Genomic DNA, 54,528 nt, shown 5'->3' on the forward strand with positions numbered 1-54,528 from the left:
CGGTGACCTCGCCCTTGTCGGCCATGGTGTCCCACTCGGTGGTGACGACGTGGTTCACGTAGAGCCGGATGTCGTCGCGGATGCGGTCGCGCTCCTCGGCGGGGTAGACCCGGACCCGCTCCGAGATCTCGTGCAGCGCGGTGGCCTCGGCCTGGACGTGGTCCTGGGCGGCGCTGCGCCCCTCCCAGACACCGGCGATCGCCAGGCCCAGGACGATGGCGTACACCACGCCGATCCACATCGTCATGTACTCGATGACGTCAGGGGTCTCGCTGGGGTCCTCGTCCTCGGGCGCCCTGCGGTGCCGTACGAGGGTGATGACGACCACCACGGCGCAGGCGGCCAGCATCGCGAGGGTGAGAACAAGCCATTCCGGCAAGAGGTGCCTCCAGAGGTTCAGGGATCAGCGCGCGCGCAGCGCGGCGACGGCGACCACGGCCGGCACCGTGACGAGCAGGACGAAGGTGAGCGGCGAGAGCGTGCCGCCGGTCCGCCGGGGCCGCGGCGGCGTGGCGCGGTAGCGCGGGTAGTGCACCGGCTTCGCGGACGGGCCCGGCGCGGGCTTCGCCGACGGCTTCGGCGCCGGGGGCGGCGGAGGCACGGGTCTGGGGGCCGGCCGGGGCTCGGCCGGGCGTGGCGCGGGCGGCGGGGGCGGAGCCGGCGGCTCGGGCCGTGCCGTGGGGACCGGTATCGGCGGTGGGGGCGGGGGTTCGGGCGGTGGTGTCGGGTCCGGGCTCGGCACGGGCGTCGGGGCCGGCTTCGGGGGCGGGGGCTTGGGAGACGGCGTGGGGGTGGGGCACGGGGGGGGCGGCGGGGGTGGCGGGCACGGTGGCCGGGTCGGCCAGGTCATGCTGCCGGCGACGGTCACCGCCTCGGTGCCGTCCGGCCCTGTCGAGGCGTACGCGCAGGCGTCGGCCACCGCCGTGCCGGCCGGTGCTCCGACGAGTGCCCAGGTGAGCGTCGCCACCGCCAAGGCCCGTGCGGCAAGGGCGGATTGAGTCGATACGGGTCCATGCACGACGAAGATCATGAGCCCTGTGCCGACGGGACGTGCCGGGGCGCAAGGGTGTTGCCCCGAAAGAGGGATGTTCCGGTACGGCCGGTTTGATGCGAAGTCGCCCGTGGGGGGTGCGACGCGCACCTGTGTGCGGGTGGCGGGTGGCGGAGGGTGGGCTTCATGGGCTCCGGAAAGAAATTTCGCCCGCCGTTGAACGCAAACGTCACCCCCGTGCGTACTCATGACCGTGCGGCGGCGCAGCAGGGCGCTGCAACACCCTTGCGATTATGGGGAGTTGACGATGAAGACCTCCTGGCGGAGCGCCTCACTCGTGGCGAGCGCCGCGGCGGTCCTGGCGCTGACGACGGCGTGCGGTCAGGACAGCCCACCGGCGGCCAGCCAGAACGTGGGCGCCACGGCCGCGCCCGGTGACTACGGCAGCATCGGCGCGGGCTCCGGGAACGGTGCCGCCGGCACCCCCAGCCAGCCGGCCGCGCCGAGCGCCCTCAGCCCGTCGAACCCCGCGGGCAAGCTGTCCGTGTCCACCGCCGAGATCGGCAAGGTGGTCACCGACAGCCTCGGCCTCACCCTGTACCGGTTCGACCAGGACACGGACCAGCCGCCCAAGTCGAACTGCGACGGCGACTGCGCCAAGACGTGGCCCCCGGTCCCCGCGGACGACGCCGAGGCCGGCGAGGGGATCGACAAGTCGCTGCTCGGCTCGGTCACCCGGGCGGACGGCACCAAGCAGCTCACCGTGGCCGGCTGGCCGGCCTACCGCTACGCCAAGGACGTCAACGCCGGTGACGTCAAGGGCCAGGGCGTCGGCGGCAAGTGGTACGCGCTCGCCCCCGACGGCAAGAAGGTGCAGGAGGGCGCGGGCGGCGGCGCCGGCAACGCCGAAGAACTCGGGCTGTCCACCCGTGAGGATCCCAAGCTCGGTGAGATCGTCGTCGACAAGAACGGCATGACGGTCTACCGGTTCAAGAAGGACAAGGCGTGGCCCAAGCCCGTCTCCAACTGCCTCGGCGCCTGCCTGGAGAAGTGGCCGATCGTGGAGCCCGTCGACTTCGCCGACACCAAGGGCATCCAGGAGAAGGGCTACATGATCTTCGACCGGACCGACGGGAAGGGCAAGCAGCAGACGATCAACTGCTCGCCGATCTACACGTTCGCCGGCGACAAGGCGCCGGGCGACACCAACGGCCAGGGCGTCGGCGGCACCTGGTACGCGGTGCGGCCCGACGGCAAGCTGGTCGGCGCGTCGGAATAGCAGAGCGACCTCCCCAGGGTTCATCTCGTCACCCGACGGCCGGCCCGGTCCGCCCCTCCGTACCCCACGGAGGGGCGGACCGTTGTGCCGGCCTTCGCCGAACCGGAACTCTCCGGAATGCCTCGGGCACTGATCGTCATGTGTTCGAAGGGCAGGTGGAGGGGTATCAATGCGGCACGTGCCGCAGGCAGTGACCGGGAACGGATGGTCAATTTCCGTTTCGGGTCGCTCCCTTGGCGGGCGATCAGTAGCCTCTGCTCGAACACCGGATCGCCTACGCCTTGGAGAGATCGATGGAGCGTCCCGCCTGGGCCCCGCGGAGCATCGACATATCGGTGCCCAGCGTTTCCCGGATGTACGACTACTACCTGGGCGGATCGCACAACTTCGAGGTCGACCGGGAAGCGGCCCGCCGGGCCATGGAGTTCATGCCGGGACTCCCCAAGATCATGCAGGCGAACCGGGCGTTCATGCGCCGGGCCGTGCGCTACGCGGCCGATGAGGGCATCGGCCAGTTCCTCGACATCGGCTCCGGCATTCCCACCTTCGGCAATGTGCACGAGGTGGCGCAGACCGCCCGGCCCGGAGCGCGCGTGGTGTACGTGGACCACGACCCGGTGGCCGTGGCGCACAGCGAGGCGGTCCTGGCGGGCAACGAGGACGCGGCCGTCGTCGCCGCGGACCTCCGCAAGCCCGCGGACATCCTCAGCAGCCCCGAGGTGGAGCGGCTGATCGACCTGAATCAGCCAGTGGCCCTGCTCCTCGTTGCCATACTGCACTTCGTGGAAGACGAGGACGACCCGTACGGGGCGGTGGCGGAGCTGAGCGCGGCGCTCGCGCCCGGCAGCCTGCTCGTGCTCAGCCACGCCTCCTACGAGGGGATCCCGCTGCCGCCGGAGCGGGCCGGAGGCGCGGTGGACGTGTACGAGGACATCCGCAACCCGCTGATCATGCGCTCGCGCGAGGAGATCGCGCGGTTCTTCGAGGGGTACGACATGGTGGAACCCGGACTGGTGGCGATGCCGCGCTGGCGGCCCGACACCGCACCGGAGGACGAGGATCCGTACGCGTTCTCCGGCTTCGCGGGCGTGGGGCGTACGGCGTGACCGCGGAGCCGGACGGGCCGGAGGACAGACTCCGCCGGTTCGCGACGATCTGGAGCCGGGCCGTCTTCCCCGTGACCTCGACGTCGTCGACCCGGCCGGAGTTCGAGGAGCAGCTGCTGCCGCTGGCCCGGCGGTTGAGCCAGGCACTGCTGGCCCGGTCCTTCGACGCCGACGCGGGCAAGGCGGTCGGCGCCGCCCTCGTGGACGCGCACTGCACCGACCCCGACGCGCTCGCACGCACGCTGGACTGCGTGGACGCCTATCTGGTGCTGTACTGCGGCGGCGACGGCGACCCCGAGGACCTGCGGGCGCGGTGCGCGCGGCTGCAGCACGCGATGGCCGCCGGCTTCGCCCGGGCGCTGCGCGAGCGGACCCTGGCCGAGCAGGAGGCCATCGCGCAGGCCGCGCTGCAGGCGCAGGGCGTGGTGGCGCAGGCCCTGCACGCGAGCGAGGCGCGCTTCCGCGCCGTCTTCGAGGGCGCGGCCATAGGCATCGGCATGGCCGATCTGGAAGGCAACATCCTCCAGGTCAACGGCGCGCTGCTGCGCATGTTCGGCATCTCCGCGCAGACGCTGCGCAGCCGCAACGTCCGGGAGTGGACCCACCCCGACGACGCCCCGCAGACCTGGCGGCTCTACGACGAACTCGTGCGCGGCGAGCGGGAGCACTACCACCTGGAGAAGGCGTTCTACCGCCCCGACGGAACGGTGCTGTGGACCAATCTGACGGTCTCCCTGCTGCGTGACGCCGACGGCAACCCGCAGTACCAGCTGGCCCTCATGGAGGACACCACCGAACGGCGGCTGCTCAACCTGCGGCTGCGCTACGAGGCCACGCACGACGCCCTCACGGGCCTGCCCAACCGCACCTTCTTCTTCGAGCGGCTGGAGAAGGCGCTGTCCGCCGGGGAAGGCCAGCGCTTCGGGCTGTGCTACCTCGACCTGGACGGCTTCAAGACCGTCAACGACAGCCTCGGTCACGCGGCCGGCGACCGGCTGCTCGTGGAGGTCGCCGACCGGCTGCAGTCCTGCGCCACCGCGCCCGGCGAGATGGTCGCGCGGCTCGGCGGCGACGAGTTCGTGGCACTGACCACCGGACCCGACACCCAGCGCGAGGTCGACGAGCTCGCCGGCCGCATCATGAACGCGCTGCTCGCGCCGATCAGCGTCGACGGCCGGGAACTGACCGTGCGCGGCAGCATCGGCATCGTCGAGGGTCCGGCCGGGGAGCGAAGCCCCGCCGAGGTGCTGCGCAGCGCGGACATCACCATGTACCGGGCCAAGTCGGCGGGCGGCAACCGCTTCGAGCTGGCCGACCCCGAGGCGGACGCCCGCGCCATCACCCGCCACGGCCTGACGACCGCGCTGCCGACGGCGCTGGAGCGCGGCGAGTTCTTCATCGAGTACCAGCCGCTGGTGCACCTCGGCGACGGCAGCGTCCGGGGCGCCGAGGCCCTGGTGCGCTGGCTGCACCCGCAGCACGGCGTCCTCGGCCCGGACCGGTTCATCCCGCTCGCCGAGCACACCGGGCTGATCGTGCCGCTGGGCCGCTGGGTGCTGGAGCAGTCGGTGCGCCAGGCCCGGGAGTGGCGGGAGCTGCACGGGGGCGTGGACGCGGGGCCGCTGCGCATCAACGTGAACCTCTCGCCGTGCCAGCTGACGCACCCCGGGCTGGTCCAGGACACCGTCGACATCCTGGAGCGCACCGGAGTCGCGCCGGACGCCCTGTGCCTGGAGGTCACCGAGTCGGCGCTGATCGGGGCGGACGACGACCTGCTGAAGCCGCTGCGCCGGCTGGCGGAGATGGGCGTCGACATCGCCCTCGACGACTTCGGCACGGGCTACTCCAACCTGGCCAACCTGCGCCGCCTGCCGGTGAGCATCCTCAAGCTGGACCGCTCCTTCACCCAGAGCATGCAGCAGTTCCCGGCCGACCCCGTCGACCTGAAGATCGTCGAGGGCATCGTCTCCCTGGCCCACAGCCTGGACCTCGGGGTGACGGTCGAGGGCGTGGAGACCGGCGCCCAGGCCGAGCAACTGCGGATCCTCGGCTGCGACACGGCCCAGGGCTGGTACTACGCCCGCCCGGGCCCGCCGGAGCGGTTGCACGAACTGGCCCTGGTGGACGCGACGGGGTGACGCCCCGGGGGCCGGCCGCCGACGGGTCTCCCGAGGGGTGATCGCGGCCCCACGGGCGTCTGTCTCCTTCGTGGGCCGGGCCCCTGCGCGGCCTCACCGCTCCAGCAGCATCCGCTGCAGCTCGCGGGCCGCCCGGGGCGGGGCCACGTCGCTGCGGTGGGCCAGGGCGATCGTCCGGTGCAGGCCCGGGCGGGCCAGGGGTGTCACCCGCAGTCCGCCCCCGGATCGTGCCGCAACCATGCGCGGCACGACCGCCACGCCCAGACCGGCCCGGACGAAGCCCAGCACCGCGTCCATCTCCCCGCCCTCCACGGCGAAGTCCGGCTCGAAGCCCTCCGCCCGGCACGCGGCGACCGTCAGCTCGCGCAGGTCGTAGCCGTGGCGGAACATCACCAGGCGTTCGCCCTCCAGGTCGGCGACCCGTACGGCGCGCCTCCCCCGGCCCGGCTTCGGCGCGTCGGGGGAGGAGACCACGACCAGGTCCTCGCGCAGCAGCTCCACCGTCGTCAGCGCCGGGGACGGGGTCGGCAGCGGCAGCACGACCAGCGCCAGGTCCAGCGCCCCGCGCGCCAGCTCCCGCACCAGGTCGTGCGAGCCGCCCTCCTCGATCAGCAGCCGGATGCCCGGGTAGCGGTCGTGGAAGGCGCGCAGCACGTCCGGCAGCAGGCCCGTGCACAGGCTGGGCGTGGCACCGAGCCGTACCCGGCCCCGCCGCAGCTGCACCAGCTCCTGCACCTCGTGCCGGGCCGTCTCCGCGTCGGCCAGGATCCGGCGGGCCAGCGGGAGCAGGGCCTCCCCGGCGTCCGTGAGCGTGATGTTGCCCCGCGCGCGGAGGAACAGATCCGCGCCGAGCTCCCGCTCCAGCGCCTTGATCTGCTGCGACAGCGACGGCTGCGCGACATGGACCAGATCGGCGGCCCGGGTGAAGTGCCGGGTCTCGGCGACGGCCACGAAGTACTGGAGCTGCTGGAACTGCATCCACCTACGATAGCCCGCGCCTATGGAATCAAGCCGGACCATGTCTTGGACCGATCGGCCCGGTGTCCGTAGCGTCTTGTTCCATGGCTCTGGCAACGCGGACGGACCGACGGCCGTCCATGGCACGCACCGTGTGGGACTCCACCGTCGGGAAGAAGACCGTGATGGCGGTCAGCGGTCTGATCATGCTGCTGTACCTGGTCGTCCACATGATCGGGAACCTGAAGATCTTCTTCGGCGCGGGCGAGTTCAACCACTACGCGCACTGGCTGCGCACCGTCGGCGAGCCGTTCATGCACTACGAGTGGACGCTGTGGCTGGTCCGCGTCGTGCTCGTGGCCGCCGTGGTCGCGCACGCGGTCTCCGCCTACCAGCTCAGCCGCCGCGACATCAAGGCGCGGCCCAGCAAGTACGTGCACAAGAAGCCCCGGGCCTCCTACGCCACGCGCACCATGCGCTGGGGCGGGATCATCCTCGGCCTGTTCATCGTCTGGCACATCCTCGACCTGACGACCGGCACCGTGCACCCCGGCTTCGAGACGGGCCGCCCGTACCAGAACGTGGTGGACACCTTCTCCACCTGGTACGGCAACGTCATCTACATCGTCGCGATGCTCGCGCTCGGCCTGCACGTCCGGCACGGCTTCTGGAGCGCCGCCCAGACCCTCGGCGCCGGCAGCCGCACCCGCGACCGAGCCCTGAAGACCGTCGCGAACGTCCTCGCGCTGCTGCTCACGGCCGGCTTCATCGCCGTACCCGTGGCCGTCATGACCGGGGTGGTGAGCTGACATGACCTCCTACGCGGACTACGTGACCGGCGAGCCGGTCGTCGACACCAAGGCGCCCGCCGGGCCGATCCACGAGCGCTGGGACAAGCGCCGGTTCGAGGCGAAGCTCGTCAACCCGGCCAACCGGCGCAAGCACACCGTCATCGTCGTGGGCACCGGGCTGGCCGGCGGTTCCGCCGGTGCCACCCTCGCCGAACAGGGCTACCACGTCGTCCAGTTCTGCTACCAGGACTCCCCGCGCCGCGCGCACTCCATCGCGGCCCAAGGCGGCATCAACGCGGCGAAGAACTACCGCAACGACGGCGACTCGATCCACCGGCTGTTCTACGACACCGTCAAGGGCGGCGACTTCCGCGCCCGCGAGTCCAACGTGCACCGCCTCGCGCAGATCTCCGTGGAGATCATCGACCAGTGCGTGGCCCAGGGCGTGCCCTTCGCCCGCGAGTACGGCGGCCTGCTCGACACCCGCTCCTTCGGCGGCGTCCAGGTGTCCCGCACGTTCTACGCCCGCGGCCAGACGGGTCAGCAGCTGCTGCTCGGCGCCTACCAGGCGCTGAGCCGGCAGATCGCCGCGGGGAACGTCGAGATGCACCCGCGCACCGAGATGCTCGACCTGATCGTCGTCGACGGGCGGGCGCGCGGGATCGTGGCGCGCGATCTCGTCACCGGGAAGATCGACACGTACTTCGCGGACGCCGTCGTCCTGGCCAGCGGCGGCTACGGCAACGTCTTCTACCTGTCGACGAACGCCATGAACTCCAACGCCACCGCCGTCTGGCGGGCCCACCGGCGCGGCGCGTACTTCGCCAACCCCTGCTTCACGCAGATCCACCCCACCTGCATCCCGCGCACCGGCGACCACCAGTCCAAGCTGACGCTGATGAGCGAGTCGCTGCGCAACGACGGCCGCATCTGGGTCCCCAAGGCCAAGGGCGACACCCGGCCGCCGAACGAGATCCCCGAGGACGAGCGCGACTACTACCTGGAGCGCATCTACCCGTCCTTCGGCAACCTCGTGCCCCGTGACATCGCCTCCCGCGCCGCGAAGAACGTCTGCGACGAGGGCCGGGGAGTCGGCCCCGGCGGCCAGGGCGTCTACCTGGACTTCGCCGACGCCATCAGGCGCATGGGCCGGGCGGCCGTCGAGGCCAAGTACGGCAACCTCTTCGACATGTACCAGCGGATCACCGACGAGGATCCGTACGAGGTGCCCATGCGCATCTACCCCGCCGTGCACTACACGATGGGCGGCCTGTGGGTCGACTACGACCTGCAGACCACGATCCCGGGCCTGTTCGCCATCGGCGAGGCCAACTTCTCCGACCACGGCGCCAACCGGCTCGGCGCGTCCGCGCTGATGCAGGGCCTCGCCGACGGGTACTTCGTGCTCCCCGCCACCATCAACGACTACCTGGCGCGCAACCCCCACCACGAGGCCGTGACCGACGAACACCCCGTCGTGCAGGAGGTGCTGGCCGAGACGCAGGACCGGCTCAACCTGCTGCTGTCCGTCGACGGCGACCGCACCCCCGACTCCTTCCACCGGGAGGTCGGCGAACTCATGTGGGAGTTCTGCGGCATGGCCCGCAGCGACTCGGGGCTGCGCAAGGCGCTGGAGCGCATCCCGCAGATCCGCGAGGAGTTCTGGCGGCGCATCAAGGTGCCCGGCACCGGCGAGGAGTTCAACCAGTCGCTGGAGAAGGCCAACCGCATCGTCGACTACCTGGAACTGGCCGAGCTGATGTGCCTCGACGCGCTGCACCGCTCCGAGTCCTGCGGCGGCCACTTCCGCGAGGAGTCCCAGACGCCGGACGGCGAGGCCGCGCGCAGGGACGAGGAGTTCGCCTACGCGGCCGCCTGGGAGTTCACCGGCACCGGCGAGGCTCCCGTGCTGCACAAGGAAGACCTGGTCTTCGAGTACGTCCACCCCACCCAGCGGAGCTACGCATGAAGCTCACCCTGCGCGTCTGGCGCCAGAAGAGCGCCGACGCCGACGGCACGATGTCCACGTACGAGGTGGACGGCATCTCACCCGACATGTCGTTCCTGGAGATGCTCGACACGCTCAACGAGGAGCTCATCCTCAAGGGCGAGGACCCGGTCGCCTTCGACCACGACTGCCGCGAGGGCATCTGCGGCGCGTGTTCCCTCGTCATCAACGGGGACGCCCACGGGCCCGAGCGGACCACCACCTGCCAGCTGCACATGCGGTCCTTCAAGGACGGCGACACCATCGACATCGAGCCGTGGCGGGCGGCCGCGTTCCCCGTGATCAAGGACCTGGTGGTGGACCGGTCGGCGTTCGACCGGATCATCCAGGCCGGCGGCTACATCACCGCCCCCACCGGGGCGGCGCCCGAGGCGCACGCCACGCCGGTGCCCAAGCCGGACGCCGACTTCGCCTTCGAGCACGCCGAGTGCATCGGCTGCGGGGCGTGCGTGGCGGCCTGTCCCAACGGGGCGGCGATGCTGTTCACCTCGGCCAAGGTCAACCACCTGAACGTGCTGCCGCAGGGGGCGCCCGAGCGGGAGACGCGGGTGCTGGACATGGTGGCGCAGATGGACGAGGAAGGGTTCGGCGGGTGCACGCTCGCCGGGGAGTGCGCCACCGCCTGTCCCAAGGGGATCCCGCTGATGTCCATCACCAGCATGAACAAGGAGTGGCTGCGGGCGACCCGGAAGGCCGCCAAGCGGTAACAGACGTTCGCCGACAGGTGCGGACGGGCGGGACCGGGAGTGGTGCTCTTCCCGGTCCCGTCTGGTATCCGGCCCCGTCCCGTATCCGGTGCGGTCCCGCATCCCGCATCCCGCATCCCGCATCCCGCGTCACGGGCCGGGATCGGCGAGGAGCGGGCCCAGCGGACCGAGGTCGAGATTGAGGTCGCTGCGCCGCAGCCCGTGCCGCTCGCACAGCTCGTCCATGCGCTCGTCCAGCAGCATCAGCGCGGTGCCGAGCCGGTCCTCCTGCTCGGCGCTGAGCGTGCCCTCGTCGAAACGGCGCACCGCCTGGCGCTCCATGAGCTGCCGCAGGAGCTCCACCACGGTCAGCACCAGCGCCGCCAGATCGTTCGCGACCCGCTCGGGATCCAGGTCCAGCGTGTGGTCGCGCGGCGCGGTCACAGCGGCCCGCTGTCCGGCCAGGGCGCCGGAACCCGGTCGCCGACCGACGCCAGCAGGACGCGCAGGGAGATCCGCACCAACGGCACGTCGGCGACGGCCAGCACCAGGTCGCCGCTGATCCACGACGCCGGTCGCCAGCACCCGGTCGAGCAGGTCGACGAGCGGCACCCCGACGGGCGCGTACGGCTCCGGGCCGTCCCACGGCACCGGGGACCGCTCGGCGCCCGCGGCGACCGGCGCGGTCATGCGCCCGCCTCCTGCCGCGCGGTGTCGTCCACCGTGTGCAACGGGCCGGTCGCACTCAGCTCCAGCCGGTCATCGACGCCGCGGGCCTGCGCCGCCACGACCTCGCGGAAGCGCCGCTCGTCGGCGGTGCGCACCGGGAACGACGTGCTCAGTACCTGCTCGTCGTCGAACCGGTCCCTGAGCCGTGCGCACGGCGAGCCCGGCCAGCCGGGCCGGTATCTGGTGGGCAGCGTCCCGGGCCTCGCGGGCGACGCCCTTGCCGGCGCCTCGCCCAGCCGGACGTTCGCCTCGTAGCCGGGGCGCTGCCGGGTACGGCGGGCGAGCGCGCACAGGGCCGTTCATCTCCACGCAGTCCCGCACGCCGTCGAGCTGTGCCGTCAAGTGGGCGTGGTCGTAGCGCAGTCGGGTGCGCAGCGCCTCCGCCTCGGGGGTGAGGACGGCGAACCGCACGGGCAGTACGGGGCCCTGCGCGGCGGATTCGCCGAGCACCGCCTGGTGGGCCATCAGATCGCGTCGCCGCGCCCGGACCGACGCCGGCGCGTCCGGGACAGCCGCGCACAGCCCGGCCTCCGTCAGCAGGCGCACCCGCGCCCGTCCACCCCCGGTGCGCGCGGGGGCCGGACACCCGCGGGGGCGATGCCGTAGACGTACAGGGTGCCGGGCGAGCCGGCGGTGGTCAGGCGGCGGTGGCCGTCACTGCTGTTTCTCCTCGGCCTTGCGGCGACGGGGCCGCGGGCGGTCGTCCTCGGTGCGGCGTCTGCGTTCCGGCCGCGCGGCGCGCTCCGCGCGTTCGGCGTGTTCGGCGGCGGCGTCCTCGTCCGGCACGTCCTCCGGGGTGAGGACGTTCGGGCCCGCGCCCGGGGGCGCGAGCCGTTCAACAACCTCACACCCGCTCTCCCCGCACACGACACGCGCAGGTCGGCCGGCATCGGGAGAACAGGGGCGGAGGTTCGCACCACCGCGTTCAGCGCCCCGCCGCACCGGACCGCCCCCGTGACAGGAGAGAGCCATGACCGGCGTACTGACCGTCGACCGTCCCGCGCAGCCCACGGCCCCCACCCGCTACACCGTCGCCCTCGCCCGCACCGAGGAGGACGTCCGTGCCGCGCAGCGGCTGCGGCACGACGTCTTCGCCGGGGAGATGGGCGCCCTGCTCACCGGCGCGGAACCGGGCCTCGACGTCGACTCGTTCGACGCCTACTGCGACCACCTCCTCGTACGGGAGGAGACCACCGGCCAGGTCGTCGGCACCTACCGGCTGCTGCCGCCGGAGCGCGCGGCCGTCGCCGGACGGCTGTACAGCGAGGGCGAGTTCGACCTGTCCGCGCTGGACGGGATCCGGCCGCAGCTCGTCGAGGTGGGCCGGTCCTGCGTGCACCCCGACCACCGCGACGGCGCGGTCATCGGCCTCATCTGGGCCGGCATCGCCCGCTACATGGTCGACCGCGGCCACGAATGGCTCGCCGGCTGCTGCTCCGTCCCGCTCGCCGACGGCGGCACGCTCGCCTCCGCCACCTGGGACCGGGTGAGCGCCAAGCACCTGTCGCCCGAGGAGTACCGCGTCCGGCCGCTGCTGCCGTGGCTGCCGGGCCCCGCGCCCGCCGCCCGCGCCGAACTGCCCGCCCTGCTCCGCGGCTATCTGCGCCTGGGCGCCTGGGTGTGCGGCGAGCCGGCCCACGACCCGGACTTCGGCGTCGCCGACCTGTACGTGCTGCTGCCGATGAGCCGGGTCAACGCGCGCTACCTGCGGCACTTCCTCTCCCTCGTGCCGGCCTGATGAGCGCCTGGCTGCCCACCGCGCCCTGCACGCCGCGGGCCTGCGTCGAGACACCGGCCGCGGTGCCCGCCCTGCGCGTGCCGCGGGCCCTGCTGCGGCTGACCGGAGTCGCGCTGCTGCTGCTCGCCGGGATCGCGCTGCTGCCGCTCGGCTCGCGGCTCCCGGCCGGGCTCGTCCGGCGGTGGTGCCGGTGGATCGTACGGGCCGCGGGGGTCCGGGTCCGCGTCACCGGCGCCACCGCCGTCCCCACCGGGGGACTGCTGCTGGTCGCCAATCACATCTCCTGGCTGGACATACCGCTGCTCGCCGCCGTGCGCCCCGCCCGGATGCTGGCCAAGGCCGAGGTGCGCCGGTGGCCCGTCGCCGGGCCGCTGGCCGCGCGCGGCGGCGTGCTGTTCATCGACCGGGACCGGCTGCGCGCCCTGCCGGACACCGTCGCCCGGATCGCCCACGCGCTGCGCGAGGGCACGGCCGTCGCGGCCTTTCCCGAGGGCAGCACCTGGTGCGGCCGGGCCCAGGGCACCTTCCGCCGGGCCGTGTTCCAGGCCGCCCTGGACGCCCGGGTCCCCGTCCAGCCGGTGCGCATCGGCTACCGGCTCACCGGCGGGCCCGGCCGGGACGCAGCTGCCACCACGGCTGCCGCCTTCGTCGGCGACGACACCCTGCTCGCCTCCCTGTGGCGAGTCGCGACGACCCGCGGCCTGCTCGCGGAGGTCGAGATACGCGCCCCCATCCCACCGGACGGCCACCCCGACCGCCGCTCCCTGGCCCGCTCCGCCCAGCCCCGGGAGACCGCACCCGCGTGGACGCACACGGTGCTCGTGGCGTAGGGCGCGCAAGGCGGTGCTCGTGGTGTAGGGCGCGCACGGCGGTACTCGCCGCTTAGGGCGCGAACGGTGCTCGCGGCGTACGGCGCGCACCGGCCGGGCGGCGGGTGCCTCGCCCGGCCCGCGCGGCGGGCGGTCGCCGTCGCGTGACGCGGTGGCGTGCCGCGGTGGCGTGCCGCGGCGGTGTGTCGTCCGGTGGCACCCCCCAGTCGCGGGTGCCCGCCCCCTCCGGCGGGGGCCCGCCTCAGCCGTTCCCGGACAGCGCGCGCGTCAGGTAGGGCGCCGTCCGGCTCTCGGCCGAGCGCGCCACCTCGGCCGGTGGTCCCGCCGCCACGATCCGGCCGCCCGCGTCGCCGCCGCCCGGGCCGAGGTCGACGACCCAGTCCGCGCCCGCGACGACGGACATGTCGTGCTCGACGACGATCACCGTGTGCCCGGCGTCGACCAGGCCGTGCAACTGGCGCATGAGGACGTCGACATCGGCCGGGTGCAGGCCGGTCGTGGGCTCGTCGAGGAGGTACAGCGTGTGGCCGCGCCGGGCGCGCTGCAGTTCGCTCGCCAGCTTGATGCGCTGCGCCTCGCCGCCCGACAGCTCCGTCGCGGGCTGGCCCAGCCGCAGATAGCCAAGGCCGACGTCGAGCAGGGTGCCGAGGCTGCGCGCCACCGCCGGGGTGTCCGCGAAGAAGGCCGCCGCGCTCTCCACCGTCAGATCCAGCACCTGCGCGATGGTCAGCCCCCGGTACGTCACCTCCAGCGTCCCGGCGTTGTAGCGGGCCCCGCCGCAGTCCGGGCAGGGCGCGTACGTGCTCGGCAGGAACAGCAGCTCCACGCTGACGAACCCTTCGCCCTGGCAGGTCTCGCACCGCCCGCCGGCCACGTTGAAGGAGAACCGGCCGACGCCGAAGCCGCGTTCCCGCGCTCCGTCCGTCGCCGCGAACACCTTGCGCACGACGTCGAACAGGCCGGTGTAGGTGGCGAGGTTCGAGCGCGGTGTGCGGCCGATGGGCTTCTGGTCGACCGAGACCAGCCGCCCCACCCCCGGCGTCTCCTGCGTGATCTCGCCGATGAGCGTGGACTTGCCGGAGCCGGACACACCGGTGACCGCGGTGAACGCGCCGAGCGGGAACGCGGCGGTCACCCCGCGCAGGTTGTGCCGGGTGACCGGGCCGGTCTTCAGCCAGTCCTTCGGGGCGCGGACCGTCCGAGCCGGGGCGGGGGAGCGGCCGAAGAGGTAGCGGGCCGTCGCCGACTCCTCGACACCGGCCAGGGCGGCCACCGGGCCGCTGTGCAGCACCCGTCCGCCGTGCTCGCCCGCCAGCGGGCCCACGTCCACCAGCCAGTCGGCCCCGCGTACGACGTCCAGGTGGTGCTCCACCACGAACACCGAGTTCCCGGCGCGTTTGAGCCGCTCCAGCACGGTCAGCAGGGCCTCGGTGTCCGCCGGGTGCAGTCCGGCCGACGGCTCGTCCAGGACGTAGACCACGCCGAACAGGCCGGAGCGCAGTTGGGTGGCCAGGCGCAGGCGCTGCAGCTCGCCCGCGGACAGGGTGGGGGTCGCGCGGTCGAGGCTGAGGTAGCCGAGGCCCAGCTCCACGACCGGTGCGATCCGTGACCGGAGGTCGTCGGTCAGGACCCGGGCCGCCTCCGACGTCGCCTCCAGGCAGCCGGCCAGTTCCACCAGCGGCAGGGCCGCCAGCTCGGCGATGGTCCGCCCGCCGACAGTCACCGCCAGGGCCTCGGGCCGCAGCCGGGTGCCGCCGCAGGCCGGGCAGGGCGCGCTGGTGAGGAACCGCTCGGCCCTTGCCCGCAGAGTGGGGCTCTTGGAGTCGGCGAAGGTCTTCATCACATGGCGCCGCGCGCTCATGTACGTGCCCTGGTAGGGCCGCTGGATGCGGTCGGCGTCCCGCACCGGGTGCACGGTGACCACGGGCTGCTCGTCCGTGAACAGGATCCACTCGCGCTGCTCGGCGGGCAGTTCCCGCCACGGCCGGTCCACGTCGTAGCCGAGCGCGTCCAGGATGTCCCGCAGGTTCTTGCCCTGCCAGGCCCCCGGCCAGGCGGCGATCGCGCCCTCGCGGATCGACAGCGACGGGTCGGGGACCAGCGACTCCTCGGTCGTGCGGTGCACCCGGCCGAGCCCGTGGCACTCCGGGCACGCCCCGGCCGCCGTGTTCGGCGAGAAGGAGTCGGAGTCGAGCCGCCGGGCCCCGGGCGGATAGGTACCGGCCCGGGAGAACAGCATGCGCAGGGAGTTGGAGAGGTTGGTGACCGTGCCGACCGAGGAGCGCGAGGTGGGTGCCGCGCGGCGCTGCTGGAGCGAGACGGCCGGCGGCAGCCCGGTGATCTCCCCGACCTTCGGCGCGCCGACCTGGTGGATCAGCCGGCGCGCGTACGGCGCGACCGACTCGAAGTAGCGGCGCTGCGCCTCGGCGTAGATCGTGCCGAACGCCAGGGACGACTTCCCCGAGCCGGACACGCCGGTGAACACGGCCAGTACGTCGCGCGGGACGTCGACGTCGACGCCGCGCAGGTTGTGCTCGCGGGCTCCTCGCACCCGCACGTACGGGTCGTGGGTGTCGGTGGGGGCGGCGTGATGGGGGTCGTGCATGGGAGACGACTCTAACCGGAGGCGATCGTCAGGCCGGGGGCGATCGCGGCCAGCCGCCGGTAGGAGTCCAGCAGGGCCTCGCGGTCGAAAGTACTGGTGGTGACCAGGACCTCCTGCGCCCCGGTCTCCTTCAGCAGTGTCCCCAGGTCGTGCGCGACCTGCTCCTCGGTGCCCGCGATGTGCCCGGCCAGCCCGGCCTCGTAGAGGTCGCGCTCCTTGCCGGTGAGGGTGAGCGCCTCGACGCGCTCGGCGGGCGGCAGGGGAGGGAAGGTGCCGTGGGTGCGGGAGTACGCCATCGACCAGGCCTCGGGGACCAGCAGCCGCCGGGCCTCCTCGGGGGTGGCGGCGACGGCGACCGTGCCGGAGACGACGACGTAGGGGTGCGGCGCCCAGGCCGAGGGGCGGAAGTGCTCGCGGTAGCGGTCGATGCCCCGTCGCATCCTGTCGCGGTCGCGGAGGTCGCCGATCACCAGGGGCAGGCCGAGGCGGGCCGCGATGCCGGCACCCTCGCCCATGGCCAGGACGAACGGCGGCACGGTCAGTCCCTCGGCGGGGCGGGCGTGCACCCCGGTGGGGGAGGCGCCCCGGAACCAGCCCAGCAGCTCGCGCAGCTGGGCCTCGAAGTCCTCGGCGTCGCCCTTGTCGCGGCCCAGGGCCTTGCGCACCCCGTCCGTGAAGCCGACGGAGCGGCCGAGGCCCATGTCGATCCGGCCGGGGAACAGCGACTCCAGCACGCCGAACTGCTCGGCCACGACCAGCGGCCGGTGGTTGGGCAGCATCACCCCGCCCGTGCCCACCCGGATCGTGCCGGTCGCGGCGGCGACCGCCGCGGCCAGCACGGTCGGCGCCGAGCCGGCGACCCCGGGGACGCCGTGGTGCTCCGACACCCAGACCCGGTGGTAACCGAGCCCTTCCAGTTCCCGCGCCAGCCGCACCGTGTCGCGCAGCGCCTCGGGGTGGGTGTGCCCCTCACGGGTGCGGGAGCGGTCGAGGACGGACAGACGCACGGCTTCCATACCTGGTCTGACGCCGCGAGGGGCCGCCGGTATTCCGCCGCCGCACGGCGGTCCGCCGCGGCGGCCGGCCCGGCCCGGAAAACCGGGTGACCGCGTCCTCGCACGTCAGGACAATGTCCCGGTACCCAGAAGCGAAAGGCGGCCGACCGTGACCGTCCCCAACGTCCTGCTCTCCGGCATCGTCGGATCGACCGCGTACGGACTCGCCCGCGAGGGCTCCGACATCGACCGCCTCGGCCTGTTCGCCGCGCCCACGGCACAGCTGCACGGCCTGCACCGGCCCAAGGAGTCGCACGTCAGCACGGCGCCGGACCGCACCCTGCACGAGGCCGCCAAGTGGTGCCGGCTGGCCCTGGGCGGCAATCCGACGGCGATGGAGCTGGTGTGGCTCCCGGACGAGCTGTACGAGGTGCGGACCCCGCTCGGCGACGAGCTGATCGGCATACGGAGCTCGTTCCTGTCCGCCCGGCGCGTGCGGGACGCCTACCTCGGCTATGCCACGCAGCAGTTCCGGCGGCTGGAGAGCCGGGGCGACGGCTCGTTCTCCGCGGACACCCGCAAGCGCACGGCGAAGCACGCCCGGCACCTGAAGCGGCTGTGCACGCAGGGCCTGGAGCTGTACACCACCGGGCGGCTGACGATCCGCGTCGAGGACCCGGCGGAGTACCACGCCTTCGGGGAGCGCGTCGCCGCCGACCCGTCGGCCGCGCGGCCGCTGCTCCAGCGGTACGAGGACGCCTTCACCGCGGGCCCCACGGTGCTGCCGGAGGAGCCCGACGAGGCTCCCGTGGAGGCCTGGCTGCGCCGGGTCCGGGCGCACTTCTACACGGCCGGGCGCTCAGCCGTCGGGGCGTAGCAGGCCCCGCTCGTAGGCCCTGACCAGGTGCTGCGGCACGAGGTGCCGGACGCCGTCGACGGTGACGGGCACCAGCGCCGGCGTGGCCGCCTTCCACTGGGCGCGGCGGTGACGGGTGTTGCTGCGGGACATCTTCCGCTTGGGGACGGCCATGGGACTCCTCCTCGGTGGACGGCACCGAGGACGCTACATGAAAATGGATCCCATTAACAAAACGGATCCCGTCGACCATGTGCGTCCCCGGTGCCGGCCGTGCCCCGGCCGGCCGGCCGCCGTCCCCGGACGGTGTCAGTCGTCGGCGCCCACGAGCATCCGCACCTCGAACCGCTCACGCGTACCCGGCTCCTCCGCCGGGCCCTTGTCGAGCACCGTGCCGAGCCAGCCCAGCAGGAAGCCGGCGGGGATGGAGACGATGCCCGGGTTCTGCAGCGGGAACCACGCGAAGTCCGCGTCCGGGTAGAACGAGCCGGGGGTGGAGGAGACCACCGGGGAGAACGCCGCCAGCAGGACGGAGCAGAGCAGGCCGCCGTAGAGGCTGAGCAGGGCTCCGCCGGCGGAGAAGCGGCGCCAGAACAGCGTGTAGACGATCGTCGGCAGGATCGCCGACGCGGCGATGGCGAAGGCCAGGAAGGCGAGCGTGGCGGTGTTGGCGCCCCAGGCGACGAGGGCGAGCAGGATCCCGAGGATCCCGATGACCGCCCCGGACAGCCGGGCCACGGTCAGTTCCTCCGTCTCGGTCGCGCGGCCCTTGCGGATCACCTCGCTGTACAGGTCGTGCGCCAGCGACGAGGCCGCGGCCAGGGTGAGACCGACCGCCACGGCCAGCAGGGTCAGATACGCCAGGCAGGTCAGCAGCGCGGTGAGGACGCTGCCGCCGAGTTCGTGGGCGAGCATCAGGACGGCCGAGTTGCCGGTGCGGTCGGTGCTCACGAGGGTGTCCCGGCCGAGCAGCGCGGTCGCGCCCAGGCCGAGGATGCCGGCGCCGAAGCAGACCGCGCCGACCAGTCCGACGGCCCACAGCACGGACGAGCGCAGCACGCCGCTGCGGCGCGGGGCGAGCAGGCGCATCAGCACGTGCGGGAGGGCGGCGAGGCCGAGGACGATGGCCAGCTCCAGGCTGAGGAAGTCCAGCTTGTTGCTGACGGTGCCGCCGTAGCGCAGGCCGGGTTCGAGGAAGCGCGGTCCGGATCCGCTGCGTTCGGCCGCCCTCTCCAGCAGCGCGTTGGGGTTCCAGTGGAAGTGGTGCAGCACCCAGCCCGCCGTGAACAGCACGCCCACCACCAGCATCACGGCCTTGAAGATCTGCACGACCGTCGCGCCGGGCATGCCGCCGAGCGAGGCGTACAGGATCACGAAGGTGCCGATCACGACCACGCACAGGGTGCGGGTGGTCCCGCTCGGCACGCCCGTGAACTGTGTCAGCAGTGCGACGCTGCCCACCAGTTGGGCCACCAGGTAGAGCGTCGCGATGGCCAGGATGCACACGGACAGGGCGACCCGGACCGGCCGCTGCCGCCGGGGCAGGCGCAGTGCGACCGTGTCGCCGAGCGTGAACCGGCCCGTGCGGTGCAGGGGTTCGGCGATCAGCAGCAGCACCATCATCCACGCGACGGTCGTGCCGCCCAGGTACATCAGCCCGTCGTACCCCGTCAGGGCGACGAGTCCGGTACTGCCCAGCAGGGTCGCCGCGGAGAGGTAGTCACCGCACATGGCCAGGCCGTTGCGCAGCGGCGACATGGTGCGGTTGCCGAGGTAGAACTCGCTGATCTCGTCGCGCTGCGGGGCCGTCAGCAGTGCCGTGAAGAGGGTGATCACGACCACGGTCAGGAACAGCACGAACGTCAGCTGCAGGCTGCGGTCGTCGATGGCGGCGGCGGTCACCACGTGCGGAACCCCCGGGTGCCCGGCTGGACGGGCCGGCCGGTCCCCCCGGGCGGCGCGGCGGACCGGGCCCGGCGGCTCGCGTTCTCGTGCTGCAGCCGGGAGCGCAGGCCCCGGGCGAGGGGATCCACCCGGGTGCGCATGTGCCGGACGTGGCACCAGGCGGTCACGCCCATCACGGCGAACTGCCCCAGACCCAGGGCGAGTCCGACGGTGAGACGGCCGGACAGGGGCTGGTTCATCACCGCGGGGAGGAAACTCGACAGCAGCACGTACAGCAGGAATCCGCCGGCCGACAGGACTGTCGCCCGGATGCCGAACCGGCGCTGCGCGCTACGCAGGGAGTGGAATTCCGGATGGTCGGATATCCGGGACGGCGGAGTCTGTTCGGCGTGCGGATGGGGGAAGGGGGGATGGTCGTTCCGCCGCGGTGGGAATTCGGGCACAGGCGCACCTTCTTCGCTGCTTCGTGCCCCGCACTCGACCCCGTCGAGTCGGTGTCGCGCCCGGCTGGCGCACAGGGTGGAGGGACGCCGGACACACTGAGGGGGTGCGGGCTTCGTGGGGGGTTCGTGAAACCGGGACGACTCACTGCTCGGAAACACGCGTACGGCCCGGGGCGCGGTGTGCGGGTCCCCGGCCGGCCCTGGCCACGGGTGGTGGCGAGGCCGGAAGCGGAGTATGTCAGTGCCGTGCTTGAGCCATCAACTGTGCGGATCAACGGCATGACGGGTGTGGCTCGTTCGCCCCCTGTCATGGCTCCGGAGATCCCGTGACGGCCTGCGGGAAAAGGGCGCTCGACGTGTGGTGCGGACCTCTACCCCCGGCAGGCTGGCCGAAATACGCCACCGCTGCGGCGTAAGGCGGCGCACGGCAGCGGGTGGGCGTGCACCGGGGCCGGGGGCCTAGGGTGGGCGGTGTGAGCGACGAGCGCAGCAAGGCCCCACTGGCCGTCTTCGACCTGGACAACACCCTCGCCGACACCGCGCACCGGCAGCGGTTCCTGGAGCGCAGGCCGAAGGACTGGGACGGGTTCTTCGATGCGGCGCCGCAGGACGGGCCGCTCCCCGAGGGCATCGCGCTGGTCGAGGAGAGCGCCCGGGAGTGCGAGATCGTCTACCTCACCGGACGGCCCGAGCGCTGCCGGCGCGACACACTGGACTGGCTCGCGGCCCAGGGGCTGCCCGAGGGCCGTGTGTACATGCGGCGGGACGCCGACCGCCGGCCCGCCCGGTTCACCAAGCTGGAGATCCTCAAGCGGCTCGCCCGCACGCGCGAGGTGCGTGTCCTCGTGGACGACGACGAACTGGTCTGCGAGGACGCCCGGCGCGCGGGCTTCACCGTCGTACGGGCCGACTGGGCGGACCGGTCCGCCGAGATGAAGGCGGCGCAGGAGCGCGAAGGACGCACCTGAGAGCCGGGCCGGCGGGGCGAGGGCGCCCCACCGCGATCCGGCGGCCCGGCCCGGGCCCCCCGTCCCCTACTCGGACCCCTCCGTCCCCTACTCGGACCCCTCCAGCCGGAAGCCCACCTTGAGCCCCACCTGCCAGTGCGCGATCCGGCCCTCCTCCAACTGGCCGCGCACCTGCGTCACCTCGAACCAGTCCAGGTTGCGCAGGGTCTGCGAGGCCCGGTCGATGCCGTTGCGGATGGCCTGGTCGACGCCGTCGGGCGAGGTGCCCACGATCTCCGTGACCCGGTAGGTGTGGTTCGACATGCCGCTGCTCCTTGGTGAGTGACGGGTGTACCACGCGTCACTCCACCGTGCCCCACGCGGCGGCGAAGCGCGAGACGTCGCCCGCGCCGCGCCGCCGTGCGGGGCCCGCCGGTGTCAGCGCGCCACGCTCAGCGACAGCGCGAACCGGCCGGCGGTGTCCGTCCACCAGTGGGACAGCTCCAGCCCCGCCGCCGACAGTTCCGCGCGCACGCCCTCCCGCCGGAACTTCGCCGACACCTCGGTGCGCATCTCCTCGCCCGCCGCGAAGTCGACGGCGAGGTCGAGCGCCGGCACCTTCACCGTCTGCGCCGTACGGGAGCGCAGCCGCATCTCGATCCACTCGTGCTCGGCGTCCCACCGGGCCACGTGGTCGAACGCGCCGGGCTCGAAGTCGGCGCCGAGCTCACGGTTGATCACGGTCAGCACGTTCCTGTTGAACGCGGCCGTCACCCCGGCCGCGTCGTCGTAGGCGCGGACCAGGACCTCCTCGTCCTTGACCAGGTCCGTGCCGAGCAACAGGGCGTCGCCCGGGGTGAGCAGGGCCCGTACGGACGCCAGGAACGCGGCGCGCTCGGCGGGCAGCAGGTTGCCGATCGTGCCGCCGAGGAACGCCACCAGCCGGGGCCCCGGCGTGTCCGGCAGCGTGAGCTCCGCCGTGAAGTCGGCGATCAGCGCGTGCACGTCCAGCCCCGGCCGCTCGGCGGCGAGCGCCTGCCCGGCCTGGGTCAGGGCGCTCTCGCTGACGTCGACCGGGACGTACGTGCGCAGATCCGTCAGGGCGTCCAGCAGGTGCCGGGTCTTCTCGGAGGAGCCGGAGCCCAGCTCGACCAGGGTGCGGGCCCGGGCCGCCGTGGCGATGTCCCCGGACCGGGCGATCAGGATCTCCCGTTCGGCGCGGGTCGGGTAGTACTCGGGCAGTTCGGTGATCTTCTCGAACAGGTCGCTGCCGTGGGCGTCGTAGAACCACTTGGGCGGCAGCGTCTTGGGGTGGCCGGTCAGGCCGCGCTGGACGTCGGCGCGCAGGGCGGCGTCCGTGGCGTCCTCGGGCAGCGTGCGGGTGAGGTGGAACGGACTCACGTGACGGGCTCCTTCGCGGACGGCGTGCGGGTCTCGGCCGGCTCCTTCAGCGGGGTGAGCAGCACGTCGGTGCGGCTCGCCGCGAGCAGTGTGCGGTCGGGGACCTGTTGCCAGTGCGGGTCGTCGTCGTAGGGCTCGGAGGCCACGACGGTGCCGCCGCCGGGCCGGGTGAGGTAGTAGAGGGTGTCGCCCCAGGCGGTCGCGGTGATCGTGTCGCCGTTGGTGAGCAGCAGGTTGAGCCGGGAGGCGGGGGCCGCCGCGGCGACCTCCAGCACCGTGTCGGCCAGGGCCTGGCCCTCCTCGTCACCGCCGCGCAGTCTGGCCAGGACCAGAGCCCAGACGAGCGCCGAGTCGTTGCGGGCTTCCAGTGACAGCAGGTCCGCAGCAGGCAGGGTCGAGGTGAGCGGGGCGAGCGAGTCCGGCCAGCCCCGGACGGCGCCGTTGTGGCTGAACAGCCAGGCTCCGGTGCCGAAGGGGGCGGCGGCGGCTTCCTGGTCCGCTCCGGGCATCGTCGCGTCGCGCACCGCGGCGAGCAGGGCGGTGGTGCGGACGACGCGGGTGAGGTCGGCGAACGACTGGTCGGCCCAGATCGGTCCGGCCCGGCGGTAGCGGGCCGGGACCGGGTCTGCGTCGGCGTACCAGCCGACGCCGAATCCGTCGGCGTTGACCGTGCCGTACTGCTGGTGCCGGGGTGCCCACGACTGCCGGTACAGCCCGTGCGGGGGTTCCACCAGGAACCGGCCCAGCGGCTGAGCGGGCCCCACGTAGGCGATATGCCGGCACATCAGGCGTCCTGTGAGCGGGCCGTGCGGAATCCGGAGAAGATCTGCCGGCGGATCGGGTAGTCCCAGTTGCGGAAGGTGCCCCGGCAGGCCACCGCGTCCACGGCGAACGAACCGCCGCGCAGCACCTTGTACTCGGGGCCGAAGAAGACTTCCGAGTACTCCTTGTAGGGGAACGCCTTGAAGCCCGGGTAGGGCAGGAAGTCGCTCGCCGTCCATTCCCACACGTCGCCGATCAACTGCCGCACGCCGAGCGGCGATTCGCCGGCCGGGTAGCTGCCGGCGGGGGCCGGGCGCAGGTGGCGCTGGCCGAGGTTGGCGTGCTCGGGGCCGGGGTCGGCGTCGCCCCACGGGTAGCGCATGGAGCGGCCGCCGGCCGGGTCGTGGCGGGCGGCTTTCTCCCACTCGGCCTCGGTGGGCAGCCGGCGCCCGGCCCAGCGGGCGTAGGCGTCGGCCTCGTACCAGCTCACGTGCACCACCGGCTCCTGCGCCGGGACGACCTCCGTGACGCCGAAGCGGCGGCGCAGCCACTGCCTGCCCTCGCGCCGCCAGAACAGCGGGGCGGTGATGCCGTGGGCGCGGATGTGCGCCCAGCCCTGCGGTGCCCACCAGCGGGGCTCGGTGTAGCCGCCGTCCTCGATGAACGCCTGGTAGGCGGCGTTGGTCACGGGGGTGGTGTCGATGAAGAACGGTGCCACCTCGCGCCGGTGCGCGGGGCGTTCGTTGTCCAGGGCCCACGGCTCGTTCGAGGTGCCCATCGTGAACGGGCCGCCCGGCACGAGGACTTCGGCCGGGCCGGTGAACAGCGTCACCGGCTCCGGGTCCGGGGCGGTCAGGGCCGGCGGGCCCGTGCGCAGCTGATGGGTGATCAGCATGGTCTCGTCGTGCTGCTGTTCGTGCTGGGCGATCATCCCGAAGGCGAACCCGGCCTCGGTCAGCCGCGTCCCGTCAAAGGCCGCCCGCTCCAGCACGTCCAGCGCCCGCGCGCGCACGTCGGCCGCATAGGCGCGCGCCTCAGCGGGAGCCAGCAAAGGCAGTTTCGGCCGCTCGGCACGCGGGTGCTCGAAAGCGTCGTAGAGGCTGTCGATCTCCGGCCGTATCGCCTCCTGCCCGGCAACGGCCCGCAGCAGCCACTGCTCCTCCTGATTGCCGATATGGGCCAGGTCCCACACCAGCGGCGACATCAGCGGTGAGTGCTGTGCGGTGAGGTCGGGCTCCTCGACACAGCTCGTCAGCAGCGTGGTCCGCTCGCGGGCGACGACCAGCGAGGCGACCGCGCGCTCACGCAGCGCCTCGGGGTCGGCCGTACCGGCGGTGCCGGTGCCGGGGGCGACGGCGGGGGAGGGCTCGGTCATGGGCGGTAGTCCTTCTCGTGGGCGCGACCGTCCGTGCCGCGCTGTCGGTCGAGCAGGTCGTCGGCGGGGCAGCGGCCCAGCACGACATGGCGGTCCAGATAGGCCGTGACGGCCTCGACGACCTCGTCAGCGGCGCCGAGCCTGGGCAGGGCGTCCAGCGCGGTCGTGAAGCACGTGACGGCGACCTCGCGCAGTTCGGCGTCGGCCAGCCCGGAGCGGGCCGCGTCGAGCCACAGCGGGTTGTGCGGCGCGGGCAGCCCCAGGGTCCGCTCGGCGAGCGGCTTCACGGCCCGGTAGGCGGTCTCGGCGGCCTCCGGGTCGTCGAACAGCGCCGCCACCACCGCCAGCGGCACGATCCAGCCGTCGTCGCCGGGCTGCGCGTCGATCATGCGCAGCTCCAGATGGCCGCGTGGCCTGACCGGCGGGAACAGGGTGGTGACGTGGTAGTCGAGGTCGGCCCGGGTGGGCGGCCGGGGCGCGCCGGTGCGGATCCACTCCCGGAAGGTGAGCCCCTCCGGGACCTCCCAGGGCGCACCGTCGTGCCGCACGCACATCACGGGGGCGTCCAGCACGTGCCCGGCCCAGGCGCCGCGCGGGTCGGCGTCCAGGGGCGGTCCGCCCGCCCGTCCGGCGCCGATCCTGGTCCACAGCAGCTGCCGCGTGGACAGCCAGCCGGTGGGCCGGTGCCCGGCGAGCGGCGAGTTGGCGAACACCGCCACCAGGACCGCGCCGAGGTGGTGGGCGAGCCACCAGCGCCGTACGTGGCCGAGGGGGCCGGGCTCCTCGTGGCCGGCGTCCAGGCACACCTGCACGGAGGCCGACGTGCACATCATGGCGCGGCCGGCCGGACCGGTGCGGTCCAGGCTTGCCTCCATGGCGTCGTAGCGCGGCTCGTGCAGATACCGGCGGGGTTCGTGCCAGGGGTCCTGGCCGAGGCCGACGAGGGCGAGACCGTCCTCGCGCAGCACCGCGCGGACGGCGTCCAGGTCGGCGGAGACGGTGCGGACGACCTCCGTCAGGGAGGCGGCGGGGGGCGAGCTCAGCTCCAGCTGGCCGCCGGGCTCCACGGTGAGCGCCGACCTCAGAGGCAGGGTCCGCAGTGCGGCGTAGGCCGCTGCGAGTCGTTCGTGTGAGACGGGGAGCTGCGGTGCGCGCAGCTCGTGGACGAGCCATTCCACCTCGACCCCGAGGCGGCGTGGCGGGCCGGTCTTGAAGCAGATGCCGCGGACCAAGGCCTCGACGTCTGCCTCGGTCAACTGGGTGCGTGGCTCGGTACAGCCACCTACCGAATCGGACATGTCGGGATCCTCCTGAGATTCCACCATGCCACCGGTCCGGGCTCTTCGGCGGCCCGGGCCGGGATCACTCGTCCCACCCAAGACGATGCGAGCCGTTCGGCACAAGGGGGCGAAGCGGGACGTTCCGGGTTGGTAATCCTTGTCGCTCCGGCGTTTCCCGGCCCTTTACCCGGGTGTTTTCCGGCCGCGGAAACTCCGTTGCGGCACCGTTCCGCATCGACCACGATGGCCGCGTGAGCACGACAAGTCAGGCCGCGCGGCGCGTGGTCACGGCGCGCACGGGGGTGGCGCCGTGAGCGCGCGCCTGCGCGGCATCGCGCGGCAGACCGAGCAGATCGTGGCCGAGGGGGCCTACCGCGCTCCCGGCGGGCACGAGGTGCCGATCGCGGCGCGGCTGCGGGCGGCGTGCGAGGGCACGCGGATCCACGGACCGGAACCGGTCCCCGTGTCAGCCGTCCGGGTGACGCGCACGGTCGTCGAGGTCACCGGCGAGAGCAGCCTGGAGGCCGCCCGCCGGCTGGGCGGGCAGGTGGCCGTCCTGAACTTCGCCTCGGCCCGCAATCCGGGCGGTGGCTACCTCAACGGCGCCCAGGCCCAGGAGGAGGCGCTGTGCCGAGCCTCGGCGCTGTACGCCTGCCTCCTGCGAGCCCGGGCGTTCTACGACCACCACCGGGCCCACCGCGACCCGTTCTACACGGACCGCGTCATCCACTCACCGGGTGTGCCCGTCTTCCGCGACGACCGCGGGGAACTGCTGGACGAGCCGTACACCGCCGGTTTCCTGACCGCGGCCGCGCCCAACGCCGGTGTGGTGCTGCGCACCGCGCCCGAACGGGCGTCCGAGCTGCCGGGCGCCCTGGCCGTCCGGGCCGAACGGGTCCTGGAGACGGCCGCCGCCCACGGCTACCGCGGGCTCGTCCTGGGCGCCTGGGGTTGCGGCGTGTTCCGCAACGACCCGGCGCAGGTGGCGGGGGCGTTCCACGGGCTGCTGGGCCCGGGCGGACGGTTCGCCGGAGCCTTCGACCACGTGGTGTTCGGGATCCTGGACCGCACGAGGGACCGCGCGGTGCTGGGTGCGTTCGAGAAGGTGCTCGGTGGCGGTCGCGCGGCCGGTCCGGGCCGTGGCGCCGGCGTTCAGCTCCAGCCGTAGCGTTCCTGCAGTCGGCGGCGGACCGCGTTGAAGCGCATGCGGTCCAGTGCGCAGGCCTCCCGGCGCATGCCGTCCTCGTGCAGACGCAGGACCCGGTCGACGTCGACCCAGGAGTCCCGGCCCGACCGGTCCCAGGGGCCGCTGCCGATCGGCACCCACTCCCGGTCGCCGTCGTGCCGCTTGCTGGACAGCTGCACGGCGAGGAACGTCCCGGTCGGCTCGCGGGCGACGACGAGCACCGGGCGGTCCTTGCCCCGCCCGTCGTTCTCCTCGAACGGCACCCACGTCCAGACGATCTCGCCCGGGTCGGGATCGCCGTCATGAGCGGGCGAGTACTCCGTGCGCACCCGGCCCACCTCGCGCGGATCGGCCTGGACGGTGGCGGAGGGGCCGTGGCGGCCCGGGGCGTTCTCATCGGTAGGCGCGGTCACGGGGGCACCCTAGAGGCTGCCCGTGTGACCCCGCCCGACGGGGCACCCGCCGCTCACCGCGCCCGGCCGGCCACGCACGAGCGCGCCACGACGGGCCCGGGGCCCCGCTCCGGCCCGGCCGGCCACGTGCCGGGACCCCACCGCCCGGGCCGCTCAGGCGGCGGCGGATCGGGCCGTGACCGGCGGTGACGGCCACTTCTCGGCCCAGCGCAGCTCCGCCTCCAGCTGTGCGGCCACCTGCACCAGCAGTGGCTCGCTGTTCGCCGGGCCGAGCAACTGGGCCCCCACGGGCAGGCCGTCCGGCGTGAACCCGGCGGGCACGTTGACCCCCGGCCAGCCCAGCACGTTCCACGGCCAGGCGTACGGGCAGGCGGCGATCATCGCCCGGTCCGTGGCGAACCCGCTGAGCTCCAGCAGGGCGCCGATGCGGGGCGGGGGAGCGGCGGTCGTGGGCGCGAGGACGACGTCGTAGGAGGTGAAGAACGCGCCGATCCGGCGGTGCAGCACGGCCTCCGCCCGCCGGGCCGCCCGCAGCGGGGCCCCGCCGAGGAGCCGGCCCAGCCGGGCCGCGTCCCGGGTGCGCCGGTCCAGCAGGGCCGGGAAGGGCGCCTCGCCCACCCGCTCGGCGATCCCGGCCGTCGCGCGCGGCACGAAGGTCAGCCCGATCTGCCCGTAGGGCGGGTCGGCCTCCTCGACCCGGTGCCCCGCGGCGGCGAGGCGCTCGGCGAGGGCGACGACCCGGGCGCGGACCTCCGGCAGCAGGCGCGCGGGCACCGCCGTGAACGGCGGCTTCAGGGAGAGCGCGATGCGCAGCCGCCCGGGGTCGCGGCCGACGGCCGCGGACACGTCGAGCGCCGGGGGCCGGTGCGGGTCCTCCGGGTGATTGCCGCTCGCCGCGTCCAGCAGCAGGGCCGCGTCGGCGACCGACCGGGCGAGGGTGCCGTTGACGGTGATGCCCTGGAAGGACTCGCCGCGCGGCCAGGTGGAGACGCGGCCGCGCTGCGGCTTGATGCCGACCAGATGGGTCCACGCGGCCGGGATCCGCACCGAGCCCGCGCCGTCCGAGCCGAGCGCGGCGGGCACCAGGCCGGCGGCGACCGCGGCCGCCGAGCCACCGGAGGAGCCGCCGGGTGTGTGGTCCGTGCTCCACGGGTTGCGCGTCGCGCCGAAGGCGGGCCCCTCGGTGAAGGGCCACTGCCCGAACTCGCAGGTGTTGGTCTTGCCGACGATCACCGCCCCCGCCGTGCGCAGCCGCCGTACGGCCTCGCCGTCCTCGGCGACCGGCGGGAACTCCCCGCAGCAGCCGAACGCGGTCGGCTCGCCGGCCACGTCCATGTCGTCCTTCACCGCCACGGGCACGCCGAGCAGCGGCTTGCGGACCCCCGCGGCCAGGCCCCGGTCGGCCGCCTCGGCTTCCGCGAGTGCCGCCCGGGTGCGCACGATCCGGAAGGCGTTGAGGTGCTCCTGGGTCGCCTCGATGCGTGCGAGCGTGCGTTCGACCAGCGCCCGGGACGTCACCTCCCCGGCGGCGAGCGCGCGGGCGGTCTCCGCCAGGCCTGCGGCACGGTCGAGCGTCATGCGGACACCTCCGGAAGCGGCTTCTCTACCGAACGGTAACGTCCGGTGGCCGGTGGGGGAACGCCGCCGCCGGGAGTGGACGTTCACCCACGGGCCACATCCTCCTCAGTGGGCTCATCCGCCCCTTTTCAAACCATGGACGTGCCGAGCTGTGTTCGACACGTCCCCCGGGATGGCTCCCGGAAGTTCCCCGGGGCCCCGGACGTGACCGGGCCACCGCGGACGTGGTGTCCGTGGTGGCCGGCCGGAGGGGGATCAGCGGGTGAACGTCACCCGGTGCTCCTTCAGGGCGCCGCAGTTGGAGCCGTACACCTGCACGTAGGTGTTGGCGATGCTGCCGCCCCAGTCGACGCAGTGGCCCTTGCCGTAGACGTAGGTCGGTCCGGCGTACGACGTGAACAGGCCCTCGTCGTAGTGGCTCTCCTCGGTGTCCGGCACGTAGATCCAGGCGGACATGTTCACGGCCGTGCCCGGGTTGTTGCGGATGGTCGCGACACAGTTCTGGCCGTTGGAGGAGTTGTAGGTCAGGTAGACCGTCCCCAGCGAGCCGACGCTCGCCGAGTTGACCGTCTTGTAGCCGCTTCCGCAGACCTTCTGCGGCGTGGTGTTGGGTGCGGCGGAGGCCGGCGCGGCCAGGGCGGTCATGGTCCCCAGCGACAGCGCCGCCACGGCGGACGTGGCCAGGACGGAACGGGCGAATCTCATATTTCCCCCTTGCAACTCTTCGAGGTGGTTGCTCCTGCATGGTGTGACCCGCCGGAGGTGCAAAGGGTTGTGCGTCATCTCCCGTGCAAATCAGGCCAGTTGGTGTTCGCGCGCCGCGAGCGGCGCCGCCGGGTGCCCGAGGGTGCCCGCATTCCGGCCACTTCACTCACCGGTCACCCGCACCACACGGGAGATCCAGAGGATCTGCGCAGGGGTGACACACAGGCTGCACACGGACCGTTCGAAGTCTCGTTAGCGTTACGGCTCGATCCCACGTGCGAACGTGACCAGGCCGCGGCCGGCGAGCCGCCGGAACAGCCAGATCGGGAACACCACACATGGACTACTGCTCCTCGTGCCGTCGGCACCTCAACGGCGCCCTGGTCTGCCCGGGGTGCGGCGCCTACGCCCCGGACATCGACCCGACCGCCGGCGAAGGCCGCACCGGCCGGGCCCCCGCGACCGCGAGGGCCGGGACCACCACGGCCTCGGGCGGGACGGCCTCGGGTGGGGCGGCCTCGGGTGGGGCGGCCGCATGGGAGCACCCGGCCGCCGTCGGCACATGGCACGACGGGACCCTGTGGGACGGCAACCCGGCCGGCTCGCGGGACCGCCTTGTCACCGACGCCGGCCACCGGGAGGCCGCCGGGACCGGCCCGGACGACGGCCTTGACGTCCCGGACGACGGCCACGGCGTCCCGGACGCGGAACTGCCCGGCGGCTACGCCGCCCGCCCGCAGGGGCGGGCCGCCCGGCGGCGCCAGATGGCCCGCTGGAAGAAGAACCAGCGCCGGGCCGTCGTCGCGACCGCCGTCGCGCTCGTCGGCGGCGGCCTGACCGTCGCCGCGATGAACGGCAACGCCACGCCCGGTGTGCAGGCGGCCACCGCACCGGAGGACACCACCATGGGCGGCGCCGAGGGGGAGGCGCCGACGTACACCGAACCGACGGCCGGCGAGAACGCCGCCCCGCGCTCCTCGCCCACCGCTCCGCCGCACACCGGCCGGGCCTCGCGCCACCAGCAGGCCCGGGCCGCCGATCCCCGCACCACGCCCGCGGACGCCCGGACGGACGCGGCCACGCCGCCGCGCGAGCTGCCGCTGACCACATCGCCGCGCCGGACCACCGCCGCGAACGCCGCCGACACGGCCACCGGCTCCACCGGCTCGTCCGGGTCCTCCGGCTCGTCCGGCTCGTCCGGCTCGGGTGCCGCCGAGCCGACGGCGCCGCCGGCCGGCGGAGCGGACGCCCAGCAGCCGGCGCCCCCGGCGAGCGACCCGCCCGCGACGAGCCCCGCCTCGCCCGCGACACCGCCGTCCGACCAGGGTTCCAAGGAGCTGTGCCTCCTCGTCATCTGCCTGGGCTGAACCCGGAGCCGGCGCCGGCTCCCCGGTCGGTCCCGCGCGGGTGCCGGCACGACGCGAGCGGGGGTCAACTGGCTGTAGAGGTCAGCGAGTTGGGAAGAAGTACGGGAAACACCCGGTCGGCCGGGGCGGCCGTCCGGGGGCGTCGCGCGCGGCCCGGAACCGGCCGCTGAAACCGGGCCGCGCCGTCTGCGCGGGAAGCGGAATACGCCCGTACAATCCTCGCGACCAAATCGGGGGCGTCATCAGCGGGGGAGTCCGCGTGGAAACCATCATCGTGCAGTTGCCCGGTCCGTCGCAGTGGGGCGAGGACGAAGCGGGCCGTCCGGAACTGATCCACCTCGGGCCGGGGGACGTCGCGGACTTCGGCCGCGGCGGGACCGGGGTGCGCATCGTCCTGACCGACCCCGGCATCTCGCGCCGGGCCGGCCAACTGGAAGCGGCCGGGGACTACTGGCGGCTGTCCAACTACAGCCGCAGCGTGTCGTACGTCGTGGAGAACCTGGAGGGCGCCGGCGAGTACCTCACCGTCGCGCCCGGCCGGCTCGGGGCGCCCGTGCCGTTCGAGTTCTCCCGCGTGGTGCTGCCGGCCCTGTCCGGCACCGCCAACTTCAAGGTGTTCGCGCCCCAGCACGCCTACCTCGGCGAGGACTCGGTGCCGGGCGGCGGCGAACAGACCGTCCACCCCTTCGCCCTGGACCCCACCTCGAAGTACTTCCTCGTCCTGGTGGCCCTGTGCGAACCCCGGCTGCGCGACCCCTCCGACTCGGCGCTGCCCGGCGTCGGGCAGATCGTGGAGCGGCTGCGGCCGCTGGAGTCCTGCCGGGACCTGACCCGCTCCGCCGTCAACTACCACATCGACTACCTCGCCTTCGCCAAGCTCCGCCTCGACCTCGGCGAGGACACCGCGACCGGCGCCAAGCGCACCCGGCTCGCCTCCGTCGCCCTGCGCTTCGGCCTGGTCCGCGAAGAGCACCTCGCCCTGCTGCCGCCGCGCAACGCCGGCCGCCTCACTCCGCAGGAGGCCGGAGCGTGACCTCCGGACGCGACACCCACGAGGACGACCTGGCGGCACCCCGGCCCCGCCTCCCGGACGGCTTCCGCATCGAGGGCTGGGAAGTGGGCGCGGTCATCGGCTCCGGCGGCTGGGGAACCGTCTACGAGGCCCGTACGGTCGCCGACGGCACGCCCGTCGCGGTGAAGGTGCTGCCGACCGGTTCCCTGGGCCCCGGGCAGCGGGCCGCGCTCGGCGAACTCGTCGCGCGGGAGGTCCGCTTCAGCGCCGAGGCCGACCACCCGCACCTCGTGCGCACCCACGCCGTGTGCACCGTCGAGGCACCGGACCTGCCCGACCTGGACGGGGCGATCGCCCTCGTCATGGACCGGGCCGGGTCCAGCCTCAAGGACGTCCTCGACGCGGCCGTCACGGGCGGGCCGATCGACGGGGCCGCGCGCGTCCTGCGCGGCGTCGCCGCCGGGCTGGCCCACATGCACGCCGCCGGCTGGGTGCACGGCGACCTCAAGCCGGCCAACGTGCTGCTGGGCACGGACGGGCAGGTGTGGCTGGCGGACTTCGGGCTGGCCGCCGAACTCGACGGCACCCACGCCCATCTGCCGCCGCTCGGCACGCTGGACCACCTGCCGCCCGAGTGGTGGTCCCAGCGCACCGGCACCGAGGGCGCCGTCGTCCGGCCCACCGCCGACGTCTGGGCCTTCGGCGTGCTCGCCCACCAGGTCCTCACCGGCGGCCTCCACCCCTTCCCGGGGGCCACGGCCCGGGCCCGCTCGCTCGCCGCCCAGAGCTACGCCCGCGGCACCGCGCCCCTGCGGCTCGACGCAGGTCTCGACGAGGACCTGCGGCGGCTGATCGCCGACTGCCTGGCACCCGACCACACCGCCCGTCTGCCGCACACGGCCCGGAGCGTGGCCGACCGGGTCGAGGCGATCACCGGGGGGCCGGCGCGCCGCAGAGGACGCCTGGTGCCGGCCGTCGCCGCCGGGCTCGTCGTCGTGACCGCCGCCACGCTCGCCGGAGTCGCCCTGCTCGGCCCGGACGACGAGGGACGCGACCGCGGCGCTGCGACCCCCACCCCGACGGCCACCGGCACCCGCAGCCTGCCGCCCGGGGAGATACCCGAGGACTCCGACGTGCCCGCGGCGCTGCGCCCGGTCATCACGGGTGCCGCGCACCGCTGCACCGACGAGGAGATCACCCCCGCCCTGCTCGCCGCGATGATCAAGGCCGAGAGCAACTTCGACCCCAAGGCCTCCCGCCCGGAGAGCGACGAGTACGGCATCGCCATGTGGACGCCGGGGGTGTTCAACGCCTGGGCGGTGGACGGGGACGAGGACGGCGACAAGGACCACATGTCGCCGCCGGACGCGATCGCCACCATGAGCGGCTACGTGTGCTGGCTCGACCAGCGCTTCAAGGAGGCCGGGCTGCCGAAGAAGGACCTGCCCGCACTGGTCGCGGCCGGCTACCGCACCAGCGACCGCACGGTCATCGAGGAGGGCGGCGTGCCCGAGCGGGTCCGGCCGCACGTCGACAAGGTGCTCGGCTACCTCGCCGACTACCAGCGCTGAGCCGCGCGCACCGACTGCCGCCTCCGGGTCGGACGCACCGACTGCCGGCGCCGAGCCGCACCCACGCGAGCGGGGGCGGAGCCTCGGCTCCGCCCCCGCTCGTCCCCCGTTCCCGTCGGGCGTTACGAGACGCACTCCGGGACGTTCGGCAGCCGGTTGTCCGGCGAGCTGATGTAGATGTTGGAGATGAAGCCCTTGTACTGGGGCAGGTAGGCCCACCACTCGTTGGTGTAGGGCGGCACGGTGACCACCTGGCCGCGGACCTGGCAGCTCACCAGCACCTCCACCCCGGCCGGGAGTTGGGTGATCCGGGCGTCACCGGTGGACGGGCCCTTGCGGACGTTCACGAACTCGCCCCAGGTGCCGAACCACGTCCCGGCGGGCCGTGCCGCGCCCGGCACGTTCAGCGAGCGGGTCAGCCGCCCGATGTCGGTGTACGCCTTCCCGTACGAGGTGCCGACCGGGTGCGTGGTCAGCACGGCCACGATCGACCGGTCGTCCGCGCCCACCGTTCCGGTGCTGTGCAGGGCCGGACGGGTCAGGTCCACGTCCGCCGCGGCACGCGGAGCGGCCTCACCGGCCGTCTTCGCGACGGTGCCCGCCGCGCCCTGCGGGCCGCAGGTGCCCTCCGCGAACTTCCCGGACCAGCCCTGCTTCACCGCCCACGGGCGGTCGAACGCGCCGGCGATGCCGAAGTGCTGGTCGAACTTGTCGGAGGCGCACCGCGTGGAGCCCCGCAGGTTGTCCATGATGAAGGTGCGCACGGGCGCGGGCGCCTTCTCCAGGATGTACCGGTAGATCGTCACCGTGTCCCGGGCCGAGATGGCCGTGTAGCCCCAGTAGCCCGGGTAACCCGCGGGCGGCCCCTCGGTGTCGCGCAGGTCCAGCCGCTCGGGGGAGGTCATGCGGTCGATGATCGCCGAGCCGCCGTACGTCGACCAGTAGTGGTCCGCGGCGTCGTCGTAGCTGCTGCGCAGCATCGGCTCCAGCAGGGCCCGGTCGGCCGCGGGGATGACGTAGTCGGGCCCGCGGTTCCACAGGAAGTCCAGGGCCAGCAGCAGCTTCACGACCGAGGCGGACCGGAACTGGGCGCTCTCGTTGACCTGTTCGGTGAACGTGCCGTCGCGGCGGTCGTAGACGGCGACGCCGGCCGTGACGCCCGGCGGGATCTGTGCGGCGGCCGCCCGGACGGTGCCCGCACCCTCGTCCGGCCGTGACTGTGCCGCCGCACCGCTCGTGAGCGACGCGACCGTGACGACGGCCGCGAGTGCGGCGGCGCCGCGCAGGAGCATGCGCATGGTTGCCCTTCCTGGTCTGCCGGTGGTCTGCCGGTGGCCCGTGAGGAACGTCCGCCCCCTCGGGCCGGGTGTCCGCCGGCCCCGGGCCGGCGGACGGGACGGTGCGTCAGCAGTCCGGGACGCCGGCGATCTTCTCGCCGCCCCGGATGTACAGGTTGTTCACCCAGGCGACGTCGCTGCCCGAGAACTCCATGACGGCGGTCCACCAGTTGTTGGTGCCGACCGCCGGGTCGTGCACGGTCTGGCCCTGCGTCTGGCAGATGGCGTCCGCCCACCACTGCGAACGCTGCGCGAGACGCGGGGAGTCGGTCGTGGGCTGCTGACGCAGGTTCACGTCGGTGGCCCAGATGTAGACGTCGGTCAGGGCCGGGTCGCCGCCGTTGGCGACGGCCGGGGCCGCCTGGGCGGAGGTGGCGAGACCGCCGACGGCGAGCGCGGTCGCGGCGAGGCCCAGGGCGGTGCAGCTGATCAGTCGCTTCATGTGTCTGTCCCCCGTAGGACTAGGAGTTGACGGTGTGACGGTGTGGACGGGGTGTTCCGTGCGGTCGGACGCGGTCATGTGCCCGGGTCAGCACTGCGCCGAGTACGGCAGGCCGCCGTACTCGTCGCCCTTGAGGTAGACGGCGCTGACGTAGCCCTCCAGGAGCTTCACCCAGACGTCGTTGGAGTAGCCGTTGTCGGTGATGCGCTCGCCGCGGGTCCAGCAGTAGGCGCCGAGCGGCTGGCCCGCCGGGGCGGTGGTGATGATGCCGTAGCCGGTGCCCGGGCCCCTGCGGACGTTGACGGCTTCGTAGGGCACGACCGCGTACGGCGCGGCCAGCACGCGTGCGCCGCCCTGCTCACCGGCGGTGGCCGCGCCGGCGGTCCCCGCGGTGAGCGGTCCGAGCAGCGCGAGCGCCCCGGCGCCGACGAGCGCTGCCTTGGCGAAGAGACGAGTGGACATGTCGAGATCCCCCTGGTGGTGTGGCCGACGCCCAGAACTGTAGGGAGACCCGGGACCGCATGGTCCCTGACAATTGTCAGGATCGCCCTGGGCAGCCGGGGGTTGCAGGTCGCGCGTGGGAGCGGCAGGGACCCCAGGGGGGCCGGGGCGTCGCGCCGGGGCCGTTCGGATACGGCCGAAAACCGCTCGACTGCCGCGCCCGCCCTTGCCTACGATCCACGGCGCGGCATCGCGTGCCGGTCACCGGCCGGGTGAGGCATGGAGGCGCCGTGGAGATGCCCGTGGAGGCATTGACCGTGTCAGTCGAGTTCAATCACACCATCGTCCTGTCCCGAGACCGGGAGAAGTCCGCTCACTTCCTCGCGAGGATCCTCGGACTGGAGGTCGGGGCACCGGCCGGAGTGTTCCTGCCGGTGACGACCGCCAACGGCGTCACGCTGGACTTCCTCACCATCGACGCCGACATCCCCATGCAGCACTACGCGTTCCTCGTCTCCGAGGACGAGTTCGACGAGGCCCTCGCCCGTCTCGTCGAGGCCCGGATCCCCATTCAGGCCGACCCGCACGGCAACCACCCGCGCCGGATCAACCGCAACGACGGAGGCCGGGGCGTGTACTTCCTCGACCCGGCCGGCCACGGCCTGGAGATCATCACCCGCCCGTACGGCGCCGACCCGGCCTCTCCCCTGAACGGGGTCACGGAGGACGTCGCCGGGGCGGTCTGATCCGGCGTCAGCGGCCGTGAGACGCACGGCGGCTGAACGGCCGTTCAGCCGCCGTCCGGCTCCGGCGCCCGGGCCGCGGACCGCGCGCCGGCGCCGGCGGTGTGGTCCCGGCGGGGGAGCAGCAGCGGAGTGGCCAGGAGGAGCAGCCCCGCGAGCGCCAGGGCCGTACGCGGGCCGGTCAGGCCGGCCAGCACACCCCACAGGGCCGTCACGGCCGCGGTCGTGGCCTTGCCGGTGGCCGACCAGGCGGACAGGGTGCGGGTGACCCGGTCCGCCGGGGTCCGCTCCAGCCGGTGGGTGGCCAGCACCGGGTTGAACACACCGCAACAGGTGATCAGCCCGAACTCGACCAGCACCACCAGCACCAGCCCGGGCGTGCCGGGACCGGTGAGGGCCAGGGCCAGGGGCCAGCAGGCGCGCAGGGTCCCCGCGGCGCGCAGGACCCGGTGCCCTCCGTACCGCGCGACGAGCCGCGGGGCCAGGCGGGAGCCGAGCAGGCCACCGGCGCAGGGCAGCGCGAACGCGAGGGCGTACTGCCAGGGGGCGAAGTGCAGCTCGCCGACCATCAGGACCAGCAGCGGCGGCGTCCCCGCCATCACCAGGGCGTTGAACAGGACCGTGTTGAAGAACAGCGGACGCAGTGCCGGATCGGCCAGGATGTGGCGCCAGCCGGCCGCGAGGTCACCGGCCTTCGGCCGCGCCACCGGCCGTACCGCGCGTTTTTCGGGACCGCCGATCGCCCGGAGCCCGGCCGCCGAGAGCAGATGGCTCACCGCGTCGGCCACCACCGTCGTCACCGGGCCGAGCAGCCCGACCGCCGCCCCGCCCAGCGGCGGCCCGACCATGGCCGCCGTCCAGGACGTCGCCTCGAACCGTCCGTTCGCCACCAGCAGGTCCCGCCCCGGCACGAGCTCCTTGAGGTAGGCCCCGGCCGCCGCGTTGAACGTGAGGTCGGCCGCCGCGACGGCCACCGACACCAGCAGCAACTGCCCGAAACCCAGCCGCCCAGAAGCGAACGCCAGCGGGACGCTCAGCAGCACCGCGCAGCGGACCAGATCCGTCGCGATCATCACGGGCCGTTTGCGGCGGACCTCCACCCACGGCCCGAGCGGCACCGACACCACGGCGCCGACCGCCGGGCCCACCGCCGCCAGCAGCGCCACCTGCGCGGGTCCGGCGTCCAGCACCAGGACGGCGATCAGCGCGAACGCGTCGAACGCGAGCCACGTCCCGGCCGTGCTGACCGCGTACGCGCCCCACAGCCACCCGAAGCGCCGCCCCAGCGACCGCCCGCGCGCCATCCCCCGCACGCCCTCCCCGCTCCCGTGGACAACCCGGCGTTGACCGGGAGCCATCCAAGCCGGGAGCGGACCTGCGGAGCAAACAACCGTGTGGCACCCGCGCCACAACCCATGGTTGTGGAGCCAGGGTGCCGGTCCGCGGGGTCAGCGCTGGTAGAGGCCCACCAGCGTCCCGTCCGCGAGCCGCCGCCCGTCGACCTCCTCGTGCACCTGGTCCGCCCGGGGCGCGTCCGGCAGGACACACGGTTCGGACAGGGCGTAGAGCCGGAAGAAGTAGTGGTGGGCGTCGTCGCCCGGCGGGGGATGCGGGCCGCCCCAGCCCCGCTGCCCGAAGCCGTTGACGAGCTCCGTGCCACCCGGCGGGCAGTGCCCGGCCTCGACGCCGTCGCTGTGCGGGTCGATGCCGACCACGACCCAGTGCGCGAAGGTGCCCGAGGGGGCGTCGGGATCCTCGCAGAGCAGGACCAGTTCGGCCGCGTCGTCCGGTACGCCGCTCCAGGTCAGCGGCGGAGAGACATTGGGTCCCTCGTACGCGTACCGGCGCGCGATGAAGGAGTGGTCGTTGAACGCGTCGCTGCGCAGTTCGATGCCGGTCATGCCGCCCGGAGTACCCCCGGCGCACCGGCCGGACACACGGTTCACGTCGCCGGGGAACCGCGCGAGGCCGTGGGCAGGCTCGCCCCGCGCGAGGCCATGATCCTCAGCCGGAGCGGCTCACGGCATGGGCGTCCAGATCACCCGGGGCGCACCGGCACGGACAGCGACCCGTCCTCGTCCAGCCGTACGCCCGGCCCGCCGCTGATCCGGTCCAGCGTCGCCCGCAGCCACAGCCGGTCCGCACGGGGCGCCGGCTCCAGCCGCATCCGCCGGGCCCGCAGCGGAACCATCCGCAGCCCGGCGAGCCGCCCGCCGTCCGCCTCGACCGAGACGAGGAACGCCAGCCGCAGGTCGTCCCGGTACTCCTCCTGGCCCCCGATCCCCTCGTAGTCGTCGACGAAGTCGCCGCAGCCGTACAGGATCAGCCGGTCCCGGTAGATCTCGAACGGGCGGGGGTGGTGCGAGGAGTGCCCGTGGACGACGTCGGCGCCGGCGTCCACCAGGGCGTGTGCGAAACGGACCTGCTCCCGGGGCACCCGGTAGCCCCAGTTCGAACCCCAGTGCACGGAGACGACGGTGAGGTCCCCGGCCGGGCGCACCGCCGCCGCGGCCACCGCGGGCGACAGCACGGGCAGACAGGCGACACCGGGCCGGTGCGCCGTCGCCGCCCAGGCGGGCGGGATGCCGCTGGAACGGGCACCGAGGGCGTGGACCAGCAGACGGCGGCCACCGGGGAGGGGGACCGCGGCGGGCGCGTACGCCTCTTCGGCGTTCCGGCCCGCCCCGGCCGTGCGCAGACCCGCCCCGGCCAGCGCGTCCAGGGTCTCCTGAAGGCCCGGGCGGCCGAAGTCCAGGACGTGGTTGTTGGCGAGCACCGTCACGTCGGGCCGGGCCACGGACAGGGCGGGCAGGTTGTCCGGGTGCATCCGGTAGTGGATCTCCTTGCCGGGCGCGAACCGGTCGCAGCGCGTCACGGACGTCTCCAGATTCACGATCCGCACGTCCGGGGCCGCCTCGTCCAGCATCCGCAGCGCCTCGCCCCACGGCCAGGACGGCTCCACGGGCGCGGGGACCGGGCCGTGCGCGGACTCCGCCAGCCGCACATAGCGGCGCGCGTCCTCGACGTACGCCTCCCGCAGTGCCGGATCACCGGGGTGCGCCAGGATCTGGTCGACGCCGCGCCCGAGCATCACGTCACCGCACAGGAACAGCGTCACGACGCCGCCGCCCACCCCTCCACGGTAGGCCCGGGCCTACCGCCGCGGGTGGCGGGTCAGGCGTCGACCCGCACCGCGCACGACCAGCCGTACGGATCGGGCCCGATCCGCAGCTCCTCCCACGCCACCGCCCTCGGCACCGCCCCGGTGATCTCGACGTCCTCCAGGGCGGTCACCGCGAGCCGGACGTCCAGACCGCCGTCGGCCTCGTCGGCCTCCACGTCGACGGGCACCTGGCCGTAGGCCTCCAGCCGGAAGATGACCTCGTCCAGCAGCGCGGCGAGCAGGTCGTCGTCGCTGACCTCGCCCAGCCGCACCCGGTCCACGGCCGTCGGCCGCACCCCGGACAGGTCCGCGAAGCACTCCACCATCGCCAGGACGGCTTCCGCCAGACAGTGCTCCCGGCACGCCGCCCAGGCCTCGATCCGGATGTCGCCCGGGTGTGGCACCGCCCGGTGCCCGCTGTCGCCCGGCTGCCGTCCCTGCCCGCCGTCTCCCGTGTCACCGCCCATGAACATCGCCTGCCCGAAGGTGGCGCTCCCATGCGGTGCCCGGTCGCGGCCGGTGCCTCACAGGGGCTCGTCCGCCAGGTAGGGCGGGGCCGGGTCGTACTGGAGGCAGCGGCGCACGGCCCGTGCGTGGTCCCGGCCGTGCAGCCGGCCGACCAGCCACAGCGCGCTGTCGATGCCGGCCGAGACGCCCTGGCTGGTGACCAGGCCGCCGTCGACCACGTAGCGGGCGTCGCGGACCACCGTCACGTCCCCGCGCGCCTGCAGCGTGTCCTCGTGGCTGCGGTGGGTCGCCACCCGGCGTCCCCGGGCGGGGCCCGCCGCGTGCAGCAGGAACGTGCCGGTGCACACGCCGTGCACCCACGCGGCCCGCCGGGCGGTCTCGCCGATCCAGCCGGTCACCACCGGGTTGTGCACCTGCACCTCGCGGGCGCCCCGGCCGCCCGGCACGTGCAGCACGTCCAGGGGCGGATGGTCGTCCAGCGTGTGGTCCGGCAGGACGCGCAGGCCCTTGTTGCAGCGCACCGGGCCGGGGTGCTCGGCGAGGAGCACCGCCCGGTCGGCCCCCTCGCGCAGCCGCGCGGAGACGGTGAAGACCTCCCAGGGGCCGACGAAGTCCAGCTCCTCGGCGTCCTCGAAGACCAGCAGGCCGTAGGTCGTCATACGGATCGTCCTTTCTCCGGGACGGGTGGGGCGCCGGCGGGTGCCGCCGTGGAGCGGAACCGGGCGCGGTAGTCCGACGGCGCGACACCGAGCCGGCGGTGGAAGGCGCGGCGGAGGGTCTCGGCGGTGGCGAAGCCGCAGCCGCGGGCGATCGCCTCCACCGGCTCGTCCCCCTCGGCCAGGGCGCGCCGGGCCGCCTCCACGCGCACCCGCTCGACGTACGCCGCGGGCGGCACGCCCAGCTCGGCGGTGAACCGGCGCTGGAGGTGGCGCGGGCTCAGCCCGGCGCGCGCGGCGAGAGCGGCGATGTCGTGCCGGGCGCCCGGGTCGGCGTGGATCGCGGCGACGGCGGCCCGCACCGGGTCCGTAGCGGGCTGCCGCGACCACAGCGCCACGCTGAACTGCGACTGGCCGCCCGGCCTGCGCAGGAACAGCACCAGCCGGCGCGCCACCGCGTGCGCGACGTCCCGGCCCAGGTCGTCCTCCACCAGCGCGAGCGCCAGGTCCATCCCGGCGCTCACCCCGGCCGACGTCCACACCGGCCCGTCCCGGACGAAGACCGGGTCGCAGTCCACCCGCACCCCGGGATGCTCCCGGGCCAGCTGCTCCCCGCGGGCCCAGTGCGTGGTGGCCCGGCGCCCCTCCAGCAGCCCCGCGGCCGCCAGCAGGAACGCGCCGCCGCACTCCGAGGCGACCCGCCGGGCACCGGCCGCAGCGGCCGCGACCCAGGCGACCAGCTCCTCGTCCCGGCAGGCGCGGTCCACGCCCCGGCCGCCGACCACCACGAGGGTGTCCGCCCCGGCCGGATCGAGGTCTGCCACGCCGTGCGCCGCGTGCACGAGCAGCCCGCTCGCCGACGGCACCGGCCCCGCCCGGGGCGCCACGACCTGGCAGGCGTAACCACCCGCCCCGTCGAACACCTCGTGCGGGCCGGTGAGATCGAGCGGCTGGAAACCGTCGAAGACGACGAAGACGACACGGCGATCACTCACCTCTCCACGCTCCACCGGTCCGGAACACGGCGTCAACGACGGGCACCCCACACATCGCGCCCCGGTACCTCCGCCGCACATCGCGCCCCGGTACCTCCGCCGCGGCGGGGGTACCACGGGACCCGGGGGAGAGGAGGCTCCCGATGAACTCCCAGACGGTCACCGTGCCCGCCGGGGGCGCGGCCCTCACCGGCGATCTGGCCCTGCCGCCGGCCGCCCGCGCGGTCGTGCTGTTCGCGCACGGCAGCGGCAGCTCCCGGCACAGTCCCCGCAACCGCGAGGTCGCCGCCGGCCTGCGCACCGCCCGGCTCGGCACCCTGCTGATCGACCTGCTCACCGAGGAGGAGGACCGGCTCGACGCGCGCACCGCCGAACTGCGCTTCGACATCCCGCTGCTGGGCCGCCGGCTGGTCGCCGCCCTCGACGAACTGGCCCGGTGGCCCGGCACCCGCGGCCTGCCCGTGATCCTGTTCGGGGCCAGCACCGGCGCGGGCGCGGCCCTGGTCGCCGCCGCCGCGCGGCCCGACCGGGTGCAGGCGGTGGTCTCCCGCGGCGGGCGGCCCGACCTGGCGGGCGAGGCCCTGGCCGCCGTGCGCGCCCCGGTGCTGCTGATCGTGGGCGGTGAGGACCGGCACGTGCTGCGGCTCAACGAGGAGGCGGCCCGCCGGCTGCACGTCCCGCACACCTTGCACGTGGTGCCCGGCGCGACCCATCTGTTCGAGGAGCCGGGCGCGCTGGACCAGGTCACCGAGGCGGTCCGGCGGTGGTGCGTCGAACGGCTGCGGACCGTGGCGGGCTGACGGCGGGCCGCGCGACCGGCGGGAGGTGTGCCGCGCGACCGGCGGGAGGCGTGCCGCGCGCATCGCACGGCGGCCGTAGGGGTACGCGGGAGCCGGACCGGCGGGGGAACCACTCCGTGCGGGAAGCGGAGGTGACCGTCATGCGGTTCCGTGATCGTCGGCAGGCCGGCGGTGAACTGGCCGAGACACTGCGCACCCGGCAGAGCGAGGGAGCCCTGCCTGATCCCGTCGTCCTGGCACTGCCCCGGGGTGGCGTGGCCGTCGCGCGCGAGGTCGCCGCGGCCCTGCGCGCCCCGCTCGACGTGCTCGTCGTCCGCAAGATCGGCGCGCCCTTCCAGGAGGAGCTCGGCGTCGGTGCCATGGCCGGGGACGAGGTGCCCCTCCTCGACGAGGACGCCCTGCGCCACCTCGGCATCGGCGAGGCCGCGCTGGCCCCCGTCATCGAGCGGGAACGCGCGGAACTGCGCCGCCGTGAGCGGCTGTACCGGCAGGGCCGCCCCGCGCCCGACCTGCGGGGACGGACCGTGATCGTCGTCGACGACGGCCTGGCGACCGGTTCCACGGCCCGCGCCGCGCTGCGCTTCGTACGCCGTCAGGAACCCGGACGCGTGGTCCTGGCCGCGCCGGTGTGCTCGACGGAGGCGGCCCGGCTGATGCGTACCGAGGCGGACGAGGTGATCTGTCTGCACGTGCCGGCCGCGTTCATGGCCGTGGGCCTGTGGTACCAGGACTTCGCGCAGTTGACGGACCAGGACGTCCTGGAGGCGCTTCACGTGCCTCATTGACCAGGTGTTCACCCGGCACGAGTGGTCCCCCGACCTCTACCAGGAGTGACCAGTGAACGTCTCGCTCTCCGTGTGGCTGCTGACGGTGGCCGCCCTCTGCGTGCTCGTGGCCGTCGACTTCTTCATCGGCCGCAAGCCGCACGACGTGTCCCTGAAGGAGGCCGGGACGTGGACGGTGGTGTGGATCGTCCTGGCGGTGCTGTTCGGGCTGGGGCTGTGGTATTTCGGCGGGGGCGCGCCGGCCGGCGAGTTCTTCGCCGGGTACATCACCGAGAAGTCGCTGAGTGTCGACAACCTCTTCGTCTTCGTGCTGATCATGGCGAAGTTCGCGGTGCCCTCCCAGTACCAGCAGCGGGTGCTGATGGTGGGCGTCGTGATGGCGCTGGTGCTGCGGACGGTGTTCATCGCGGCCGGCGCGGCGATCATCTCCGCCTTCTCCTGGGTCTTCTACCTCTTCGGCGCGTTCCTGATCTGGACCGCCTGGAAGCTGGTCCAGGACGCCCGCAAGGAGGAGCACGAGGAGGAGTACCAGGAGAACAAGCTGCTGAAGACGGTGGAGCGGCGCTTCGGCGTGGCCGACCGCTACCACGGCACCAAGCTGTTCATCACCGAGAACGGCAAGCGGGTCATGACGCCGATGCTGGTCGTGATGCTCGCGATCGGCTCCACCGACGTGCTGTTCGCCCTCGACTCCATCCCCGCCATCTACGGCCTGACCCAGGACCCGTACATCGTCTTCACCGCCAACGCGTTCGCCCTGATGGGCCTGCGTCAGCTGTACTTCCTGATCGGCGGCCTGCTGAAGCGGCTGGTCCACCTCTCCTACGGCCTGTCGATCATCCTGGGCTTCATCGGCGTGAAGCTGGTGCTGCACGCACTGCACGAGTCGGGCGTCCACGTCCCGGAGATCAGCATCCCGTTCTCGCTCGGCTTCATCGTGCTGGTCCTGACCGTCACGACGATCACGAGCCTGCGGGCCTCGGGAAAGCAGGAGGCGGAGAAGCGCGAGGCGGAGAAGCGGGACGCCGGGCCGGCGGGACGGGGCGCCGCCGGCCCCCGGTGAGCCGGACCGGATCCGTCAGATCACGCCGTCCGCGCGCAGTGCCGCGACCTCCTCCTCCGTGCGGCCCAGCTCGGCCAGGATCGTCCCGGTGTGCTCGCCCACGTCCGGTACGGGGTCCATGCGCGCGGGCAGGCCCGCCAGGTCGGCCGGCGGGAGCAGGGCCTCCACCGTGGCGCCGGGCACGCCGACCTCGGTCCAGCGGCCGCGGGCGGCGAGCACGGGGTGGTCCAGGAACGCCGGCACGTCGTTGACGCCCGCACAGGCGATGCCGATCCGCTCCAGGTCCTTGAGGATGTCGTCGGAGGAGGAGAGGGCGAAGCGGCCGGCGACGACCGTGTCGAGCTCCTCGCGGTGGGCGACGCGGTCGGAGGCGGTGGCGAAGCGCGGATCGTCGACGAGCTCGGGCCGGCCGAGGAACTCGGTGCACAGGGCCGCCCATTCGCGCTCGTTCTGGATGGAGAACAGCACCTCCTTGCCGTCGGCGGCAGGATAGGTGCCGTAGGGCGCGATGGTGGCGTGGGAGGTGCCCAGGCGCGGGGGCTGGGTGCCGCCGTACCGGGTGTAGTAGGCGGGCTGGCCCATCCACTCCGCGAGCGCCTCGAACAGGGACACCTCCACGGGATGGGCCTCTCCCGTGACGGCGCGGGTGTACAGGGCCGTGAGGATGCCGCTGTACGCGTACATCCCTCCGGCGATGTCGGCCACGGAGATGCCCGTCCGGGCCGTGGCGTCCGGGGTCCCGGTGAGGGACACCAGCCCGGTCTGGCACTGCACGAGCAGGTCGTAGGCCTTGCGGTCGGCCCACGGGCCGGTCGTGCCCCAGCCGCTTATCGTGCACGGGATCAGCTGCGGGCGGCGGCTCGTGACGGTGGCGGCGTCCAGACCGAGGCGGCCGGCGGCGCCCGGGGCGAGGTTCTGCACGAACACGTCGGCGCCGTCGAGCAGGTCGTGCAGGATCTCGCGGCCGCGCGGGTCCTTGAGGTCCAGCGTGAGGGACTGCTTCGAGCGGTTGATCCACACGAAATAGCTGGAGTGGCCGTGCACGGTGGTGTCGTAGCGGCGGGCGAAGTCACCGCCGCCGGGGCGCTCCACCTTGATCACCCGGGCGCCGAGGTCGGCGAGCTGCCGGGTGGCGTAGGGCGCGGCCACCGCCTGTTCCAGGCTGACCACCGTGACCCCGGACAGGGGATACCGCTGCACGCTCATGCCTCAAGCTCCTGATCCTCGTACGGGAGGGCGCCCCGACAGTGTCTCCCAGGGGGAGGGTGCCGGGGCGGGCCACCCGGTGAGGTCCGCTAGCCGCCCGTCCGGGCCGGAGCCGGTGCGGCCGCCGGCCGGCCGCGGGAGACGACGCGGGTGCCGGTGCCGTCGACGACCCGGACCTGCAGCGAGCCGCACCCGCAGCGCGTCCACTCCGTACGGCCCGCCGCGGTGGTGTGCCGCGACAGCAACCGGAACGGCTCGCTGCGGTCGGGCCGGCCGCAGTGCGGGCAGAGGGTGCCGGTGGTGCTGGTCATGACTGAACTCCTCGCATCTCGTGGCTGGTCGGCCGTCGCGACACAGCCAGGGTGCGTCAGGTGTCCGTTCACGTCCAGGTTGACTTCGCGGACGGCATTGTGAAGCGTGGGCTTCATGATTGACCTGCGCCGGCTGCACGTCCTCAGGGCGGTCGCCCACTACGGCACGGTCACCGCGGCCGCCCGTGCCCTGCACTTCACCCCGTCCGCCGCCTCCCAGCAGATCCGCCAACTCGCCCGCGACCTGGGCGTCGACCTGCTGGAGCCCCAGGGGCGCGGGGTGCGGCTCACGTCCGCCGCGGAGAGTCTGCTGGCCCACGCGGACGCCATCCAGGCCCGCTGGGACCAGGCGGAACTCGATCTGCGGGCCGACCACGGGGCGCCGTCCGGGGTGCTGCGCGTGACGGGCTTCCCGGTGGCCGTCTCGGTGCTGCTGGCGCCGATGGCGGCGACTCTGGGGGAGCGGCATCCGCGGCTGTCCGTCCGGATCACCGAGGCGGTCGTCCCGGAGAGCTTCGACCTGCTCTTCGAGGGCGAATCCGACCTGGCGGTCGTCGAGTCGACCCCGCGCAACCCGCCGCTGAGCGACACGCGGTTCGATCAACGGCCGCTGCTGGACGACCCGTTCGACCTGGTCGTCCACGAGGAACACCGGCTGGCGGGACGGGGCCGGGCCGATCTCGCGGAGGCCGCGCTGGAGCCCTGGATCGCCCCGGTGGCGCAGAGTCCCTGCCGCGCGCAGGTCCTGTCCGCCTGCGGCGCGGCCGGTTTCACCCCCGAGGTCGTCCACCACGCTCACGACTGGAACGTCACCGCCCACCTCGTCGCCCACCGGCTCGGCGTCGCCCTCGTCCCGCGCCTGGCCGACCTGCCGCCGCATCTGCCGCTCGTCCGGGTGCGGCTGACCGGCGACCCCCACCGCAAGCTCCTCACCTGCACGAGAAGCGGCGGCCACACCCGCCCGGCGGTCGCGGCGGCTCTGCGCGAACTACGCGAGACGGCTCCGGCGAGGGTCGCCTGACGGCCGCTGATCACAAGTGTGGGGCCACGCCCCGGACGCCCTCCGGACCATCGCCCCTCACGCAGACGGCACGCCCACGCCCGGCCCTGTCGCCCTCACGCCCGCCGCACGCCCACGCCCCGCCCCCCCCGCGGTCGTTCACCTGCCAGGCGCTCCCACCCGTAGCGCGTCCATGACCAGGTCCAGCAGGCGGGTCGCGCGGGGCTGCCAGTCGTCGTGGGGGTCGATCGTCCACAGGCCGCCGATGGCGAGGAACAGGTCGTCCGCGGTGATGCCCGGGCGGATGCTGCCCGCTCGTTCGGCGGCGCGCAGCAGCAGTTCGGCCGCCTCGGTCACCGGCGCGTGTCCCGGCTTCTCGGGCTTGCCCGGCGCGCTGGTGGCCTGGCGGATCGCGTCGGCCAGGCCCGCCTTGGTCATGGCGAACCGGGCCAGGCGGTCCATCCACTCGCGCAGCGCCCGGTCCGGCTCCCGGCACTCCAGCAGCGGCGCCGCCGACTCGGCGACCTGCCGCATCTCGTGGCGGTAGATCTCCAGGACGAGGGCCTCACGGCTCGGGAAGTGGCGGTAGAACGTGCCCTGCCCGACGCCCGCCTTCTTGGCGATGGCGCTCAGCGGCGCGTCCGCCGAGCGCGTCAGCTCGACCACCGCCACCTCCAGGATGCGCTCACGATTGCGCTGCGCGTCCGAGCGCAAGGGAGCGTCCTTCCGCTGCCGCACTCGCCCTCCTCGCGATCCGTGGCCGAAACCCGTCCTTGTTAAGCGGACAGTTGTCCGTTACGTTTCCGGGTAACGGACAACTGTCCGCTTGTCTCATCGTACCGGCGTGCCCTCCCCGCGGACACCCCGTACCGGCCCCGTCACGGTCGGTCCGCACCCCGCATCCTGCCCGGCCGGGAACCGGCACCGCCACCCGTACGCCCTCCCGCCTGACCTCGCGATGTGAGAAAGAAGGCTTCCATGCCCCCATCGACGTCCAGCGAACTCACCCTGTCCGTCAACGGCGAGAAGTACACGCTGACCGTCGACCACCGCACCACCCTGCTCGACGCGCTGCGCGAACGACTGGACCTGACCGGCACCAAGAAGGGCTGTGACCAGGGGCAGTGCGGCGCCTGCACCGTCCTGGTCGACGGCCGCCGCAGCGTGTCCTGCCTGCAACTGGCCGTCGCGGCCGAGGGACGCGAGATCACCACCATCGAAGGCGTGGCGAGCGGCGACCGACTGCACCCGGTGCAGCAGGCGTTCCTCGATCTGGACGGCTTCCAGTGCGGCTACTGCACGCCGGGACAGATCTGTTCGGCCATCGCCGTGATCGAGGAGCACGCGGCCGGCTGGCCCAGCGCGGCCACCGGCGACGTACGGCCCGAAGCCGGGCCGCCCGCACTGACCCCCGAGGAGATACGGGAACGGATGAGCGGAAACCTGTGCCGCTGCGGCGCGTACGTGTCGATCGTCCAGGCCGTCGCCCGCGCGGCCGAGTCCGAGGGAGCGGCCGCATGAGGGAGTTCGGCTACCGGCGCGCCCACGACGTCTCCGGCGCCGTGGCGCTGCTCGACGGCGACCCCGACGCGCGCTTCCTGGGCGGCGGCACCAACCTGGTCGACCTGATGAAGACCGGCGTCGAACGGCCCGCCCTCCTCGTCGACGTCCGCGAACTGCCCCTGGACCGCGTCGAGCCGGCCGCGGGCGGCGGCCTGCGCATCGGGGCGACCGTCACCAACAGCGACCTGGCCGCCCACCCCGAGGTCCGGCGCCGCTACCCGGCCCTGGCGCAGGCCGTGCTGGCCGGGGCCTCCGGGCAGCTGCGCAACATGGCCACCGTCGGCGGCAACCTGCTCCAGCGCACCCGCTGCGGTTACTTCGCCGACGTCCACTCGCCCTGCAACAAGCGCGCCCCGGGCACCGGCTGCCCCGCCGTCACCGGCGAGCACCACAACCACGCCGTCCTGGGCGCCTCCGGCCACTGCGTGGCGACCCACCCCTCCGACATGGGCGTGGCCCTGGCCGCCTTCGACGCCGTCGTGTCGTACGAGACGGCGGACGGCCCGGGCGAGGTGCCGCTGGCCGACTTCTACCTGCCGGTGGGGGAGACCCCGCACCGGGAGACCGCCCTGCCGCCGGGCGCGCTGATCACCGGCGTGACCCTGCCGCCCGTCCCGACCGCGGCCAACTCCCGCTACCGCAAGGTGCGCGAGCGGGCCAGTTACGCCTTCGCCATCGGGTCCGTCGCCGCCGCCCTCGACGTGCGGGACGGCCTCGTGCACGACGTGCGCCTGGCCTTCGGCGCCGTCGCCTCCCGCCCCTGGCGGGCCCGCGCGGCCGAGCGCGTCCTGACCGGCGCCCCCGCGAACGCCGAGAACTTCGCGGCGGCCGCGGACGCCGAACTGGCGGCCGCCAGGCCCCTGCCCCACAACGGATACAAGGTGACCCTGATGCGCAACCTCGTCGTGGCCGTCCTGAGCGAACTGGCCGAGGAGGCCGCCCGATGACCACCGCCACCAGGGGAGCCGTCGGCACCGCGCACACCCGCGTGGAAGGCCGCGACAAGGTGACCGGAGCGGCCCGCTACGCCGGTGAGATCCCCTTCGCCGACCTCGCCCACGGCTGGCTCGTGCTGTCCACCGTCGCCCGCGGCCGGGTCCGTTCCGTGGACACCGAGGCCGTCCTGGCGATGCCCGGCGTCCTCACCGTCCTGCACCACCACAACGCCCCGCGCGTCACCACCGACTACGTCGGCCTGCTCGGCGTCCCGCCGGACCCGACCGTCGCCCTCTTCCAGGACGACCGGGTGGCCCACATGGGCTGGCCGGTGGCGCTCGTCGTCGCCGAGACCTCCGAACAGGCCCGTGAGGCCGCCGAGGCCCTCGTCGTCCACTACGACCGGGAGCCGCACGACGTCGCCTTCTCCGCCGAGCGCGACACCGAGGCCTACCCGGCCGACGGGCACATGCCGGCCGTGGTGGAGAAGGGCGACCTGGAGGCGGGGCTCGCGGCGTCCGCCGTCGTGGTGGACGAGCGGTACACCACGCCCGAGGAGCACCACAACCCGATGGAGCCGCACGCGGCGACCGCCCGGTGGGAGGGCGGCCGGCTGGAGGTCGTCGACTCCAACCAGGGCACCAACTGGGTCGCCGGTGAACTCGCCGGCCTGTTCTCCCTCGACCCGGCCTCCGTGCGGGTGCGCTCCGAGCACGTCGGCGGCGGCTTCGGCAGCAAGGGCGTCCGCGCCCACCAGGTGGCCGCCGTGATGGCGGCGACGGTGCTGCAGCGCCCCGTCCGGGTGGTGATGACCCGCCGGCAGATGTTCTCGCTCGCCGGCTACCGCAGCCCCACCGCCCAGCGGGTCAGGCTCGGCGCCGATCCGGACGGGCGGCTGCGGGTGCTGGAGCACCGGTCGCTCAACCTCACCTCGGCCGTGTACGAGTTCGTCGAACCGAGCGCCGCGGCCGGACGGTCGATGTACGCCGCCGACGCCCACCACACGGCCAGCCGCGTCGTGCGGCTCGACGTGCCGTCGCCGACGTGGATGCGCGCCCCCGGCGAGGCCCCCGGCTCCTTCGCGCTGGAGTCGGCACTCGACGAGCTCGCCGAGCGGCTCGGGATCGACCCGATCGAGCTGCGGGTCCGCAACGAGCCCTCGGTGGGCCCGGTCTCCGGACTGCCGTTCGGCAGCCGCAACCTGATCGCCTGCTTCCGGGAGGGCGCCCGCCGGTTCGGCTGGGCCGAGCGCGACCCGCGGCCCGGGGTGCGCCGGGACGGGCGCTGGCTGCTCGGGACGGGCACCGCCGCCGGCTCCTTCCCGACGACGGCCATGCCGTCCACGGCGGCCGTCACCGCCGAGGCGGACGGCACCTTCACGGTGCGGATCAACGCCGCCGACATCGGCACCGGCGCCCGTACCGCGCTCACCCTGGTCGCCGCCGACGCGCTGGAGGTGTCCACGGACCGGGTCCGGGTGCACATCGGCGACAGCGACCTGGGGCCGGCGATCATCGCCGGCGGCTCCATGGGCACCCGCTCCTGGTCGTGGGCCGTCACGGCCGCCGCCGACGAACTGCGCCGGAGCCTGGTGCCGGGCGCCGACATCCCGCCGGAGGGCATTACCGCGCGGTCGAACACGGCCGAGGCCGTCGGCGCCCTGGCACAGAAGGAACGGCACGCGTTCGGGGCGCAGTTCGCCGAGGTCGCCGTGGATCCGGCCACCGGCGAGGTGCGGGTCCGCCGCATGCTGGGCGTCTTCGCGGCCGGCCGCATCGTCAACCCGCTCACCGCCCGCAACCAGCTGGTCGGCGGCATGATCTGGGGCCTGTCCATGGCCCTGCACGAGGAGGCCGTCCGGGACCGGTCAACCGGCGGCCTGTACGGCGCCGACCTCGCGGGCTACCACGTCGCCGCGCACGCCGACGTGCCGCCCATCGAGGCCGACTGGGTCGACGACCCGGACCCGGACGACCCGGTCGGCATCAAGGGCATCGGCGAGGTCGGCATCGTGGGCGCCGCGGCGGCGGTCGCCAACGCGGTGTGGCACGCGACCGGCGTCCGCCACCGGAGCCTGCCGATCCGGCCCGACCGCGTCCTGTCGGCGGGCGGCGATGCTTGATCTCGCCGGCCGGCTGCGGGACTGGATCGAGGAGGGCCGGGAGTTCGCCGTCGCCACGGTCGTCGCCGTCGGCGGCAGCGCCCCGCGCCCTCCGGGCGCCGCGCTGGCCGTCTCCGGCGACGGCACCGCGATCGGCTCGGTCTCCGGGGGCTGCGTGGAGGGCGCGGTGTACGAACTGTGCGTCCAGGCCCTCCAGGACGGCCGGACACGGGTGGAACGGTTCGGCTACAGCGACGAGGACGCCTTCGCGGTCGGTCTGACCTGCGGCGGAACGATCGACATCATGATCACCCCGTTCGCGGCGGCGCGGCGGGCCGCCGCCGCGTCCACCGCCCCGTTCGCCGCCGTGTCGGCCGCCGGACGCGGTGAGCCGGTGGCGCTGGCCCGTGTGGTCCGCGGCCCGGCGGACCTGCTCGGCAAGGCGCTGCTGGTACGTCCCGACGGCACGCACGAGGGCGGTCTCGGCGGCGACCCCGCCCTGGACCGCACCGCCGTCGCCGAGGCCCGTGCCCTGCTGGACACCGGCCGCACCGGCACGGTGGAGCTCTCCGAGGACGGGTCGCACTGCCCGGGCGGCCTCACCCTGCTCGTCGAATCGGCCGTACCCCCGCCGCGCATGATCGTCTTCGGTGCCATCGACTTCGCGTCGGCGCTGGTCGGCGCCGGCAAGTTCCTCGGCTACCACGTCACGGTCTGCGACGCGCGCCCGGTCTTCGCGACCCGGGCCCGCTTCCCGGACGCCGACGAGATCGTCGTGGACTGGCCCGACCGCTACCTGCGCGGTACGCGGACCGACCGGCGGACGGTGCTGTGCGTGCTCACCCACGACGCCAAGTTCGACGTGCCGCTGCTGAAGGAGGCGCTGCGGCTGCCGGTCGCGTACATCGGCGCCATGGGCTCGCGCCGCACCCATGAGGACCGCGCCCGGCGGTTGCGCGAGGAGGGTGTGAGCGAGCCCGAGCTGGCCCGGCTGAGGTCCCCGATCGGCCTCGACCTGGGGGCCAGGACGCCCGAGGAGACCGCGGTGTCCATCGCGGCGGAGATCATCGCCGCGCGCCACGGCGGCACGGGCACACCCCTGACGAACACGAACCGCCCCATCCACGCGACCGGACGGGAGACAGCCCCCCGGGCCGCCTAGCCGGCCCGGGGCGAATCCCCCTCAGGGGCGCGGGGAACTGCGCGAGCGGCCCACGACGGACCCGCACCCGGCGTCACACTGCAACCGCCACGGCGAGCCCCGCACACGGCAACACCGCCACGGCGAGCCCCGCACACCGCAACACCGCCACGGCACGCCCCCGTCCCGCCAGGGGCCGTGGACATGCCGGAGGGGCTGGGGCCGAAAATCGGCCCCAGCCCCTCCGCGGCGTCGCCACGCGCCCCGCTCAGGCGGCGGCCGGCTCCGTGGCCCGGCCGTGCAGACGGGCGATCACCTCGGTCAGCTGCGCGGCGACCTCGGCGTCGTCGGACGGGTGCGTCTCGGCGAAGCGGGTCACCGAGCCCGGGATGGACAGCTTGACGTCCTCCAGCACCGTGCCGCCGGCGATGCCGACCGCCTTGCGGGTCTCGTCGTGCGCCCAGACACCGCCGTACTGGCCGAACGCGGTGCCGACCACGGCGACCGGCTTGCCGGTGAGCGCACCCGCGCCGTACGGGCGGGACAGCCAGTCGATGGCGTTCTTCAGAACGGCCGGAATGGTGCCGTTGTACTCCGGCGTGAAGAGGATCAGACCGTCCGCGGCGTTCGCGGCCTCGCGCAGCCGTGCGGCCGCGGCCGGGACGCTGCCCTCCACGTCGATGTCCTCGTTGTAGAAGGGGATCTCGGCGAGCCCCTCGAAGAGGTTGACCTCGGCGCCCTCCGGGGCGAGCTTGACCGCGGCCTCGGCGAGCTGGCGGTTGTGCGAACCGGCGCGGAGGCTGCCGACGAGGGCGAGGATACGAACAGACATGCTGACTCCCACGTAGTGAAAACTGCAGTGAAACACTGCCGTCACAATCCGGACCGAGGTCCGTTTATTGTTGTAGCACCCTAACCGGACCGCGGTCCAGTTTTGTTCCCGATGCTTTACGCTGGCTTCATGTCCACCGTCCCGCCGCCCTTCCCGACGCCCCAGGAGCCCGTCGACCACCCCGAGCTGCTCCAGCTCGGCACCGGTCTGGAGGCGGACGAGCCGTGCCTGCGCGCCGACGCGGCACGCAACCGCGCCCGTCTGCTGGAGGCCGCCGCGCGCCTGGTCGCGGAGCGCGGCGCCGAGGGCGTCACGATGGAGGCGGTGGCCGCCGCGGCCTGCGTCGGCAAGGGCACGGTCTTCCGCCGGTTCGGCGACCGCACGGGCCTGCTGACGGCGCTGCTCGACCACTCCGAGAAGAAGTTCCAGGCGGCGTTCCTCGGCGGCCCGCCGCCGCTCGGCCCCGGCGCGCCGCCCGTCGAGCGGCTGCGTGCGTTCGGGATCGCGATGCTGCGCCGCTCCACCGACGACCTGGAACTGCAGCTGGCCGCCGAGCCCGGTGCGAACCGCCGCTACATCTCCCCGGCCCGCCGGGTGCTGCGCCACCACATCGAGGTGCTCCTGCGGCAGGCGGTCCCCGAGGCGGACTGCGAACTCCTCTCCCACACCCTGATGGGCCAGCTGGACCCGGCGCTGGTCCACCATCTGACCAAGCAGTGCGGGCTGCCCCTGAGCCGCCTGGAGGACGCGTGGCTCGATCTGGTCGACCGCGTGGCGGGGGCCGGCCGCTCCCGCTGAGGACGCCGGCCTGCCGTGAACGCTCACGGCATCCTCACAACTCCCCCGCCCACAGGGCGCGTTGAGGCTTCTGCCAAGATGCCGTCGTCATGG

The 54,528-nt window shown here is 73.9% G+C and carries 57 protein-coding genes and 2 pseudogenes (2 of these 59 only partly in view); 25 read left to right on the top strand and 34 right to left on the bottom strand.

Annotation, left to right across the window (positions count from 1 at the left end):
• Both CHR28_RS10605 and CHR28_RS37465 read right to left on the bottom strand, forming a co-directional pair.
• Window positions 1–379: the 5' end (the start) of a bestrophin-like domain gene (locus CHR28_RS10605; protein WP_094053293.1), read on the bottom strand. 386 nt of this gene lie to the left of the window's left edge; 379 of the gene's 765 nt are visible here — the first part of the coding sequence; it begins with the start codon at window positions 377–379; the stop codon falls past the left edge of the window.
• Window positions 380–403: 24 nt separating this feature from the next.
• On the bottom strand, window positions 404–601 hold the full coding sequence (locus CHR28_RS37465) for a hypothetical protein (RefSeq protein WP_143655822.1): 198 nt from the start codon (window positions 599–601) through the stop codon (window positions 404–406).
• A gap of 697 nt (window positions 602–1,298) precedes the next feature.
• Between CHR28_RS37465 and CHR28_RS10615 the strand changes: the two genes are divergently transcribed.
• The 3 genes from CHR28_RS10615 to CHR28_RS10625 all read left to right on the top strand — a co-directional run bounded on the left by CHR28_RS10615 (window position 1,299) and on the right by CHR28_RS10625 (window position 5,514).
• A complete protein-coding gene (locus tag CHR28_RS10615; RefSeq protein WP_094053295.1) occupies window positions 1,299–2,270 on the top strand; it encodes an SCO0930 family lipoprotein in 972 nt (323 codons plus the stop codon).
• Between the two features lie 293 nt (window positions 2,271–2,563).
• Window positions 2,564–3,376, top strand: coding sequence for an SAM-dependent methyltransferase (locus CHR28_RS10620; protein WP_094053296.1), 813 nt, complete (start codon window positions 2,564–2,566; stop codon window positions 3,374–3,376).
• A complete protein-coding gene (locus CHR28_RS10625; RefSeq protein WP_094053297.1) occupies window positions 3,373–5,514 on the top strand; it encodes a putative bifunctional diguanylate cyclase/phosphodiesterase in 2,142 nt (713 codons plus the stop codon). The genes CHR28_RS10620 and CHR28_RS10625 overlap by 4 nt, the downstream gene beginning before the upstream one ends.
• Before the next feature lie 93 nt (window positions 5,515–5,607).
• On the opposite strand, the gene CHR28_RS10630 is transcribed toward CHR28_RS10625, so the two are convergent.
• Window positions 5,608–6,492 (bottom strand): LysR family transcriptional regulator, encoded by an 885-nt coding sequence (locus CHR28_RS10630; protein WP_094053298.1) that lies wholly within the window; start codon window positions 6,490–6,492, stop codon window positions 5,608–5,610.
• A gap of 119 nt (window positions 6,493–6,611) precedes the next feature.
• Between CHR28_RS10630 and CHR28_RS10635 the strand changes: the two genes are divergently transcribed.
• From CHR28_RS10635 to CHR28_RS10645, 3 genes are read left to right on the top strand one after another with little or no spacing between them, the layout of a single operon-like run.
• Window positions 6,612–7,280, top strand: coding sequence for a succinate dehydrogenase (locus tag CHR28_RS10635; RefSeq protein ID WP_094053299.1), 669 nt, complete (start codon window positions 6,612–6,614; stop codon window positions 7,278–7,280).
• Window position 7,281: 1 nt separating this feature from the next.
• Window positions 7,282–9,231, top strand: a complete 1,950-nt coding sequence (locus CHR28_RS10640; RefSeq protein WP_094053300.1) for a fumarate reductase/succinate dehydrogenase flavoprotein subunit — start codon at window positions 7,282–7,284, stop codon at window positions 9,229–9,231.
• Entirely contained in the window at window positions 9,228–9,977 is a 750-nt protein-coding gene (locus CHR28_RS10645) for a succinate dehydrogenase/fumarate reductase iron-sulfur subunit (RefSeq protein WP_094053301.1), read from the top strand. The genes CHR28_RS10640 and CHR28_RS10645 overlap by 4 nt, the downstream gene beginning before the upstream one ends.
• A 129-nt stretch (window positions 9,978–10,106) precedes the next feature.
• Here the strand turns inward: CHR28_RS10645 and CHR28_RS10650 are convergent, their stop codons facing one another.
• The 5 genes and pseudogenes from CHR28_RS10650 to CHR28_RS38275 all read right to left on the bottom strand — a co-directional run bounded on the left by CHR28_RS10650 (window position 10,107) and on the right by CHR28_RS38275 (window position 11,471).
• A complete protein-coding gene (locus CHR28_RS10650) occupies window positions 10,107–10,400 on the bottom strand; it encodes a gas vesicle protein K (RefSeq protein WP_094053302.1) in 294 nt (97 codons plus the stop codon).
• Window positions 10,397–10,646: pseudogene (locus CHR28_RS10655) on the bottom strand (gas vesicle protein). The gene CHR28_RS10650 and the pseudogene CHR28_RS10655 overlap by 4 nt, the downstream one beginning before the upstream one ends.
• On the bottom strand, window positions 10,643–10,780 hold the full coding sequence (locus CHR28_RS37735) for a hypothetical protein (protein WP_179272373.1): 138 nt from the start codon (window positions 10,778–10,780) through the stop codon (window positions 10,643–10,645). The pseudogene CHR28_RS10655 and the gene CHR28_RS37735 overlap by 4 nt, the downstream one beginning before the upstream one ends.
• Window positions 10,716–11,231, bottom strand: a complete 516-nt coding sequence (locus CHR28_RS38955; RefSeq protein WP_094053303.1) for a GvpL/GvpF family gas vesicle protein — start codon at window positions 11,229–11,231, stop codon at window positions 10,716–10,718. The genes CHR28_RS37735 and CHR28_RS38955 overlap by 65 nt, the downstream gene beginning before the upstream one ends.
• 108 nt (window positions 11,232–11,339) lie before the next feature.
• A complete protein-coding gene (locus CHR28_RS38275; protein ID WP_256984206.1) occupies window positions 11,340–11,471 on the bottom strand; it encodes a hypothetical protein in 132 nt (43 codons plus the stop codon).
• Window positions 11,472–11,655: 184 nt separating this feature from the next.
• On the opposite strand from CHR28_RS38275, the gene CHR28_RS10665 reads away from it, so the two are divergent.
• Window positions 11,656–12,423: a GNAT family N-acetyltransferase gene (locus CHR28_RS10665; RefSeq protein ID WP_094053304.1), complete on the top strand. Its 768-nt coding sequence runs from the start codon at window positions 11,656–11,658 to the stop codon at window positions 12,421–12,423.
• On the top strand, window positions 12,423–13,253 hold the full coding sequence (locus CHR28_RS10670) for a lysophospholipid acyltransferase family protein (RefSeq protein WP_094053305.1): 831 nt from the start codon (window positions 12,423–12,425) through the stop codon (window positions 13,251–13,253). Before CHR28_RS10665 ends, CHR28_RS10670 begins: the two co-directional genes overlap by 1 nt.
• 241 nt (window positions 13,254–13,494) lie before the next feature.
• Here the strand turns inward: CHR28_RS10670 and CHR28_RS10675 are convergent, their stop codons facing one another.
• A complete protein-coding gene (locus CHR28_RS10675) occupies window positions 13,495–15,858 on the bottom strand; it encodes an ATP-binding cassette domain-containing protein (protein WP_094053306.1) in 2,364 nt (787 codons plus the stop codon).
• An 11-nt stretch (window positions 15,859–15,869) separates the two neighbouring features.
• Window positions 15,870–16,874, bottom strand: coding sequence for an LLM class flavin-dependent oxidoreductase (locus tag CHR28_RS10680; protein WP_094053307.1), 1,005 nt, complete (start codon window positions 16,872–16,874; stop codon window positions 15,870–15,872).
• Window positions 16,875–17,019: 145 nt separating this feature from the next.
• On the opposite strand from CHR28_RS10680, the pseudogene CHR28_RS10685 reads away from it, so the two are divergent.
• A pseudogene (locus CHR28_RS10685) lies at window positions 17,020–17,730 on the top strand (nucleotidyltransferase domain-containing protein); the annotation flags it as partial.
• Here CHR28_RS10685 and rpmF read toward each other — a convergent pair.
• The 3 genes from rpmF to CHR28_RS10700 form a co-directional block, all read right to left on the bottom strand.
• Window positions 17,713–17,883 carry a 50S ribosomal protein L32 gene (rpmF, locus tag CHR28_RS10690; RefSeq protein ID WP_094053308.1) on the bottom strand — a complete coding sequence of 57 codons (171 nt, stop codon included), beginning with the start codon at window positions 17,881–17,883 and terminating at the stop codon, window positions 17,713–17,715. The pseudogene CHR28_RS10685 and the gene rpmF overlap by 18 nt on opposite strands.
• A gap of 135 nt (window positions 17,884–18,018) precedes the next feature.
• Window positions 18,019–19,614: a sodium/solute symporter gene (locus tag CHR28_RS10695; protein WP_094053309.1), complete on the bottom strand. Its 1,596-nt coding sequence runs from the start codon at window positions 19,612–19,614 to the stop codon at window positions 18,019–18,021.
• On the bottom strand, window positions 19,608–20,057 hold the full coding sequence (locus CHR28_RS10700; RefSeq protein WP_094053310.1) for a DUF485 domain-containing protein: 450 nt from the start codon (window positions 20,055–20,057) through the stop codon (window positions 19,608–19,610). Before CHR28_RS10700 ends, CHR28_RS10695 begins: the two co-directional genes overlap by 7 nt.
• A gap of 473 nt (window positions 20,058–20,530) precedes the next feature.
• On the opposite strand from CHR28_RS10700, the gene CHR28_RS10705 reads away from it, so the two are divergent.
• Window positions 20,531–21,025, top strand: coding sequence for a phosphatase domain-containing protein (locus tag CHR28_RS10705; protein WP_094053311.1), 495 nt, complete (start codon window positions 20,531–20,533; stop codon window positions 21,023–21,025).
• Between the two features lie 87 nt (window positions 21,026–21,112).
• Here CHR28_RS10705 and CHR28_RS10710 read toward each other — a convergent pair whose 3' ends face one another.
• From CHR28_RS10710 to egtA, 5 genes are all read right to left on the bottom strand, one after another.
• Window positions 21,113–21,328 carry a dodecin gene (locus CHR28_RS10710; RefSeq protein WP_094053312.1) on the bottom strand — a complete coding sequence of 72 codons (216 nt, stop codon included), beginning with the start codon at window positions 21,326–21,328 and terminating at the stop codon, window positions 21,113–21,115.
• A gap of 114 nt (window positions 21,329–21,442) precedes the next feature.
• On the bottom strand, window positions 21,443–22,405 hold the full coding sequence (egtD, locus tag CHR28_RS10715; RefSeq protein WP_094053313.1) for an L-histidine N(alpha)-methyltransferase: 963 nt from the start codon (window positions 22,403–22,405) through the stop codon (window positions 21,443–21,445).
• Window positions 22,402–23,190: an ergothioneine biosynthesis protein EgtC gene (egtC, locus tag CHR28_RS10720; RefSeq protein ID WP_094053314.1), complete on the bottom strand. Its 789-nt coding sequence runs from the start codon at window positions 23,188–23,190 to the stop codon at window positions 22,402–22,404. Before egtC ends, egtD begins: the two co-directional genes overlap by 4 nt.
• The gene (gene egtB, locus CHR28_RS10725) at window positions 23,190–24,542 is read right to left on the bottom strand and encodes an ergothioneine biosynthesis protein EgtB (protein WP_094053315.1); all 1,353 of its coding nucleotides are present in this window, start codon (window positions 24,540–24,542) and stop codon (window positions 23,190–23,192) included. Before egtB ends, egtC begins: the two co-directional genes overlap by 1 nt.
• Entirely contained in the window at window positions 24,539–25,840 is a 1,302-nt protein-coding gene (gene egtA / locus CHR28_RS10730) for an ergothioneine biosynthesis glutamate--cysteine ligase EgtA (RefSeq protein WP_094053316.1), read from the bottom strand. The genes egtB and egtA overlap by 4 nt, the downstream gene beginning before the upstream one ends.
• 292 nt (window positions 25,841–26,132) lie before the next feature.
• Between egtA and CHR28_RS10735 the strand changes: the two genes are divergently transcribed.
• On the top strand, window positions 26,133–26,990 hold the full coding sequence (locus CHR28_RS10735; protein WP_179272384.1) for a TIGR02452 family protein: 858 nt from the start codon (window positions 26,133–26,135) through the stop codon (window positions 26,988–26,990).
• Here the strand turns inward: CHR28_RS10735 and CHR28_RS10740 are convergent.
• From CHR28_RS10740 to CHR28_RS10750, 3 genes are all read right to left on the bottom strand, one after another.
• Window positions 26,975–27,421, bottom strand: coding sequence for a type II toxin-antitoxin system PemK/MazF family toxin (locus CHR28_RS10740; protein WP_094053318.1), 447 nt, complete (start codon window positions 27,419–27,421; stop codon window positions 26,975–26,977). The genes CHR28_RS10735 and CHR28_RS10740 overlap by 16 nt on opposite strands.
• 153 nt (window positions 27,422–27,574) lie before the next feature.
• Window positions 27,575–28,999 (bottom strand): amidase, encoded by a 1,425-nt coding sequence (locus tag CHR28_RS10745; RefSeq protein ID WP_094053319.1) that lies wholly within the window; start codon window positions 28,997–28,999, stop codon window positions 27,575–27,577.
• Window positions 29,000–29,254: 255 nt separating this feature from the next.
• Window positions 29,255–29,704, bottom strand: a complete 450-nt coding sequence (locus CHR28_RS10750; protein ID WP_094053320.1) for a spore-associated protein — start codon at window positions 29,702–29,704, stop codon at window positions 29,255–29,257.
• A gap of 338 nt (window positions 29,705–30,042) precedes the next feature.
• On the opposite strand from CHR28_RS10750, the gene CHR28_RS10755 reads away from it, so the two are divergent.
• From CHR28_RS10755 to CHR28_RS10765, 3 genes are all read left to right on the top strand, one after another.
• The gene (locus CHR28_RS10755; protein ID WP_094053321.1) at window positions 30,043–31,071 is read left to right on the top strand and encodes an SCO2400 family protein; all 1,029 of its coding nucleotides are present in this window, start codon (window positions 30,043–30,045) and stop codon (window positions 31,069–31,071) included.
• 259 nt (window positions 31,072–31,330) lie between these two features.
• Window positions 31,331–32,104, top strand: a complete 774-nt coding sequence (locus CHR28_RS10760; protein WP_094053322.1) for a serine/threonine protein kinase — start codon at window positions 31,331–31,333, stop codon at window positions 32,102–32,104.
• Entirely contained in the window at window positions 32,101–33,654 is a 1,554-nt protein-coding gene (locus CHR28_RS10765; RefSeq protein ID WP_256984208.1) for a serine/threonine-protein kinase, read from the top strand. Before CHR28_RS10760 ends, CHR28_RS10765 begins: the two co-directional genes overlap by 4 nt.
• 122 nt (window positions 33,655–33,776) lie before the next feature.
• On the opposite strand, the gene CHR28_RS10770 is transcribed toward CHR28_RS10765, so the two are convergent.
• The 3 genes from CHR28_RS10770 to CHR28_RS10780 all read right to left on the bottom strand — a co-directional run bounded on the left by CHR28_RS10770 (window position 33,777) and on the right by CHR28_RS10780 (window position 35,895).
• Complete coding sequence (locus tag CHR28_RS10770) at window positions 33,777–34,952, bottom strand: SH3 domain-containing protein (RefSeq protein WP_094053323.1); 1,176 nt, start codon at window positions 34,950–34,952, stop codon at window positions 33,777–33,779.
• A gap of 106 nt (window positions 34,953–35,058) precedes the next feature.
• Window positions 35,059–35,433, bottom strand: a complete 375-nt coding sequence (locus CHR28_RS10775; RefSeq protein WP_094053324.1) for a peptidase M23 — start codon at window positions 35,431–35,433, stop codon at window positions 35,059–35,061.
• An 87-nt stretch (window positions 35,434–35,520) separates the two neighbouring features.
• Complete coding sequence (locus tag CHR28_RS10780) at window positions 35,521–35,895, bottom strand: SH3 domain-containing protein (RefSeq protein ID WP_094053325.1); 375 nt, start codon at window positions 35,893–35,895, stop codon at window positions 35,521–35,523.
• 296 nt (window positions 35,896–36,191) lie between these two features.
• Between CHR28_RS10780 and CHR28_RS10785 the strand changes: the two genes are divergently transcribed.
• Window positions 36,192–36,620 carry a VOC family protein gene (locus tag CHR28_RS10785; protein ID WP_094053378.1) on the top strand — a complete coding sequence of 143 codons (429 nt, stop codon included), beginning with the start codon at window positions 36,192–36,194 and terminating at the stop codon, window positions 36,618–36,620.
• A gap of 44 nt (window positions 36,621–36,664) precedes the next feature.
• Here CHR28_RS10785 and CHR28_RS10790 read toward each other — a convergent pair whose 3' ends face one another.
• The 6 genes from CHR28_RS10790 to CHR28_RS10815 all read right to left on the bottom strand — a co-directional run bounded on the left by CHR28_RS10790 (window position 36,665) and on the right by CHR28_RS10815 (window position 41,899).
• Window positions 36,665–37,921 carry an MFS transporter gene (locus tag CHR28_RS10790; RefSeq protein WP_094053326.1) on the bottom strand — a complete coding sequence of 419 codons (1,257 nt, stop codon included), beginning with the start codon at window positions 37,919–37,921 and terminating at the stop codon, window positions 36,665–36,667.
• Window positions 37,922–38,065: 144 nt separating this feature from the next.
• A complete protein-coding gene (locus CHR28_RS10795; protein WP_094053327.1) occupies window positions 38,066–38,518 on the bottom strand; it encodes a YbhB/YbcL family Raf kinase inhibitor-like protein in 453 nt (150 codons plus the stop codon).
• Between the two features lie 137 nt (window positions 38,519–38,655).
• Complete coding sequence (locus tag CHR28_RS10800; RefSeq protein ID WP_094053328.1) at window positions 38,656–39,750, bottom strand: CapA family protein; 1,095 nt, start codon at window positions 39,748–39,750, stop codon at window positions 38,656–38,658.
• 41 nt (window positions 39,751–39,791) lie between these two features.
• Complete coding sequence (locus CHR28_RS10805) at window positions 39,792–40,247, bottom strand: archease (RefSeq protein WP_094053379.1); 456 nt, start codon at window positions 40,245–40,247, stop codon at window positions 39,792–39,794.
• 57 nt (window positions 40,248–40,304) lie between these two features.
• Window positions 40,305–40,907, bottom strand: a complete 603-nt coding sequence (locus CHR28_RS10810) for a DJ-1/PfpI family protein (protein WP_094053329.1) — start codon at window positions 40,905–40,907, stop codon at window positions 40,305–40,307.
• Window positions 40,904–41,899: a GlxA family transcriptional regulator gene (locus CHR28_RS10815; RefSeq protein WP_094053330.1), complete on the bottom strand. Its 996-nt coding sequence runs from the start codon at window positions 41,897–41,899 to the stop codon at window positions 40,904–40,906. Before CHR28_RS10815 ends, CHR28_RS10810 begins: the two co-directional genes overlap by 4 nt.
• 143 nt (window positions 41,900–42,042) lie before the next feature.
• Here CHR28_RS10815 and CHR28_RS10820 point away from each other — a divergent pair, with 143 nt between their 5' ends.
• From CHR28_RS10820 to CHR28_RS10830, 3 genes are all read left to right on the top strand, one after another.
• Window positions 42,043–42,699, top strand: a complete 657-nt coding sequence (locus CHR28_RS10820; RefSeq protein ID WP_094053331.1) for a dienelactone hydrolase family protein — start codon at window positions 42,043–42,045, stop codon at window positions 42,697–42,699.
• A gap of 140 nt (window positions 42,700–42,839) precedes the next feature.
• Window positions 42,840–43,484, top strand: a complete 645-nt coding sequence (locus CHR28_RS10825) for a phosphoribosyltransferase (protein WP_094053380.1) — start codon at window positions 42,840–42,842, stop codon at window positions 43,482–43,484.
• A gap of 52 nt (window positions 43,485–43,536) precedes the next feature.
• Window positions 43,537–44,547: a TerC family protein gene (locus tag CHR28_RS10830; protein WP_094053332.1), complete on the top strand. Its 1,011-nt coding sequence runs from the start codon at window positions 43,537–43,539 to the stop codon at window positions 44,545–44,547.
• Between the two features lie 15 nt (window positions 44,548–44,562).
• Here CHR28_RS10830 and CHR28_RS10835 read toward each other — a convergent pair whose 3' ends face one another.
• Both CHR28_RS10835 and CHR28_RS10840 read right to left on the bottom strand, forming a co-directional pair.
• Entirely contained in the window at window positions 44,563–45,753 is a 1,191-nt protein-coding gene (locus tag CHR28_RS10835) for a CaiB/BaiF CoA transferase family protein (RefSeq protein ID WP_094053333.1), read from the bottom strand.
• 89 nt (window positions 45,754–45,842) lie between these two features.
• The gene (locus CHR28_RS10840) at window positions 45,843–46,064 is read right to left on the bottom strand and encodes a hypothetical protein (protein ID WP_094053334.1); all 222 of its coding nucleotides are present in this window, start codon (window positions 46,062–46,064) and stop codon (window positions 45,843–45,845) included.
• Between the two features lie 115 nt (window positions 46,065–46,179).
• Here CHR28_RS10840 and CHR28_RS10845 point away from each other — a divergent pair, with 115 nt between their 5' ends.
• Entirely contained in the window at window positions 46,180–47,085 is a 906-nt protein-coding gene (locus CHR28_RS10845) for a LysR family transcriptional regulator (RefSeq protein WP_094053381.1), read from the top strand.
• A 138-nt stretch (window positions 47,086–47,223) separates the two neighbouring features.
• On the opposite strand, the gene CHR28_RS10850 is transcribed toward CHR28_RS10845, so the two are convergent.
• Window positions 47,224–47,802, bottom strand: coding sequence for a TetR/AcrR family transcriptional regulator (locus CHR28_RS10850; RefSeq protein WP_094053335.1), 579 nt, complete (start codon window positions 47,800–47,802; stop codon window positions 47,224–47,226).
• 240 nt (window positions 47,803–48,042) lie between these two features.
• On the opposite strand from CHR28_RS10850, the gene CHR28_RS10855 reads away from it, so the two are divergent.
• From CHR28_RS10855 to CHR28_RS10870, 4 genes are read left to right on the top strand one after another with little or no spacing between them, the layout of a single operon-like run.
• Entirely contained in the window at window positions 48,043–48,585 is a 543-nt protein-coding gene (locus CHR28_RS10855; protein ID WP_094053336.1) for a (2Fe-2S)-binding protein, read from the top strand.
• Entirely contained in the window at window positions 48,582–49,574 is a 993-nt protein-coding gene (locus CHR28_RS10860) for an FAD binding domain-containing protein (protein WP_094053337.1), read from the top strand. Before CHR28_RS10855 ends, CHR28_RS10860 begins: the two co-directional genes overlap by 4 nt.
• Window positions 49,571–51,685 (top strand): xanthine dehydrogenase family protein molybdopterin-binding subunit, encoded by a 2,115-nt coding sequence (locus CHR28_RS10865; protein ID WP_094053338.1) that lies wholly within the window; start codon window positions 49,571–49,573, stop codon window positions 51,683–51,685. Before CHR28_RS10860 ends, CHR28_RS10865 begins: the two co-directional genes overlap by 4 nt.
• Window positions 51,678–52,826: an XdhC family protein gene (locus CHR28_RS10870; protein ID WP_094053339.1), complete on the top strand. Its 1,149-nt coding sequence runs from the start codon at window positions 51,678–51,680 to the stop codon at window positions 52,824–52,826. The genes CHR28_RS10865 and CHR28_RS10870 overlap by 8 nt, the downstream gene beginning before the upstream one ends.
• A gap of 247 nt (window positions 52,827–53,073) precedes the next feature.
• Here the strand turns inward: CHR28_RS10870 and CHR28_RS10875 are convergent, their stop codons facing one another.
• On the bottom strand, window positions 53,074–53,637 hold the full coding sequence (locus tag CHR28_RS10875) for an NAD(P)H-dependent oxidoreductase (protein ID WP_094053340.1): 564 nt from the start codon (window positions 53,635–53,637) through the stop codon (window positions 53,074–53,076).
• A gap of 129 nt (window positions 53,638–53,766) precedes the next feature.
• Here CHR28_RS10875 and CHR28_RS10880 point away from each other — a divergent pair, with 129 nt between their 5' ends.
• Together CHR28_RS10880 and CHR28_RS10885 are read left to right on the top strand one after the other, a co-directional pair.
• Window positions 53,767–54,435: a TetR/AcrR family transcriptional regulator gene (locus tag CHR28_RS10880; RefSeq protein WP_094053341.1), complete on the top strand. Its 669-nt coding sequence runs from the start codon at window positions 53,767–53,769 to the stop codon at window positions 54,433–54,435.
• A gap of 89 nt (window positions 54,436–54,524) precedes the next feature.
• Window positions 54,525–54,528, top strand: partial view of a LacI family DNA-binding transcriptional regulator gene (locus CHR28_RS10885; RefSeq protein WP_179272385.1) — the start only. Its footprint extends 1,034 nt past the window's final position; 4 of the gene's 1,038 nt are visible here — the first part of the coding sequence; it begins with the start codon at window positions 54,525–54,527; the stop codon falls past the right edge of the window.

This window comes from Streptomyces sp. XY006 (assembly GCF_002237655.1).
GTDB lineage: Bacteria > Actinomycetota > Actinomycetes > Streptomycetales > Streptomycetaceae > Streptomyces > Streptomyces levis.

Excerpts from the sequence above, each read along its gene's own strand:
- CHR28_RS10750 (WP_094053320.1), bottom strand. The coding sequence starts at position 29,704 with ATGAGATTCGCCCGTTCCGTCCTGGCCACGTCCGCCGTGGCGGCGCTG.
- egtA (WP_094053316.1), bottom strand. The coding sequence starts at position 25,840 with ATGTCCGATTCGGTAGGTGGCTGTACCGAGCCACGCACCCAGTTGACC.
- CHR28_RS10620 (WP_094053296.1), top strand. The coding sequence starts at position 2,564 with ATGGAGCGTCCCGCCTGGGCCCCGCGGAGCATCGACATATCGGTGCCC.
- CHR28_RS10745 (WP_094053319.1), bottom strand. The coding sequence starts at position 28,999 with ATGACGCTCGACCGTGCCGCAGGCCTGGCGGAGACCGCCCGCGCGCTC.
- CHR28_RS10755 (WP_094053321.1), top strand. The coding sequence starts at position 30,043 with ATGGACTACTGCTCCTCGTGCCGTCGGCACCTCAACGGCGCCCTGGTC.
- CHR28_RS10820 (WP_094053331.1), top strand. The coding sequence starts at position 42,043 with ATGAACTCCCAGACGGTCACCGTGCCCGCCGGGGGCGCGGCCCTCACC.
- CHR28_RS10775 (WP_094053324.1), bottom strand. The coding sequence starts at position 35,433 with ATGAAGCGACTGATCAGCTGCACCGCCCTGGGCCTCGCCGCGACCGCG.
- CHR28_RS10675 (WP_094053306.1), bottom strand. The coding sequence starts at position 15,858 with ATGCACGACCCCCATCACGCCGCCCCCACCGACACCCACGACCCGTAC.
- CHR28_RS10795 (WP_094053327.1), bottom strand. The coding sequence starts at position 38,518 with ATGACCGGCATCGAACTGCGCAGCGACGCGTTCAACGACCACTCCTTC.
- CHR28_RS10790 (WP_094053326.1), bottom strand. The coding sequence starts at position 37,921 with ATGGCGCGCGGGCGGTCGCTGGGGCGGCGCTTCGGGTGGCTGTGGGGC.
- CHR28_RS10865 (WP_094053338.1), top strand. The coding sequence starts at position 49,571 with ATGACCACCGCCACCAGGGGAGCCGTCGGCACCGCGCACACCCGCGTG.
- CHR28_RS10880 (WP_094053341.1), top strand. The coding sequence starts at position 53,767 with ATGTCCACCGTCCCGCCGCCCTTCCCGACGCCCCAGGAGCCCGTCGAC.
- CHR28_RS10640 (WP_094053300.1), top strand. The coding sequence starts at position 7,282 with ATGACCTCCTACGCGGACTACGTGACCGGCGAGCCGGTCGTCGACACC.
- CHR28_RS10825 (WP_094053380.1), top strand. The coding sequence starts at position 42,840 with ATGCGGTTCCGTGATCGTCGGCAGGCCGGCGGTGAACTGGCCGAGACA.
- CHR28_RS10780 (WP_094053325.1), bottom strand. The coding sequence starts at position 35,895 with ATGTCCACTCGTCTCTTCGCCAAGGCAGCGCTCGTCGGCGCCGGGGCG.
- egtB (WP_094053315.1), bottom strand. The coding sequence starts at position 24,542 with ATGACCGAGCCCTCCCCCGCCGTCGCCCCCGGCACCGGCACCGCCGGT.
- CHR28_RS10835 (WP_094053333.1), bottom strand. The coding sequence starts at position 45,753 with ATGAGCGTGCAGCGGTATCCCCTGTCCGGGGTCACGGTGGTCAGCCTG.
- CHR28_RS10615 (WP_094053295.1), top strand. The coding sequence starts at position 1,299 with ATGAAGACCTCCTGGCGGAGCGCCTCACTCGTGGCGAGCGCCGCGGCG.
- rpmF (WP_094053308.1), bottom strand. The coding sequence starts at position 17,883 with ATGGCCGTCCCCAAGCGGAAGATGTCCCGCAGCAACACCCGTCACCGC.
- CHR28_RS10645 (WP_094053301.1), top strand. The coding sequence starts at position 9,228 with ATGAAGCTCACCCTGCGCGTCTGGCGCCAGAAGAGCGCCGACGCCGAC.
- CHR28_RS10665 (WP_094053304.1), top strand. The coding sequence starts at position 11,656 with ATGACCGGCGTACTGACCGTCGACCGTCCCGCGCAGCCCACGGCCCCC.
- CHR28_RS10630 (WP_094053298.1), bottom strand. The coding sequence starts at position 6,492 with ATGCAGTTCCAGCAGCTCCAGTACTTCGTGGCCGTCGCCGAGACCCGG.
- CHR28_RS10670 (WP_094053305.1), top strand. The coding sequence starts at position 12,423 with ATGAGCGCCTGGCTGCCCACCGCGCCCTGCACGCCGCGGGCCTGCGTC.
- CHR28_RS10870 (WP_094053339.1), top strand. The coding sequence starts at position 51,678 with ATGCTTGATCTCGCCGGCCGGCTGCGGGACTGGATCGAGGAGGGCCGG.
- CHR28_RS10845 (WP_094053381.1), top strand. The coding sequence starts at position 46,180 with ATGATTGACCTGCGCCGGCTGCACGTCCTCAGGGCGGTCGCCCACTAC.
- CHR28_RS10635 (WP_094053299.1), top strand. The coding sequence starts at position 6,612 with ATGGCACGCACCGTGTGGGACTCCACCGTCGGGAAGAAGACCGTGATG.
- CHR28_RS10710 (WP_094053312.1), bottom strand. The coding sequence starts at position 21,328 with ATGTCGAACCACACCTACCGGGTCACGGAGATCGTGGGCACCTCGCCC.
- CHR28_RS10875 (WP_094053340.1), bottom strand. The coding sequence starts at position 53,637 with ATGTCTGTTCGTATCCTCGCCCTCGTCGGCAGCCTCCGCGCCGGTTCG.
- egtC (WP_094053314.1), bottom strand. The coding sequence starts at position 23,190 with ATGTGCCGGCATATCGCCTACGTGGGGCCCGCTCAGCCGCTGGGCCGG.
- CHR28_RS10840 (WP_094053334.1), bottom strand. The coding sequence starts at position 46,064 with ATGACCAGCACCACCGGCACCCTCTGCCCGCACTGCGGCCGGCCCGAC.
- CHR28_RS10810 (WP_094053329.1), bottom strand. The coding sequence starts at position 40,907 with ATGACGACCTACGGCCTGCTGGTCTTCGAGGACGCCGAGGAGCTGGAC.
- CHR28_RS10680 (WP_094053307.1), bottom strand. The coding sequence starts at position 16,874 with ATGGAAGCCGTGCGTCTGTCCGTCCTCGACCGCTCCCGCACCCGTGAG.
- CHR28_RS10855 (WP_094053336.1), top strand. The coding sequence starts at position 48,043 with ATGCCCCCATCGACGTCCAGCGAACTCACCCTGTCCGTCAACGGCGAG.
- CHR28_RS10805 (WP_094053379.1), bottom strand. The coding sequence starts at position 40,247 with ATGGGCGGTGACACGGGAGACGGCGGGCAGGGACGGCAGCCGGGCGAC.
- CHR28_RS10860 (WP_094053337.1), top strand. The coding sequence starts at position 48,582 with ATGAGGGAGTTCGGCTACCGGCGCGCCCACGACGTCTCCGGCGCCGTG.
- CHR28_RS10770 (WP_094053323.1), bottom strand. The coding sequence starts at position 34,952 with ATGCGCATGCTCCTGCGCGGCGCCGCCGCACTCGCGGCCGTCGTCACG.